This is a genomic window from Burkholderia lata (genome assembly GCF_902499025.1).
Taxonomy (GTDB): domain Bacteria; phylum Pseudomonadota; class Gammaproteobacteria; order Burkholderiales; family Burkholderiaceae; genus Burkholderia; species Burkholderia lata_C.
Map to the genome: position 1 here is coordinate 225152 of NZ_CABVPW010000005.1, position 56740 is coordinate 281891.

At 66.6% G+C, this 56740-nt stretch carries 52 protein-coding genes and 2 pseudogenes (2 of these 54 cut by a window edge); 35 read left to right on the forward strand and 19 right to left on the reverse strand.

Annotated features, from left to right (window positions below):
- The 4 genes from BDI24065_RS07355 to BDI24065_RS07370 all read right to left on the reverse strand — a co-directional run.
- Positions 1 to 68, reverse strand: partial view of a MerR family transcriptional regulator gene (locus tag BDI24065_RS07355; RefSeq protein ID WP_175030644.1) — the 5' portion only. 961 nt of this gene lie to the left of the window's left edge; only the first 68 of its 1029 coding nucleotides appear in the window; the start codon lies at positions 66 to 68; its stop codon lies beyond the left edge, outside the window.
- Positions 69 to 188: 120 nt separating this feature from the next.
- On the reverse strand, positions 189 to 1745 hold the full coding sequence (locus BDI24065_RS07360; RefSeq protein ID WP_175030645.1) for an efflux transporter outer membrane subunit: 1557 nt from the start codon (positions 1743 to 1745) through the stop codon (positions 189 to 191).
- Positions 1746 to 1747: 2 nt separating this feature from the next.
- Positions 1748 to 4894 carry an efflux RND transporter permease subunit gene (locus BDI24065_RS07365; protein WP_175030646.1) on the reverse strand — a complete coding sequence of 1049 codons (3147 nt, stop codon included), beginning with the start codon at positions 4892 to 4894 and terminating at the stop codon, positions 1748 to 1750.
- Positions 4891 to 6000, reverse strand: a complete 1110-nt coding sequence (locus BDI24065_RS07370; protein ID WP_175030647.1) for an efflux RND transporter periplasmic adaptor subunit — start codon at positions 5998 to 6000, stop codon at positions 4891 to 4893. Before BDI24065_RS07370 ends, BDI24065_RS07365 begins: the two co-directional genes overlap by 4 nt.
- Positions 6001 to 6186: 186 nt before the next feature.
- Between BDI24065_RS07370 and BDI24065_RS07375 the strand changes: the two genes are divergently transcribed.
- Positions 6187 to 6807, forward strand: a complete 621-nt coding sequence (locus tag BDI24065_RS07375; RefSeq protein ID WP_175013701.1) for a TetR/AcrR family transcriptional regulator — start codon at positions 6187 to 6189, stop codon at positions 6805 to 6807.
- A gap of 54 nt (positions 6808 to 6861) precedes the next feature.
- Here the strand turns inward: BDI24065_RS07375 and BDI24065_RS07380 are convergent, their stop codons facing one another.
- The gene (locus BDI24065_RS07380) at positions 6862 to 8595 is read right to left on the reverse strand and encodes a ClcB-like voltage-gated chloride channel protein (protein WP_217481808.1); all 1734 of its coding nucleotides are present in this window, start codon (positions 8593 to 8595) and stop codon (positions 6862 to 6864) included.
- A gap of 103 nt (positions 8596 to 8698) precedes the next feature.
- Positions 8699 to 9766: a YeiH family protein gene (locus tag BDI24065_RS07385; protein ID WP_175030649.1), complete on the reverse strand. Its 1068-nt coding sequence runs from the start codon at positions 9764 to 9766 to the stop codon at positions 8699 to 8701.
- A gap of 112 nt (positions 9767 to 9878) precedes the next feature.
- Between BDI24065_RS07385 and BDI24065_RS07390 the strand changes: the two genes are divergently transcribed.
- From BDI24065_RS07390 to BDI24065_RS07425, 8 genes are all read left to right on the forward strand, one after another.
- On the forward strand, positions 9879 to 10772 hold the full coding sequence (locus BDI24065_RS07390; RefSeq protein WP_175030650.1) for a LysR family transcriptional regulator: 894 nt from the start codon (positions 9879 to 9881) through the stop codon (positions 10770 to 10772).
- Positions 10773 to 10932: 160 nt separating this feature from the next.
- Positions 10933 to 11697 (forward strand): sugar phosphate isomerase/epimerase family protein, encoded by a 765-nt coding sequence (locus tag BDI24065_RS07395; protein WP_175030651.1) that lies wholly within the window; start codon positions 10933 to 10935, stop codon positions 11695 to 11697.
- Between the two features lie 28 nt (positions 11698 to 11725).
- Positions 11726 to 12718, forward strand: a complete 993-nt coding sequence (locus tag BDI24065_RS07400) for a sugar kinase (protein ID WP_175030652.1) — start codon at positions 11726 to 11728, stop codon at positions 12716 to 12718.
- A 260-nt stretch (positions 12719 to 12978) separates the two neighbouring features.
- A complete protein-coding gene (locus tag BDI24065_RS07405) occupies positions 12979 to 14259 on the forward strand; it encodes an MFS transporter (RefSeq protein ID WP_175030653.1) in 1281 nt (426 codons plus the stop codon).
- Between the two features lie 5 nt (positions 14260 to 14264).
- Complete coding sequence (locus BDI24065_RS07410) at positions 14265 to 15230, forward strand: 2-hydroxyacid dehydrogenase (RefSeq protein ID WP_175030654.1); 966 nt, start codon at positions 14265 to 14267, stop codon at positions 15228 to 15230.
- A gap of 370 nt (positions 15231 to 15600) precedes the next feature.
- Complete coding sequence (locus tag BDI24065_RS07415; RefSeq protein ID WP_175030655.1) at positions 15601 to 16644, forward strand: LacI family DNA-binding transcriptional regulator; 1044 nt, start codon at positions 15601 to 15603, stop codon at positions 16642 to 16644.
- Between the two features lie 54 nt (positions 16645 to 16698).
- The gene (locus tag BDI24065_RS07420; protein ID WP_175030656.1) at positions 16699 to 17490 is read left to right on the forward strand and encodes a YhfC family intramembrane metalloprotease; all 792 of its coding nucleotides are present in this window, start codon (positions 16699 to 16701) and stop codon (positions 17488 to 17490) included.
- A 13-nt stretch (positions 17491 to 17503) separates the two neighbouring features.
- Positions 17504 to 17866, forward strand: coding sequence for a DUF3022 domain-containing protein (locus BDI24065_RS07425; protein WP_043182999.1), 363 nt, complete (start codon positions 17504 to 17506; stop codon positions 17864 to 17866).
- 33 nt (positions 17867 to 17899) lie between these two features.
- On the opposite strand, the gene BDI24065_RS07430 is transcribed toward BDI24065_RS07425, so the two are convergent.
- Together BDI24065_RS07430 and BDI24065_RS07435 are read right to left on the reverse strand one after the other, a co-directional pair.
- On the reverse strand, positions 17900 to 18331 hold the full coding sequence (locus BDI24065_RS07430) for a PGDYG domain-containing protein (RefSeq protein WP_175030657.1): 432 nt from the start codon (positions 18329 to 18331) through the stop codon (positions 17900 to 17902).
- Between the two features lie 137 nt (positions 18332 to 18468).
- Positions 18469 to 19005, reverse strand: coding sequence for a Spy/CpxP family protein refolding chaperone (locus BDI24065_RS07435; protein ID WP_175030658.1), 537 nt, complete (start codon positions 19003 to 19005; stop codon positions 18469 to 18471).
- Between the two features lie 255 nt (positions 19006 to 19260).
- Here BDI24065_RS07435 and BDI24065_RS07440 point away from each other — a divergent pair, with 255 nt between their 5' ends.
- Positions 19261 to 19725, forward strand: a complete 465-nt coding sequence (locus BDI24065_RS07440; RefSeq protein WP_006481526.1) for an Lrp/AsnC family transcriptional regulator — start codon at positions 19261 to 19263, stop codon at positions 19723 to 19725.
- 3 nt (positions 19726 to 19728) lie between these two features.
- Here the strand turns inward: BDI24065_RS07440 and BDI24065_RS07445 are convergent, their stop codons facing one another.
- The 4 genes from BDI24065_RS07445 to BDI24065_RS07460 form a co-directional block, all read right to left on the reverse strand.
- Positions 19729 to 21153, reverse strand: coding sequence for a sensor histidine kinase (locus tag BDI24065_RS07445; protein WP_175030659.1), 1425 nt, complete (start codon positions 21151 to 21153; stop codon positions 19729 to 19731).
- Entirely contained in the window at positions 21129 to 21794 is a 666-nt protein-coding gene (locus BDI24065_RS07450; protein ID WP_175030660.1) for a response regulator transcription factor, read from the reverse strand. The genes BDI24065_RS07445 and BDI24065_RS07450 overlap by 25 nt, the downstream gene beginning before the upstream one ends.
- Positions 21795 to 21874: 80 nt before the next feature.
- Positions 21875 to 22315, reverse strand: coding sequence for a hypothetical protein (locus tag BDI24065_RS07455; protein ID WP_175030661.1), 441 nt, complete (start codon positions 22313 to 22315; stop codon positions 21875 to 21877).
- Positions 22316 to 22362: 47 nt separating this feature from the next.
- Positions 22363 to 23145, reverse strand: coding sequence for a COG4705 family protein (locus BDI24065_RS07460; RefSeq protein ID WP_175030662.1), 783 nt, complete (start codon positions 23143 to 23145; stop codon positions 22363 to 22365).
- A gap of 248 nt (positions 23146 to 23393) precedes the next feature.
- Between BDI24065_RS07460 and BDI24065_RS07465 the strand changes: the two genes are divergently transcribed.
- Positions 23394 to 24494, forward strand: coding sequence for a saccharopine dehydrogenase family protein (locus BDI24065_RS07465; protein ID WP_039357959.1), 1101 nt, complete (start codon positions 23394 to 23396; stop codon positions 24492 to 24494).
- 96 nt (positions 24495 to 24590) lie between these two features.
- Here the strand turns inward: BDI24065_RS07465 and BDI24065_RS07470 are convergent, their stop codons facing one another.
- Positions 24591 to 25208 (reverse strand): AAA family ATPase, encoded by a 618-nt coding sequence (locus BDI24065_RS07470; protein WP_175030663.1) that lies wholly within the window; start codon positions 25206 to 25208, stop codon positions 24591 to 24593.
- Positions 25205 to 25351 carry a cytochrome bd-I oxidase subunit CydX gene (gene cydX / locus BDI24065_RS07475; protein WP_175030664.1) on the reverse strand — a complete coding sequence of 49 codons (147 nt, stop codon included), beginning with the start codon at positions 25349 to 25351 and terminating at the stop codon, positions 25205 to 25207. The genes BDI24065_RS07470 and cydX overlap by 4 nt, the downstream gene beginning before the upstream one ends.
- A 179-nt stretch (positions 25352 to 25530) precedes the next feature.
- On the opposite strand from cydX, the gene corA reads away from it, so the two are divergent.
- Positions 25531 to 26508, forward strand: a complete 978-nt coding sequence (gene corA, locus BDI24065_RS07480; protein ID WP_175030665.1) for a magnesium/cobalt transporter CorA — start codon at positions 25531 to 25533, stop codon at positions 26506 to 26508.
- Positions 26509 to 26521: 13 nt separating this feature from the next.
- On the opposite strand, the gene BDI24065_RS07485 is transcribed toward corA, so the two are convergent.
- Positions 26522 to 26809 (reverse strand): YciI-like protein, encoded by a 288-nt coding sequence (locus BDI24065_RS07485; RefSeq protein ID WP_175030666.1) that lies wholly within the window; start codon positions 26807 to 26809, stop codon positions 26522 to 26524.
- A 222-nt stretch (positions 26810 to 27031) separates the two neighbouring features.
- Complete coding sequence (locus tag BDI24065_RS07490) at positions 27032 to 27520, reverse strand: adenosine-specific kinase (protein ID WP_175030667.1); 489 nt, start codon at positions 27518 to 27520, stop codon at positions 27032 to 27034.
- A 145-nt stretch (positions 27521 to 27665) separates the two neighbouring features.
- On the opposite strand from BDI24065_RS07490, the gene BDI24065_RS07495 reads away from it, so the two are divergent.
- The 23 genes and pseudogenes from BDI24065_RS07495 to BDI24065_RS07605 form a co-directional block, all read left to right on the forward strand.
- Positions 27666 to 28655: a cysteine synthase A gene (locus BDI24065_RS07495; RefSeq protein ID WP_175030691.1), complete on the forward strand. Its 990-nt coding sequence runs from the start codon at positions 27666 to 27668 to the stop codon at positions 28653 to 28655.
- Between the two features lie 110 nt (positions 28656 to 28765).
- Positions 28766 to 29251 (forward strand): aminoacyl-tRNA deacylase, encoded by a 486-nt coding sequence (locus BDI24065_RS07500; protein WP_031401741.1) that lies wholly within the window; start codon positions 28766 to 28768, stop codon positions 29249 to 29251.
- Between the two features lie 826 nt (positions 29252 to 30077).
- Positions 30078 to 30776 carry an energy transducer TonB gene (locus BDI24065_RS07505; protein ID WP_011352160.1) on the forward strand — a complete coding sequence of 233 codons (699 nt, stop codon included), beginning with the start codon at positions 30078 to 30080 and terminating at the stop codon, positions 30774 to 30776.
- Between the two features lie 86 nt (positions 30777 to 30862).
- Positions 30863 to 31777 carry a MotA/TolQ/ExbB proton channel family protein gene (locus BDI24065_RS07510; protein ID WP_175030668.1) on the forward strand — a complete coding sequence of 305 codons (915 nt, stop codon included), beginning with the start codon at positions 30863 to 30865 and terminating at the stop codon, positions 31775 to 31777.
- Between the two features lie 20 nt (positions 31778 to 31797).
- A complete protein-coding gene (locus BDI24065_RS07515) occupies positions 31798 to 32220 on the forward strand; it encodes an ExbD/TolR family protein (RefSeq protein ID WP_021160935.1) in 423 nt (140 codons plus the stop codon).
- Between the two features lie 225 nt (positions 32221 to 32445).
- Positions 32446 to 32877 (forward strand): ExbD/TolR family protein, encoded by a 432-nt coding sequence (locus BDI24065_RS07520; RefSeq protein ID WP_011352157.1) that lies wholly within the window; start codon positions 32446 to 32448, stop codon positions 32875 to 32877.
- Between the two features lie 16 nt (positions 32878 to 32893).
- Positions 32894 to 34084: a tetratricopeptide repeat protein gene (locus tag BDI24065_RS07525; protein ID WP_175030669.1), complete on the forward strand. Its 1191-nt coding sequence runs from the start codon at positions 32894 to 32896 to the stop codon at positions 34082 to 34084.
- Positions 34085 to 34386: 302 nt separating this feature from the next.
- Positions 34387 to 34962 (forward strand): helix-turn-helix domain-containing protein, encoded by a 576-nt coding sequence (locus BDI24065_RS07530; protein ID WP_175030670.1) that lies wholly within the window; start codon positions 34387 to 34389, stop codon positions 34960 to 34962.
- Positions 34963 to 35298: 336 nt separating this feature from the next.
- Positions 35299 to 38106, forward strand: a complete 2808-nt coding sequence (locus BDI24065_RS07535) for a TonB-dependent receptor (protein WP_175030671.1) — start codon at positions 35299 to 35301, stop codon at positions 38104 to 38106.
- Between the two features lie 238 nt (positions 38107 to 38344).
- On the forward strand, positions 38345 to 40267 hold the full coding sequence (locus tag BDI24065_RS07540; RefSeq protein ID WP_175030672.1) for an extracellular solute-binding protein: 1923 nt from the start codon (positions 38345 to 38347) through the stop codon (positions 40265 to 40267).
- Between the two features lie 13 nt (positions 40268 to 40280).
- Positions 40281 to 41333 carry a microcin C ABC transporter permease YejB gene (locus tag BDI24065_RS07545; RefSeq protein WP_175030673.1) on the forward strand — a complete coding sequence of 351 codons (1053 nt, stop codon included), beginning with the start codon at positions 40281 to 40283 and terminating at the stop codon, positions 41331 to 41333.
- Positions 41287 to 42399: an ABC transporter permease gene (locus BDI24065_RS07550; protein ID WP_175030674.1), complete on the forward strand. Its 1113-nt coding sequence runs from the start codon at positions 41287 to 41289 to the stop codon at positions 42397 to 42399. Before BDI24065_RS07545 ends, BDI24065_RS07550 begins: the two co-directional genes overlap by 47 nt.
- On the forward strand, positions 42399 to 44042 hold the full coding sequence (locus BDI24065_RS07555) for an ABC transporter ATP-binding protein (protein ID WP_175030675.1): 1644 nt from the start codon (positions 42399 to 42401) through the stop codon (positions 44040 to 44042). The genes BDI24065_RS07550 and BDI24065_RS07555 overlap by 1 nt, the downstream gene beginning before the upstream one ends.
- Positions 44035 to 45495, forward strand: a complete 1461-nt coding sequence (locus BDI24065_RS07560; protein ID WP_175030676.1) for a TldD/PmbA family protein — start codon at positions 44035 to 44037, stop codon at positions 45493 to 45495. Before BDI24065_RS07555 ends, BDI24065_RS07560 begins: the two co-directional genes overlap by 8 nt.
- Positions 45495 to 46856, forward strand: a complete 1362-nt coding sequence (locus tag BDI24065_RS07565; protein WP_175030677.1) for a TldD/PmbA family protein — start codon at positions 45495 to 45497, stop codon at positions 46854 to 46856. Before BDI24065_RS07560 ends, BDI24065_RS07565 begins: the two co-directional genes overlap by 1 nt.
- A gap of 21 nt (positions 46857 to 46877) precedes the next feature.
- On the forward strand, positions 46878 to 50039 hold the full coding sequence (locus BDI24065_RS07570) for a multidrug efflux RND transporter permease subunit (protein WP_175030678.1): 3162 nt from the start codon (positions 46878 to 46880) through the stop codon (positions 50037 to 50039).
- A gap of 96 nt (positions 50040 to 50135) precedes the next feature.
- A complete protein-coding gene (locus BDI24065_RS07575; RefSeq protein WP_175030679.1) occupies positions 50136 to 50783 on the forward strand; it encodes a glutathione S-transferase family protein in 648 nt (215 codons plus the stop codon).
- Between the two features lie 205 nt (positions 50784 to 50988).
- Positions 50989 to 51324, forward strand: coding sequence for an ArsR/SmtB family transcription factor (locus BDI24065_RS07580; RefSeq protein WP_438820001.1), 336 nt, complete (start codon positions 50989 to 50991; stop codon positions 51322 to 51324).
- On the forward strand, positions 51321 to 51749 hold the full coding sequence (locus BDI24065_RS07585; protein ID WP_175030680.1) for an SRPBCC family protein: 429 nt from the start codon (positions 51321 to 51323) through the stop codon (positions 51747 to 51749). Before BDI24065_RS07580 ends, BDI24065_RS07585 begins: the two co-directional genes overlap by 4 nt.
- A gap of 124 nt (positions 51750 to 51873) precedes the next feature.
- On the forward strand, positions 51874 to 52458 hold the full coding sequence (locus tag BDI24065_RS07590; protein ID WP_175030681.1) for a flavodoxin family protein: 585 nt from the start codon (positions 51874 to 51876) through the stop codon (positions 52456 to 52458).
- A gap of 148 nt (positions 52459 to 52606) precedes the next feature.
- The gene (gene asd, locus BDI24065_RS07595) at positions 52607 to 53719 is read left to right on the forward strand and encodes an aspartate-semialdehyde dehydrogenase (protein WP_217481805.1); all 1113 of its coding nucleotides are present in this window, start codon (positions 52607 to 52609) and stop codon (positions 53717 to 53719) included.
- A 154-nt stretch (positions 53720 to 53873) separates the two neighbouring features.
- The gene (locus BDI24065_RS07600) at positions 53874 to 54368 is read left to right on the forward strand and encodes a DUF2938 family protein (RefSeq protein ID WP_175030683.1); all 495 of its coding nucleotides are present in this window, start codon (positions 53874 to 53876) and stop codon (positions 54366 to 54368) included.
- 249 nt (positions 54369 to 54617) lie between these two features.
- Positions 54618 to 54917: pseudogene (locus BDI24065_RS07605) on the forward strand (helix-turn-helix domain-containing protein); the annotation flags it as partial.
- 57 nt (positions 54918 to 54974) lie between these two features.
- Here BDI24065_RS07605 and BDI24065_RS07610 read toward each other — a convergent pair.
- From BDI24065_RS07610 to BDI24065_RS07615, 3 genes and pseudogenes are all read right to left on the reverse strand, one after another.
- On the reverse strand, positions 54975 to 56096 hold the full coding sequence (locus BDI24065_RS07610; protein WP_175030684.1) for a hypothetical protein: 1122 nt from the start codon (positions 56094 to 56096) through the stop codon (positions 54975 to 54977).
- Between the two features lie 354 nt (positions 56097 to 56450).
- A pseudogene (locus tag BDI24065_RS41005) lies at positions 56451 to 56633 on the reverse strand (IS3 family transposase); the annotation flags it as partial.
- Positions 56633 to 56740, reverse strand: partial view of a hypothetical protein gene (locus BDI24065_RS07615; protein WP_175030685.1) — the 3' end only. 1140 nt of this gene lie beyond the right edge of the window; only the last 108 of its 1248 coding nucleotides appear in the window; its start codon lies beyond the right edge, outside the window; it ends in the stop codon at positions 56633 to 56635. The gene BDI24065_RS07615 and the pseudogene BDI24065_RS41005, both read right to left, overlap by 1 nt.

Genomic DNA, 56740 nt, shown 5'->3' on the forward strand with positions numbered 1-56740 from the left:
TGATAGTGATGAAGCGTGCGGACGGTCAGCCCGCTGCGTTTCGCCAGTTCTCCCACTTTCAGTCGCATTCGTTCCTCCGTTCGGGTCGCACACTGGAGTCTCGAACGTTACGCTACGTGAGGGTCAAGCGGAAGATCGGGAATCGGGTGCGCGGGGGGATTCCGCGCGCACCCGATGGCAAGGCCGGCTTATTGCGGCGACGGCGGGGTGTCGGCGGTGGCGGCGCGCACTTGCTGGCCGGAGGCGTCATCGCCGGCTGCCTTGCCGGACTGGCCGGCCTTGTCGACCGGCGGCGTGCCCATCGCCTGGTAAAGCCGCGCGGTGTCCGCGAACCGCGCACCGGTCGCGCGGATCTCGTCGAGCCGGGCATTGCGATACTGCAGCTCGCTGGCGCGCGCGGCCGATGGCGGCAGCGCGCCGAGCCGCACGCGGGCCGCCGCGTCGTCATACGCGCCACGCGCGGACAGCGCGGCACGGGACGACGCGTCGAGCGCCTCCGCATCGTGCTCGAGCGCCGCGAGCGAATCGGCGACGTTCTGGAACGCGCCGAGCACGGCCTGCTTGTACTGGTCGACGGCGGCCTCGTAGGTCGCCTTCGCCGCGCGGCGCTGCGCGAGCAGCGCGCCGCCGTGGAAGATCGGCTGGCTCAGCGACGCGCCGACGTTCCAGATCGCGCCGGCGCCCGACAGCATCGTCGGCCAGCTGAAGCCGCCTTGGCCCATCGAGGCCGACAGCGACAGCTGCGGGAACATCTGCGCGGTCGCGAGGCCCACTTCGGCCGCGGCCGCCTTCAGCCCTGCGTCGGCTGCCTGGATGTCCGGGCGGCTTTGCAGCAGGTCCGACGGCACGACGACGGGCACCTGCTCGGGCAGATGCAGATCGGCGAGCGTGAGATCGGCCGGCGGGCGGTCGGGCGTGCGGCCGACCAGCACCGCGAGCGCATGGCGCGCCGAGTCGCGTTGCTGGCGCAGCGCGGGCAGGCTTGCTGCGAACGTGTCGGCGCTTTGCCGCGCGTTCAGCGCGTCGCTGCGCGACGCGGAACCGAGCGCGTAGCGGCGTTCGGCATCGTGCGCCTGGTCGTTGGCGAGCGCGACGAGCCGCTCGGTCGTGTTGATCTGCGCATTCAGCACCGACACCGTGATCGACGCGGTGACGATGTTCGCGGCCAGCGCGCGCCGCGCGGATTCGAGCTGGAACGCGCTGACGTCGACGCGGCGGGCCAGCGCGCGGTTCGCGAAACGCGACGCGCCGAACAGGTCGATCGTGTAGCTCGCCTGCAGCTGGCCGACGAACGTGTCGTACAGCAGCGTCGGCGCGCCGAGCGCGGGAATCGGCACGCCGAGCGCACGCTGGCGCGTGGCCTGGCCGCCCGCGTCGATCGACGGCAGCATCGAGCTGCCGATCTGGCCGCGCAACTGTTCGCGCGCGGCATCGAGCGAGTGGGATGCCGCGCTCAACGTCGGGCTGTTGCGCAGCCCTTCGTCGACGAGCGCGTTCAGCGCATCGGAGCGGTACTGCTTCCACCAGTCGGGCACCGGCTTCGCGCCGACCTCGAACTGCTGCGCGACGCCTTGCGCGGACACGGTCTGCTGGACTTGCGGCGTGGTGCCGTAGTGCGCGGGCGACGGCATCGCGGGCGGCTCGCCGCTCGGCGCGAACCACGAACAGCCCGCGAGCGGGCCGGCGAGGCTCGCCACCGCGAGCGCCCGCACGGCGTTGGTTTTCAGGTTCATCGATCGATCCATGGTCAGGCTCCCGACGGCGCGGCAGGCGTGCCGCCAGGCGGCGGGCCGTCCTGCGGGTCGCGTTCGTCGCGCTTCACGCGGAACCACGTCGCATACAGCGCGGGCAGGTAGAACAGCGTCAGCACGGTTGCGCTCGTGATGCCGCCCATCAGCGCGGTCGCCATCGGCCCGAAGAAGTTCGAGCGCAGCAGCGGGATCAGCGCGAGCACGGCGGCCGCGGCCGTCAGCGTGATCGGGCGGAAGCGCCGCACGGTCGCGCCGATGATCGCGTCGATGCGGCGGTGGCCGACCGCGATGTCCTGTTCGATCTGGTCGACGAGGATCACCGAGTTGCGCATGATGATCCCGAACATCGCGATCACGCCGAGCATCGCGACGAAGCCGAACGGCTGGCCGAACAGCAACAGCGTCGCGACCACGCCGATCAGCCCGAGCGGCGCGGTCAGCACGACCATCAGCACGCGCGAGAAGCTCTGCAGCTGGATCATCAGCAGCGTGAACACGGCGATCGCCATCAGCGGCATCTGCGCATTGATCGACTTCTGTGCCTTCGCGCTTTCCTCGACCGAGCCGCCGATGTTGATCTGATAGCCGACCGGCAACTGCGCACGCAACGCGTTCAGCTGCGCGTCGACCGCATGCGTGACGTCGATGCCCTGCGCGCCGGCGCGCACGTCCGACTGCACGGTGATGGTCGGCTGGCGGTCGCGTTCCCACACGACGCCGTATTCGAGCGTCGGCTTGAAGCGGCCGAGCGAGCCGAGCGGCACCGGGCCGTTCGGGGTCGGCAGCGCGAGGCCGGCGAGCTTCGCCGGATCGACGCGATCGGCCCGCGGCGCGCGCAGGTCGACCGCGATCAGCTTGTCGCGCTCGCGGTACTGCGTGACGGTCGTGCCGGACAGCGTCATCGCGAGGAAGCTCGACACGTCCTGCGACGTGACGTTCAGTTCGCGCGCCTTCTTCTGGTCGATCTCGAAGCGCACCGAGCGCTCGGCCGGCTCGTCCCAGTCGAACTGCACGTTGACCGTGCGCGCGTCGCCGCGCATCGTCGCCGCGACTTTCTCGGCGATCGAGCGCACCGTCCCGATGCTGTCGCCGCTCACGCGGAACTGCACCGGGTAGCCGACCGGCGGGCCGTTCTCGAGCCGCGACAGCCGTGAGCGCACGGCCGGGAACTGCTCACGCAACGTGGTTTCGAGCCAGGTCGCGAGCTTCTCGCGGTCCTTCACCGATTTCGCGGTGATCACGAACTGCGCGAAGTTCGGCAGTTGAAGCTGCTGGTCGAGCGGCAGGTAGAAGCGCGGCGCGCCGCTGCCGACGAAGTTCACCGAATGATCGATCTCGGGGCGCTTGTCGATCACTTTCTCGAGGCGTTCGGTCTCGCGCAGCGTCGCCGCGAACGACGCGCCTTCGGGCAGCCGCAGGTCGACGAGCAGCTCGGGGCGATCGGAACTCGGGAAGAACTGCTGCGGCACGAGCGAGAAGCCCATCAGCGCGACGACGAAGAGCGCACCCGTGATCAGCAGCACGACGAAGCGCCGCTCGATGCACCAGTCGATCCAGCCGCGCAGCCGCCGGTAGAAACGCGTGTCGTAGATGTCGTGCTCGTGGTCGTCGGGCAGGTGCGCTTCATGCGCTTGCCGCTTGCGCTCGGGCAGCAGGTGGAAGCCGAGCAGCGGGATCAGCACGACCGCCGCGAACCACGACGCGATCAGTGCGATCGCAGACACCTCGAAGATCGAGCGCGTGTATTCGCCGGTGCTCGATTTCGCGAGCGCGATCGGCAGGAAGCCCGACACGGTGACGAGCGTGCCCGTCAGCATCGGGAACGCGGTGCTCGTATAGGCGAACGCGGCGGCGCGCGCACGGGTGTAGCCCTGTTCGAGCTTCACGGCCATCATCTCGACCGCGATGATCGCGTCGTCGACGAGCAGCCCGAGCGCGAGCACGAGCGTGCCGAGCGACACCTTGTGCAGCCCGATGTCGAACAGGTACATGAAGAGGGCGGTGACCGCGAGCACGACCGGAATCGAGATCACGACCACCATCCCGGTGCGCAGGCCGAGCGACACGAGGCTCACGACCAGCACGATCGCGACGGCTTCCGCGACGGCCTCGAGGAAGTCGTCGACCGAATGCTCGACCGCGTGCGGCATGCTCGATACCAGCGTCAGCTTGAGGCCGGCCGGCAGTTGCGCCTGCAGGTCCTTCGATTCCGCGTCGAGCGCCTTGCCGAGCCGGATCACGTCGCCGCCCGGCTGCATCGTCACGCCGATGCCGAGCACGGCCTTGCCGTTCGAGCGCATCTGCGTGACGGTCGGATCGTCGTAGCCGCGCTTCACCGTCGCGAGATCGCCGAGCCGGAACGTGCGGCCGTTGATGCGGATCAGCGTGTCGGCGATCGCGTTGACGTTGTCGAACTGGCCGCTCGGCCGCACGAACACGCGATCGTCGGCGGTCGTCAGCGTGCCGGCCGACGAGATGTCGTTCTGCGCGTTGATCGCCTGCCCGAGTTGCTGCGGCGAGATGCCGAGGCGCGTGAGCTGCGCGTTGTTCACCTCGATGAAGATCCGCTGGTCGGGGTCGCCGAAATAGTCGACCTTGCCGACGCCCGGCACGCGCAGCAGCACGGTGCGTAGCTGGTCCGCGTAGTCGTGGAGCTGCGCGGGCGTGAAGCCGTCGCCTTCGAGCGTCCAGATGTTGGTGTAGACGTCGCCGAATTCGTCGTTGAAGAACGGGCCCTGTACGCCGGGCGGCAACGTATAGCCGATGTCGCCGACCTTCTTGCGGATCTGGTACCAGGTGTCGGGCACGTCCTTCACGGGCGCCGAATCCTTCATCGTGAAGAAGATCAGCGATTCGCCGGGGCGCGAATAGCTGCGCAGGAAGTCGATGGCCGGCGTTTCCTGCAGCTTGCGGCCGATCCGGTCGGTCACCTGTTCCTGCACCTGCCGCGCGGTCGCGCCCGGCCAGAACGTGCGGATCACCATCACGCGGAACGTGAACGGCGGGTCTTCGGATTGCGCGAGGCGCGTGTACGCAAGGATGCCCGCGAGCGTCGCGAGCGCGATCAGGTAGACGACCAGCGCCTGGTGGCGCAGCGCCCACGCCGACAGGTTGAAGCGGCCTTCTTCGTAGGAAACGCTCACGATGCGAAGTCCTCCGGATGCAGCGGCGCGATCGCGCGTACCTTCTCGCCCGCGCTGACCGTGTGCACACCCTGCAGCACGACGCGTTCGCCGGGCTGCAGCCCGTGCGACACCGTCACCGTGCGCTCGTTGAAGCGCGCGACGTCGACGCGGCGCAGCTCGAGCGTGTCGTCCTTCGTGCGCACGACCCACACGGCCGGTTGCTGGCCGTCGTGGAACAGCGCGGTCGCGGGCAGCGTGATCGACGGCGCGTCGCCGGTAGCCGGCGCGCCGTCGAACGCGACGCTGGCCGTCATCCCGAGCCGGATCGCCGGATCGGGTGCGGCGAGCGTGAGCTTCACGCGATACGTGCGGCTCTGCGGGTCGGCGGCCGGCGCGATTTCGCGAACCTTCGCGGCGAACGAGCGGCCCGGCAGCGACGGCAGCGTGACGGTGGCCGTGTGGCCGGGCGTGAGCGACGCAAGCGCGGCCTCGGGCACATCGCTGACGACGTCGACGTCGCCGGACCAGGCGAGCTGGTAGACGGCCTGGCCGGCCGACACGTTCTGGCCGGTGTCGGCCTGTTCGGCGGTGATGTAGCCCGCGTGATCGGCGACGAGCGTCGCGTAGCGGAGCTGGTTCTTCGCGAGCGCGAGCTGCTGCTGCGCCTGGTCGCGCTGCGCGAGCGCCGACGTGTAGCTGTTCTCGGTCTGCTCGAGCTGCGCGGTTGCGATCAGGTTTTCACGTGCCTGCGCGCGATCGCGGTCGAGCTGCTGCTTCGCGAACGCGAGGCTGTGCGTCGCGGCATCGAGTTGCGCCTGCGCGCTCGCGGCGTTCTTCTCGACGTCGGACGGATCGAGCAGCGCGACGACCTGGCCGACCTTGACCGTGTCGCCGAGGCGCACCTTGCGCTCGATGATCTTGCCGGCGATGCGGAACGACAGCGGGGTGGCGTAGCGCGGCTGGATCTCGCCGGGGAGCGTGCGGGCGACGGCAGCGTCGTCGGCATGGGCGGGCAGCGCGACGACGGGGCGCGGGGCGGGCGGCGCGGATTCTTTCGGATGACAGGCGGCGAGGACGAGCGCGGCGCCGACCAGCAGCGCGACGCGGGAACCGGAGCGATTCACGAAACCCCCAGATGAGGTGAGAGCGAGAGCGGAACGAAGCCGGCAAGCGCGGCGGGCGCTTGCCCCGAGCGGCGCCGGCACGGACGCGCGGACACCATCTTTCAGAAACTGTGGCGAATTCTAATACACACCTGTATCTGAATGCAAAGATGAATCCGAAAGGTAAATGGTGCTAGACTGCGCGCCATGAAACCTCAGCGCTTAACTCGCGAGCAGAGCAGGGACCAGACGCGCGAACGTCTGCTGATTGCCGCACACCGTATTTTTCTGAAGAAAGGCTATGTGGCCGCGAGCGTCGAGGACGTCGCGGCGGCGGCCGGCTATACGCGCGGCGCGTTCTACTCGAATTTCCGCAGCAAATCCGACCTGCTGCTGGAACTGCTGGAGCGCGATCACGCGGAGGTGCAGGCCGACTTCCAGGCGATCTTCGACGGGGGCGGATCGCGCGAGCAGATGGAGTCGATGGCGCTCGCGTATTACCGGACGCTGTTTCAGGACGACGAATATTCGCTGCTGTGGGGCGAGGCGAAGCTGCAGGCCGCGCGCGACGCGAAATTCCGCGTGCGCTTCAACCAGTTCCTGCACGGCAAGCGTCTGCAGATGGCCGAGTTCATCCGGCGCTTCTCCGAGCGCGCGGGCACGCCGCTGCTGCTGCCGGCGGAAACGCTGGCATTCGGGCTGATGTGCCTGTGCGACGGTGTGCAGTCTTACTACACGGCCGATCCGCAGCATGTGTCGGCCGAGGTGGCCGAGTCGGTGCTGGCGGGATTCTTTGCGCGTGTGGTGCTCGGGCGCGCGCCCGACTGAGCGGGCGTTGGCCTCGAGCCACCTTCATCACGCTGCCGGCGGCGAACCGACAGGTCAGCGTTGGCCGGTCATCCGCCGGTATGCATCGAGCAGCGACGTCTTGTAGACGACCCCCGCGAGCATCGGCTCGGCTTCGCTTTCGATCACCGGCAGGCGTTCGCCCTGGAACGCCATGAAGCGTTCGAGCGCGGTGGCAAGCGGCATGTCGGGCGTGAGGAGCGGAAACGGCGTGTGCGCGTAGTGCGCGGCCGTCTTGTCGGTCGTGTCGCGCTTGTCGAGCAGGTCCGACGTGATGTCCTTCAGCGCGACTGCGCCACGGAAGCGTCCGGCGTCGTCGGTCACGTACAGATACTTCACCGGATATTCGAGAAACACGCGGGTCATGTCGGCGACGCTCGCGGTGAGCGGCACGACCGTCTGCGCGGGCTGGATCAGTTCGCGCATCTGCGTGGTGCGGATCCGGCTGCGTTCCTCGGCATCCTGGTGGTGGTGCAGCGTGATCTCGTACATCGACGTCGTGCCGGTCGCGCGCGCGACGAAGTACGCGAATACGCAGGACACCAGCAGCGGCAGCACGACCTGGTAGCTGAGCGTCATCTCGAAGATCATCAGGATCGCCATCAGCGGCGCCTGCGTGGCGCCCGTCAGGAACGCGCCCATCCCGACGATCGCGTACGCGAAGTACGCCGACGTATGGCCGGGCCACACGGCTTGCATCGCGAGCCCGAACAGCGAGCCGAACACCGCGCCGACGAACAGCGTCGGCGTGAAAACCCCGCCGATCGCGCCGGAGCCGACGGTGGCGGAGGTCGCGATCACCTTGAACACGAGCACCGCGACGAGTGCCTGCCAGGTCCACGGCGAATGGAGGATGAGGTTCACCACGCTGTAGCCGTTGCCCCACACGTCCGGCACCCATACCGAGATCACGCCGACGACGAGGCCGCCGAGCGCGAGCCGCACGGGCAGCGGCACGGGCAGCCGCTTGAACTGGTTCTTCGATGCATCGAGCAGGTGCAGGAACTGCGGCGCGAGCACGCCGCACAGCGCGCCGAGCACGACGAACAGCAGCACTTCGGGGCCAGTGACGGCCGGAAACACCGGCATCTCGTACGGCGGCCGGTAGCCGGCGAATTCGCGCATCACGATGTTCGCGACGACCGACGAGACGATCATCGGGCCGAGACTTTCCATGGCGATGCCGCCGAGCACGATCTCCGACACGAAGAAGGCGCCGGCGATCGGCGCGTTGTACGCGGACGTGATGCCGGCCGCCGCCCCGCAGGCGACCAGCAGGCGCAGGCGCGGCGGGTCGAAGTGCACGAAGCGGCCGACGAGCGACGCGGCGAGCGCCGCGAGCTGCACCATCGGGCCTTCGCGGCCGATCGAGCCGCCGCTGCCGATCGTCAGCAGCGACGACACGCTGCGCCACAGGCTCTGGCGGACCGGCACGATGCCGTTGCCGAGCGCGACCGATTCCATGTAGTCGGTCTTGGCGGCCTTCTTGTCGCCGCGCGTCGCGAGCAGCAGCACGCAGCCGGCGAGGAAGCCGCCCGCGGCCGGCATCCAGAACCGCACGTACCACGGCAGGCGCTTGGCCATCTGCACGAAGCTGCCGCTTTGCCCGGAAATCAGGTGCTGCATCAGGTCGATGCCTTCGCGGAACGCCATCGTGGCAAAGGCGCCGCCGACGCCGACGATGGCTGACCAGATCAGCATCGTATGGGCGTCCGACAGGCGGAACAGCGTTTGGGCGCGAGTGCGCAGCTTCAGCAGGAACGAGAGCACGGCTGAAAGGGGGCGATGGAAAACGACGCGAAGCATAGCACTGCGCCGCGCCCGCGGGACCATCCCGTCGGGCGCGGCGCGCGAAGTGTCACGGGCGGGCAACTCAGCCAAGCCAGTGCTGCACGGCCCAGGTGATCCCGTAGCCGCCGGCGATCAGCCACACGTACAGGATCAGGCCGGTCATCAGCGCCCGGGGGCCGGCCGCGCGGATCTGCGCGACGCGGGTTTCGATGCCGAGGGCGGTCATGGCCATCGTCAGCGCGAAAGTGTCGAGCACGTTCAGCGTGTGCGTGACGTCGGTGGGCAGCACGTTCAGCGAATTGACGATCACGAAGCCGAGGAAACCGAGCGCGAACCAGGGCACGGCCACCTTGCGCTTGCCTTGCGCGCCGCCGGCGGTGGCGCGAGCCGAGCGGGCCAGCCACCAGCCGAGCACCAGCAGCACCGGGACCAGCAGCATCACGCGGGTCATCTTGACGATCGTCGCGATGTGCGCGACCTGCGGGCTGATGTCGCTCGCCGCGCCGACCACCTGCGCGACCTCGTGGATCGTGCCGCCGAAGAACAGGCCGAGACCAGCCGGATCGAGGTTCAGCAGCCCGGCGTGATATGCGATCGGGTACAGGAACATCGACAGCGTGCCGAACAGCACGACACTGCCCACGGCCATCGCGCTCTGGTGCGGCTTCGACTGCAGCGTCGATTCGAACGCGAGCACGGCGGCCGCGCCGCAGATCGCGCTGCCGGCGGCGGTCAGCAGGGCCGAATCGCGGTCGAGCTTCATGATCTTCATGCCGGCCCAGGTGCCGATCACGAGCGTGCTGACGACGACCAGCACCGACACCGTCAGGCCCGGCAGCCCGACCTGCATGATTTCCTGCAGGCTCACGCGCAACCCGAAGAACGCGACCGCGATGCGCAGCAGCTTGCGCGCGGAGAAATTGACGCCGGCCGCCCAGCTGGCCGGCATGCCGTCGCGCAGCGCGTTGCCGTACAAGGCGCCTGCGACGATGCCGACGATCAGTGGCGACAGGCCGAGCCCCGCGATCGCGGGAAGCTGGGACAGGCTCGTGACAGCGGCGGCGAACAGCGCGACGAACAGCACGCCGTTCAACTGGCCGCGCATCGACGGCGCGGCGGGGCTGAGATGGGGAGTCGGAGCAGTGGACATGGAAGCACCGTGATGGAGCGTGTTGCGATGGTGTAATCCTAATTTCGTTATATCGATATGAAAAATTGTGATTTGTGACGTAAACTATCCGGAAAGCCGATAATTTATCCCCATGACCCCGGATCAACTGATAACGTTCGCCGCCGTCGCCGAACACCTGAACATCAGCCACGCCGCCGTGGCGCTGCATCTGTCGCAGCCGGCCGTGTCGGGCCAGTTGCGGCTGCTGCAGGACGAATTCGGCGAGCCGCTGTACCAGCGCGAAGGCCGCGGTATCCGCCTGACCCCGGTCGGCGAGCAGCTCGCGCAGTACGCGAAGGCACAGCGCGACACGTTCGCGCAGGCGCGTGCGTTTCGCGATGCGGTGCGCGGCCTCGAGGCCGGTACGCTGCGCATCGGCGCGAGCACGACGCCCGCGAGCTATCTGTTGCCGTACCTGATCGCGGCGTTCCAGCCGCGCGCGCCGCGCGTGGCGATCCACACGATGAGCGGCAACACGGCCGACGTGGTCGCGGCACTGCCGTCGCTCGATATCGCGATGATCGAAGGGCCGCCCGGCGAGGCACTGCCGCCGGGCACCGCGGTGCATGCGTGGCGCGAGGACGAGATCGTGGCAATCGTGCCGACCGGCCATCCGCTGGCCGCGCCGGAATACGCGTCGGGGGTTACGCTCGACGCGCTGGCGGCCCATCCGCTCGTGCTGCGCGAAGCGGGCTCCGCCGTGCGGCAACTCGTCGAGCGCGCGTTCGCGCAAGGCGCGGCGCCGATGCGCGTCGCGTTCGAGATTGCGGGCGTCGAAGCCGTGAAGGAAGCCGTGCGGGCCGGGATGGGCGTCGGGTTCGTATCGGCGATGTCGCTGCGTCACGACGATGCCGCGCTCGTCCTGCGCTCGCTCGCGCCCGCGCCGCTCACCCGTCACTTCTCCATCCTCGTGCCGCACGGCGGCGCGCCGTCGCGGGTTGCCGCCCAATTCCTCGAGATGAGTCTCGCGCACGAACCCGCCTGAGCGGCCGAACCCGGCCCGGGAACGCGCGATGCGTGCCGTCCGGCGCGCGTTCGCATCGTGCACCGTCTTAGGGATTTCCTCTATGGCGTGGGTCCAAGGCGAAGCGCACCATCCGTCTCAAGCAAATGGAACCGGTTCCATTCCGGGGAAAAAGGGCAAAATGACAGACATCGTGATCGTGGCGAGCGCATTCGGGATGGACCGCGTGCGTCAGGAGGGCCACAGCGCATTCATCGCGACCGCGGCGGCATCCGGTGCGACCGGTTTCGAGGTGCGGCGCGAACTGTTCGCGTCGGAAGCGGAAGCCGCGCCTGGCGCGCTGGCCGAGCTCGGCGCGCAACTGGCCAGCCACGGGCTGTGGTCGGTTTTTTCGACGCCGGCCAACCTGTACACGGAAACGGGCGCGCTCGATGCGGACGCATTGCGCAGCGCGCTCGCGGAAGCCGACGCGCTCGGCGCGCGCTTCGTGAAATTCCAGCTCGGCGGCTTCGCCGGCCACGCGCACGCGGCTGACATCGTCGCGCTGTCGCGCGGCGCGCGGGCCCGCGTGGTGGTCGAGAACGGCCAACTTCCGGTCGGCGGCGCGCTCGCACAGTTCCGCGGGCTGTTCGACGCACTGGCCGCGGCGGGCGTGCCCGATGCGCTTGGGATGACGTTCGACATCGGCAACTGGCAGTGGCCGGGCGAAGCGCCGCTTGATTGCGCGCAAGTGCTGGCGCCGCATGTGGAATACATTCATTGCAAGGCAGTCGCGGGCGAGGGCGCGCGCCGTTTCGTCGCCGCGCCGGCGCCGAACGACCCGTTCGTGACCGGCGTGCTCGCGGTGCTGCCGCAGCACGCGCCGCGCGGCATCGAGTTCCCGTTCGACGCGGCCGACCTGGCGGGCGATGCGTGCCGGCGCGTCGCGTGGCTCGCCACCGCGTGACGGCGGAAGGATCCTGGAGAGTTCATTCATGAAAGCAGCACTCGATGTCGTGACCTACGGCGAAGCGATGGCGATGTTCGTCGCGACCGAGCCCGGTCATCTCGCGCACGCCACGCAATTCTCGAAGCGGATCGCGGGCGCCGACCTGAACGTCGCGATTGGCCTGTCGCGGCTCGGCTTCCGGGTCGGCTGGATGAGCCGCGTCGGCCGCGATTCGTTCGGTGGCTACGTGCTCGACACGCTGGCGCGCGAAGGCATCGACGCGTCGTGCGTGACCGTCGATCCGCGTTACCCGACCGGCTTCCAGCTCAAGTCACGCAACGACGACGGCAGCGACCCGACCGTCGAATATTTCCGCAAGGGCTCGGCCGCCAGCTACCTGTCGTGCGACGACTACGTGGCCGACTACGTGCTCGGCGCGCGCCACCTGCACCTGACGGGCGTCGCGCCGGCGATCTCCGCGACGTCGTGCGAACTCGCGTTCAAGCTGGCGCGCGAAATGCACGCGGCCGGCAAGACGATCTCGTTCGATCCGAACCTGCGCCCGACGCTGTGGCCGTCAGCCGACGTGATGGCGAAGACGCTGAACGCGCTCGCGTCGCTCGCCGACTGGGTGCTGCCGGGCGTCGCCGAAGGGCGCCAACTGACCGGGCACGACACGCCGGCCGACATCGCGGGCTTCTATCTTGCACAGGGTGCGCGCGGCGTCGTGATCAAGCTCGGCGCCGAAGGCGCGTACTACCGGACGGCTGACGGCCGCGACGGAACCGTGGTGGGCGAGCGCGTGCAGAACGTCGTCGACACGGTCGGCGCAGGCGACGGCTTCGCGGTCGGCGTGGTCAGCGCGCTGCTGGAGGGCAAGACGATCGAGCAGGCCGTGGCGCGTGGCAACCGGATCGGCGCGCTCGCGATCCAGGTGATCGGCGACTCGGAAGGGCTGCCGACCCGCGCCGCGCTCGATCGATTCGAAAACGTCAGCAATCGCGCCGATCGCTTAGAGGAAACCTTCACCGCGCAATGAGAGGCCGGACACGGCACAATCCGCGGACTCATTTCGTCGTGCATGGGCACGGCAAGGTACGGGACCGGGGCGGGCGCTGAGGCGTTCGTTCAGGTCGATTGCGAAGCATGGGGTTCGGGTAAGCGCTAAAACACTGACCTGGATCGACCGCGAAGCATGGGACCCAGGCAAGTGCTAAAGCACTAACTTGGATCGACCGCGAAGCATGGGACCAGAGTAAGCGCTGAAGCGCTAACTCTGGTCGACACGGAGACATTCTGATGGCCAACACTCTCGCTGCCCGCCGCTGGTGGACGATCATGCCGATCGTCTTCATCACGTACAGCCTCGCCTACCTCGACCGCGCGAACTACGGGTTCGCGGCCGCGGCCGGCATCAACCAGGACCTCGGGATCAGCAAGGGCCTGTCGTCGCTGATCGGCGCGCTGTTCTTCCTCGGCTACTTCTTCTTCCAGATCCCCGGCGCGATCTATGCGGAACGTCGCAGCGTGAAGAAGCTCGTGTTCGTCAGCCTCATCCTGTGGGGCGCCTGCGCGGCACTCACGGGCGTGGTCAGCAACATCCCGTCGCTGATGGCGATCCGCTTCATGCTCGGCGTCGTCGAGGCGGCCGTGATGCCGGCCATGCTGATCTACATCAGCAACTGGTTCACGAAGAACGAGCGCTCGCGCGCGAACACGTTCCTGATCCTCGGCAACCCGGTCACCGTGCTGTGGATGTCGATCGTGTCGGGCTATCTCGTGCACGAATTCGGCTGGCGCCACATGTTCATCGCCGAAGGCGTGCCGGCCGTCCTGTGGGCCGTGTGCTGGTGGTTCCTGGTGCAGGACAAGCCGGCCGATTCGCCGTGGCTCAACGCGCAGGAAAAGCGCGATCTCGACGCCGCGCTCGCGGCCGAGCAGGCTGCGATCAAGCCCGTGCGCAACTATGGCGAAGCGTTCCGCTCGCCGGCTGTGATCAAGCTGTGTGCACAGTATTTCTGCTGGAGCATCGGCGTGTATGGCTTCGTGCTGTGGCTGCCGTCGATCGTCAAGAACGGCTCCGACCTCGGGATGGTCGCGACCGGCTGGCTGTCCGCGCTGCCGTATCTCGCGGCGACGATCGCGATGCTCGCCGCATCGTGGGCGTCCGACAAGGTCGGTTCGCGGCGCGGTTTCGTGTGGCCGTTCCTGCTGATCGGCGCGGCCGCGTTCGCCGCATCGTACGCACTCGGCTCGTCGCATTTCTGGATCTCGTATGCGCTGCTGGTCGTGGCGGGCGCCGCGATGTACGCGCCGTACGGCCCGTTCTTCGCGATCGTGCCGGAACTGCTGCCGAAGAACGTCGCCGGCGGTGCAATGGCACTGATCAACAGCATGGGCGCGCTCGGCTCGTTCGTCGGCTCGTACTTCGTCGGCTACCTGAACGGGGCGACCGGCTCGCCCGTCGCGTCGTACGCATTCATGAGCGCCGCGCTCGTCGCCGCGGTGATCCTCACGCTGTCCGTCAAACCCCAGGCGCGCGATGCGCATCCGCTCGCGACGCCGTTGCAAGGAAAATGAATCAGATGAAGCCCCGTATCGTCGCGTACAAGCCGCTGCCCGATGACGTCCTCGCGTACCTGCGCGAGCATGCGGACGTCGTGCAGGCCGACGGCGCCGCAGCCCTCGCCGATGCGCTCGGCGACGCGGACGGCGCGATCGGCGCGAGCCTGAAGGTCACGCCGCCAATGCTCGACCGCGCACCGCGGCTGAAGGCGTGGTCGACGATCTCGGTCGGCTACGACAACTTCGACGTCGCGGATCTCACGCGCCGCGGGATCGTGCTCGCGCATACGCCGGACGTGCTGACCGAGTCGACCGCCGATACGGTGTTCTCGCTGATCCTCGCGTCCGCGCGACGCGTGGTCGAGCTGGCCGAGTGGGTGAAGGCCGGAAACTGGCATCACAGCATCGGCCCCGACCTGTACGGCACCGACGTGCAGGGCAAGACGCTCGGCATCGTCGGGCTCGGGCGGATCGGCGGCGCGGTTGCGCGCCGCGCGGCGCTCGGCTTCCGGATGCAGGTGCTGTACGCGAACCGCTCCGCGCATGCCGAAGCCGAGGCGCAGTACGGCGCGCGGCGCGTGACGCTCGACGAACTGCTCGCACAATCGGATTTCGTGTGCCTGCAGGTGCCGTTGTCGCCGGAAACGCACCACCTGATCGGCGCGCCCGAATTCGCGAAGATGAAGCGCGGCGCGATCCTGATCAACGCCTCGCGCGGGCCGGTGGTCGACGAAGCCGCGCTGGTCGATGCGCTGCGCGCGGGCACGATCCGTGGCGCGGGGCTCGACGTGTTCGAGAAGGAGCCGCTGCCGGCGGATTCGCCGCTGCTGCAGATGAAGAATGTCGTCGCGCTGCCGCATATCGGCTCGGCGACGCACGAAACGCGCCACGCGATGGCGCGATGCGCCGCGGAAAACCTCGTCGGCGCGCTGGCCGGCACGCTGCGCACGAATCTCGTCAATCCGGATGTCCTCGCGCAGGTCTGATCCGCCATATTCGTCCGGCCGGGGTGACGCCGGCGCTGTTAGAGGCGATGATCTTGGTGCCGGAGGGCTGGCTGCGTTATGATCCCCGCGCGTCGCATCGACGGCCCGGCAATGCTGCCGGAGGCGTCCCGCGACGGGTATCCGCGCCAGGTCCGGTGCGGCCGACTGCTTTTGCACGTGACCGGGGCGGGTGCCGACGCGCCGGCGCGGGTCGACCGCGAAGCATGGGGTCCGCGAAGCATGGGACCCGCGTAAGCGCTGAAGCGCCAACGCGGGTCGACAGGAGATTCCACCGGGTGGCTTACGTTTCCAACAACAAAGGTCCGTCTGCTCACGAAGCGGCGCGGATCGTACGTCGCGAGGCACGACAGTGACCGATTCGCAACCAACCACAACGCGTCCGGCGACGATCAGCGATGTCGCGCGCGAGGCCGGCACGGGCAAGACCAGTGTGTCGCGCTACCTGAACGGCGAGACGCACGTGCTGTCCACCGATCTGCGCCAGCGGATCGAAGCGGCCATCGCGCGGCTCAACTACCGGCCGAACCAGATGGCGCGCGGGCTCAAGCGCGGCCGCAACCGGCTGCTCGGCATGCTCGCGGCCGACCTGACCAATCCCTATACCGTCGAAGTGCTGCAGGGCGTCGAGGCCGCGTGCCACGCGCTCGGCTACATGCCGCTGATCTGTCACGCGGCAAACGAAGTCGAGATGGAGCGCCGCTTCCTGCAGCTGCTCACGACCTATCGCGTCGAAGGGCTGATCGTCAACGCGCTCGGCGCCGACGAGGATGTCCTGCGTCCGCTGCGTGGGGCCGGGATCCCGGCCGTGCTCGTCGACCGGACGGTCGAAGGCTTCGAGGCCGACCTGATCGGCCTCGACAACGCCGACGCGATCGAGACGGCACTCGCGCACCTGATCGAACACGGTTTCGATGCAATCCATTTCGTCGTGCAGCCGTTCGAGCGTGTCAGCTCGCGGCGCCTGCGCGAGGCCGCGTTCCGCGCAGCACTGGCGGCGCGCGGGCTGACGGTGCCGTCGACGGTCGTGCTCGACCTGAACGAGCCCGACGTGGTCACGGCGGCGCTGGCCGACATCGATGCCCGCATCGATGACGCGACACGGCGCGGCGTGCGCGCGGCACTGTTCGCCGCGAACGCGCCGGTCGCACTCGCGATCGCGCGCCACCTGCGCGCGCGTTTCGGCACCGCATGGCAGCAGAAGGCGGCACTGCTGTCGATCGACGATCCGGAATGGGCGGAGCTGATCGGGATCACGACGATCCGCCAGCCGACCTACGAAATCGGCTACAAGGCCGTCGAATTCGTGCACGAGCGGATCGACGGCGCGGCGGGCGACGTACGCGTCTCGCTGTTGCCGGGCGAGCTGGTTGCGCGCGCGTCGACCGCAAGCTGAGTATCATTCGGGGCACGCAGCGCGTCAGGTGCGCTGCCCCGAACAAGGAAATACATGACTGTCGCTCCCGTCACGCTGGCGGTGCTGATCGCCGCCACGCTGATCATCGCGCTCCTGCCGCTCGTCCTCTACCGTATCCTGCGCAAGCCGCTGTCGCTGAACCGTCGCGACACGATCGTCGGCGTGGCCGTCTTCACACTCTTCGTGATGATCCTCGAACGCGCGTTCCACGGGCTCGTGCTGAGCCGGACGCCGCCGGATGGCTGGCTCACGCAACCGCTCGCGTTCGTCGCGTACAGCGCACTGGCGACGGCCGTATTCGAGGAAGTCGGCCGCTATCTCGGGATGCGTTTCCTGAATCGCCGCTACGGCCCGTCGTCGGCCTGCGACAGCCGCGGAATCGGCTACGGGATCGGTCACGGTGGTGCGGAAGCGTGGTTCGTCGGCGTACTCGTGTGGGGCCAGTGGTCGTATCTCGCGTGGCTCGCGAGCCGCGGCCAGCTCGAAGCGCAACTGGCCGACCTGCCGGGCGATACCGTCGTGCGGCTGCACGTGATGCTCGCGACGCTGTCGGCTCAGTCGATTTTGCTGTTGCTGCTCGAACGCTGCGCGGCGTTCGTGCTGCAGCTTGCGCTGTCGGTGCTGGTCTGGCGCGGCGTACGCGCCGGCCGCGCGGGCGTGTTGCCGCTCGCGATCGTGCTGCATGCGCTCGCGGCCGCGCCGACGCTGCTGTACCAGGTGCGCGTGCTGCCGGCCGGCTGGGTCGAGGCCGCGTATTTCGTGTTGACCGCGATCCTGGTCGTCGTGCTGGTGAAGACGTGCCGGCCGTCGCAATCGGCAGCCTGACGGGAGAGACGGGATGGATGACTATCTGATCGAATGCCAGAGCGCAGAATTCGACGCGCTCGCACGCGTGATCTGCGACCTCTTTCCGGAGCAGACGCGTTTCGCCGAAAGCAGCGACGCGCGCGGGCGGTTCCTGTCCGTGCAGTGGCTCGCGATGCGTTTCGGCTCGGCGCCGAAGCGGATGACGCTCGATATCCGTATCGTGCCGGCCGCACTCGCGCGCTATCTGGCGCTCAAGCCGATGCAACGGGCACGCAGCCATGCGGTGCTGCATGCGTATACGGAGGCGATGCTCGGGTCGCTCGAGGAGCGGCACGCGGCCGGCGAGGCCGTCGAGCGCGATGCCGAACTCGAACTCGACGAAGACTTCGCGTGATGGTTTGCGCCGGCGCGATGCCGGCGCGTCGCATTACGCGTCGCGGTAGACCTGCGCAAAGCGCTGCGCCTGCACGACACCGTAGTCGCCGGGGGCGTACTGCATCACCCAGTCGCCGGCGACGCCGCGCAGCGTATCGCCGTTTTCCGAGCGGGCGATCGTGAACGGCTCGTCCATCCGGCGGGCGAGCACGACGGCCGGCCGGTTCCGGTAGGCGCCCGTTTCGCCGTGCGTGAGTGCCGGATCGGCGGGCAGGTATTTGGCGTCGAAGCGCGCGCGCGACACGACCCAACGGTCGCCGGTCGAGCCGGTGATCAGCGCGTCGCCCGCGACATAGCGGTTCGGGCCTTCGAGGCTCATCAGTTCGCCGTCGGCCTCCGCGAAGGAAACGGCGACGGTTTCGTCCTTGACGACGCGACGGGCCTGCGGATCGGTACGCAGGTCGAGGTGCTTGAGTTCGAGCATGGCGGGGAAGGGCGGGAAAGCTGGAAAAGCCGGGAGCTTATCCCGAATCCGGCGCGCCGTGTGGCGCACCGGTCGCCTGGAGCGGGGCGCGGCGCCGTTCGGCCCGGATGAGCGGGTCGGCGCCGGCGGGGAGGGCGTCAGGGCTGCGCGGGTGCGCTGGCGGCCGGTGCGGCTGCCGCCTTGCCTTCCTTGCCCTTCGTCTTGCCCTTGCCGCGGTGCTCGCCGCCGTGGTGCAGCCAGCTGCGGAACGTCGTGTCGGCCAGCGCCTTCTGGTCGGCCGGGAAGCTCTCGTAGAGCGGCGCGAACGCGTCGGCCAGCTTCTTTGCGCCGTCGGCGTTTGCCTGCGACAGTTCCGCGTACTGCTTCATGTCGTCGAGCGCGGAGACGTCGTGCTTGGCCATCCGTTCGCGATAGAGGCGGCCCATCGTGTCGCCGTTGTCGCGCATCGTGTCGGCGAACGTCTTCCACTGCGGTTCCTGCGCCGACGTGATCTTCAGTTGGTCGTGCAGGTACTTGATGCGCTGCTCGACGCGCGCTTCGTGGCGTTCCGCGCGCTGCTCGGCGGTCGGGGCCGAAGCCGCGGCCGTCGTGGCCTGGGCGGGCGCGGCCGGGGTTTGCGCGAACGCGCTGGCTGCAACGGCGAGCGTAGCGAGGGTGAGCGAGATTTTCTTCATGGTTGGCTCTCCGGGGTGGTGTCTTGCGAGCGGGCGCGGCGGCAACTGCCGCAAGCGCGCTTCTCGCGTCGCCCGCTATTAGTAGCACGTTGCGTGCGGCGCAGCAGTGAATGCGACACTTGCTTACATCCGATACGAATCGAAATTGAAAGGTTCGTATCGGCTTCGGGCGGTGGCGTTTGGGTGGGCCGGCGTTCGGCGCTATCATCGCGTCACCTTCCACTCAGCCGGCGCGTCGCGCCCCGGCCCAGCCTCATGCGTCCACCCCGCCTCGACCAACTCGACGATCTCGACCGGCAACTCGTCGCGCTGCTGCAGGCCGATGCGCGCGCCAGCGTCGCCGATCTCGCGCGCCAGCTCGACGTTGCGCGCACGACGGTCGTCGCACGCATCGCGCGGCTCGAACGCACCAACGTGATCGCCGGCTACAGCGTCCGGCTCGGGCAGGATGTGCTCGATGCAAGCATTTATGCGTACGTCGGCATCATCCTTACGCCGAAGTTCGGCAAGGACGTGCTGCGCAAGCTCGACCGGATGCCCGAGGTGCAGCTGCTGTGCGCGGTGAGCGGCGAGTACGATTACGTCGCATGGCTGCGCGCCGATTCGCCCGAACGGCTCAACGACCTGCTCGACCAGATCGGCACGCTCGAAGGCGTCGAACGCACGACGACATCGATCATCCTGTCGCGCAAGATCGATCGCGGGACGATCGGCGGCTGACGCTCAGGCGCGGCCTGTCTCGCGCCGTGCGTGGTGCGCCGGCGTGTCGGCCCGGCTGTCGGGCTGTGCCGCGCCGGGCGGCCGCACGAGCGGAATCCGCACCGAGATGCGCAATCCGCGCGATTCCGCTTCATCCGCATACGCGAGCGCAATGTCTGCGCCCATCCGGTCCGCGACGATCTTCACGATCGACAGGCCGAGCCCGGAGCCGATCTGTGCATTGCCGGGTACCCGGTAGAACGGATCGAACACGCGCTCGCGTTCGTGCGGTGCGATGCCCGGCCCGGTGTCGGCGATCGTCACACACGCGTGCGTGTCCGTGCATTGCGTCGACAGGTCCACGCGTCCGCCCAGCGGCGTGTAGCGGATCGCGTTGTCGACCAGGTTCATCACGAGCGACGCGAGTTCGAGTTCGTCGACGGGCACGGAGGCGTCCGGACCGTCTTCGATGCCGATGTCGATGGTTTTCGCGTCGGCGAGCGGCATCAGGTCTTCCAGCACGCGGCGATAGACCGCGTGGACGGATACGTCGCCGGGCGGTGCGGCCGGCGCGCTTTGCGCCCGCGCGAGCGCGAGCAGCTGCCCGATCAGGTGGCGGCTGCGGTCGAGCCCGCCGCGCAGTGCGGCGAGCCGTGCGCGCGCATCGTCCGGCAGGTCGGCATCGGCGAGGCGCTCGGCCTGCAGCGACATCGCCGTGAGCGGCGAGCGCAACTCGTGCGCGGCGTCGGCGACGAAGCGGCGCTGCGCGGCGACCGACTGCGCGACGCGCGCCAGCATCCGGTTGATCGCGACGACGAACGGCCGCACCTCGACCGGCACGTGCTCGGCCGGCACCGGGCGCAGGTCATGCTCGTCGCGCGCATCGATGCCGGCGGACAGCGCGGCCACCGGGCGGAACAGCTTGCGCACGAGATCGGCGACGAGCAGCAGCAGGATCGGGACGAGGATCAGCAGCGGCAACGCGGTGCGCCACGCGCTTTCGCGTGCGACCTCGTCGCGCATGCCGGCTTCCTGCGCGACCGCGATGCGCTCGCCGTTCGCGAAGGTCCGGACCATCACGCGATACGTGCTGCCGCCGGCATCGACCGTATGCAGCCCGTCGGCGAGCGTCGGCGCCAGCGCGAGCGGCGGCGTGCCGTCGCTGCCCGGCTGCGTTGGACCGCCGAGCGGCTGCACGATCACGCGCGACAGCTCGTCGCTTTCGCGTGCGGGCCCGGTGCCGTCGGCATGGAGCGGCGGTGTGTGCTCGCGATCGAGCAGCGTCGCGACCTCGCGCAGCACGTCGTCCTGCAGTTCGTGCGCTTCGTCGAATGCCGATGAAAACGCGAACGCGGCCGCGGCCGTCGCGACGACCAGGATCGCGGCCGACAGCGCAACCGACAGGCGGAAGCCGATCGATTCGCTCAGGCGCTTCTTGAAACCATCCATCCCGCACCCCTGACGTTCTTGATCACGGTGCTGCCGAGCTTGCGGCGCAGCGAATGGATCAGGAATTCGACCGCATTGCTTTCGACTTCCTCGCCCCAGCCGTACAGGCGATCCTCGAGCTCGCGCCGCGACAGGATCGCGCCCGGGCGCACCAGCAGCGCGCGCAGCAGCGAGAACTCGCGATTCGACAGCGCCACCGGCGCGTGCCCGTCGACCGCGGCCTCGCGCGTCGCCGGGTCGAGCGACACGATCCCGTTGCTCAGCAGCGGCGCGGCCGAACCGGCCCGGCGCCGGATCGCGGCGCGAATCCGCGCGAGCAGCTCGGCCATCTCGAACGGCTTCACGATGTAGTCGTCGGCGCCGCCGTCGAGGCCGGCCAGGCGATCGTCGAGCCCGTCGCGGGCAGTGACGATCAGCAGCGGCGCGCTGGCATCCTTCGCGCGGATGGCGGCCAGCACGTCGAGCCCGTCGCGGCCGGGCAGGCCGAGGTCGAGCAGGACCAGGTCGTAGGGCTGCGCGGCGAACGCGGTCAATGCGCGCACGCCGTCGGTGACCCAGTCGGTGGCGTACGACGCGTCCTTCAGCGCGGCGTGGACGGCCTCGCCGATCATCGGGTCGTCTTCGACGAGCAGTATTCGCATGCGTGTTCTCCGTGCCGCACAAACGCCGCCAGCGTATGCGATTCCCGCACGGGCGTCACGTGCCGCGCGCGCGTCGATCCTTATTTGCCGCTGAACCGGTCGAGGGCCGCGAGCAGACTCTTCATCGCGGCGGCCGAGTCGGCCTGGGTCGGATGGTCGGCGCGCAGCGCGGAAAGCGCGCGGTCGATCTCCTGGTCGACCATGTGCCAGTCGGCCGCGGCGCGCGGCTTGAGGCCGGCTTCGGCCGAGTCCCACGCGATCTCGAGATCCTTGATGCGCGTTTTCGCGCCGGGCAGGTCGCCCTTGGCGACGAGCGTGTTCACGTCGACAGCGATCGTGCGGAACTGCGACAGGTCGCCGAGTTTCGATCCGTGGGCCGCCGCGGGCGATGTTGCGGCCGACGCGGGCAGCGACGTCGCTGCGTTCGCGTCCTGCTGCTTCGAGCAGCCGGCGGCGGCGCTCAACAGGGCAATCGCGGCCGCGGCAACGGCGAGACGGGAAACGGGATGGGGGATGCGCATGGCGTGTCCTCGATTCGATGGATGGATGGAACGGAAAGGAAAGGGGGTCATTCGGCGGTGCCGGCACGCGTGCGCGGGCCGCTGCCGAATTGCGCGACGGCGACGAGCAGCACGATCACGGTCAGGAACAGCAGGCTCGTCCAGGCGGCGCCGAAACCGAGCCCGCCATAGGTGCGGGCCTGCGTGAGCAGGTCGCCGAGCGACGCGCCGAACGGGCGCGTCAGGATGTAAGCGATCCAGAACGCGAGCACCGCGTTGGCGCCGAGCCGCCACATCACGAACACGGCCGCGATCAAGCCGCCGAAGCACAGCGCGCCGAGCGTGAAGCCGAGCCCGAGCGCCTCGGTCGCGAGATCGCCCGCGGCGGTGCCGAGCGCGAACGTGCAAAGGATCGCGGCCCAGTAGAACAGCTCGCGCCGTGGCGTGACGATCGTGTCGATCGACAGCGTGCCTTCGATGCGATGCCACACGAAGAAGATCGCGGCGAGCGCGACGGCAAACGCGGCGGTGCTCGCATAGAGGCTGACGTTCAGGCCGTCGGTGAGCAGGTCGGTGATCTGCGTGCCGACGATGCTGACCAGCACCACCGTGAGCCAGTAGATCCACGGCACATAACGGCGCGTACGCAATTGCAGCCACAGCGCGATCGCGAGCAGCGACGCCATCGCGACGCGCGTGACGGTCTGGCCGAGGCCCGCGTTGACCGCGAGAAAGTCCGCGCCGGTTTCGCCGACCGTCGTCGACATGATCTTGATGATCCAGAACGACAGCGCGACGTCGGGCACCTTGTTCAGCCAGTGCGGCGTGCGATGGACGGGCAGGGATTGCATGCGATGCCTCCTTGGAAGTCGGGTGGTCGGCATGCAGTCTGAAACGGAAGACTTAGGCCAGCCATAGCGGGGCCGGCAGCGTTAAAAAAGCGTCATTTCGACTTTTCGACGAAATGTGTCGTCGAAACGTCGAAATTATCGGTCGTTTCGCATCATTCTTCGTCTTGGAACTGATTTTGAGCGTCCCTACACTGTGTTCATGGCTCAACGCCGTTCACAACACCAACCCATCATCAGGAGATAAGCGCATGAAAATCGCCATCGTCGGCGCAGGTCTGATCGGCCACACCATTGCTCACATGCTGCGTGAAACGGGCGACTACGAAGTCGTCGCGTTCGACCGTGATGCGGATGCGCTTGCAAAGCTGTCGCGAGAAGGCATCGCGACGCAACGGGTCGATTCGGCCGACGCAAACGCGATTCGCGAAGCCGTGAAGGGCTTCGATGCGCTCGTCAACGCGCTGCCGTACTACCTCGCGGTCAACGTTGCCGCCGCCGCGAAGGCTGCCGGCGTTCACTACTTCGACCTGACCGAAGACGTGCGCGCAACCCACGCGATCCGCGAACTGGCCGAAGGCTCCGACCGTGCGTTCATGCCGCAATGCGGCCTCGCACCGGGCTTCATCGGTCTCGCCGCACACGAACTGGTGAACGGCTTCAGCGAAGTGCGCGACGTGAAGATGCGCGTCGGCGCGCTGCCCGAGTATCCGACCAACGCACTGAAGTACAACCTGACGTGGAGCGTCGACGGCCTGATCAACGAATACTGCCAGCCGTGCGAAGCGATCCGTGACGGCCGCAAGCAATGGGTGCAGCCGCTCGAAGGCCTCGAGCACTTCTCGCTCGACGGTACCGAATACGAAGCGTTCAACACGTCGGGCGGCCTGGGCACGCTGTGCGAAACGCTGTCGGGCAAGGTCGAGACGCTCGACTACAAGTCGGTGCGCTATCCGGGCCACCGCGATCTCGTGCAGTTCCTGCTCGAAGACCTGCGCCTGTCGACCGACCGCGACACGCTGAAGTCGATCATGCGCCGCGCGGTGCCGTCGACGAAGCAGGACGTCGTGCTCGTGTTCATCACGGTAACGGGCGTGAAGGACGGCCAGCTGGTGCAGGACGTGTTCACGCGCAAGATCTTCGCGAAGGACGTGTGCGGGATGCACATGAGCGCGATCCAGATCACGACGGCCGGCGCGATGTGCGCGGTGCTGGATCTGTTCCGCGAAAAGAAGCTGCCGCAGAGCGGTTTCATCCCGCAGGAAAAGGTGTCGCTGAAGGCGTTCCTGTCGAACCGCTTCGGCAAGCTGTACGAAGGCGGCACGATGGAGCGCGTGCACGAAGTGGCCTGACCACCCGCCAGCCTCTGGCACGAGGGCCGTACGACGCCGGGAGCGCAGCAGCGCTTCCGGCGTTGTTTTTTATGGGTAGCGAAAAAGCGGAGCCGGTCAGGCCGGCAACGGCGGGACGATCGTGGCCGCCGGCGGGGGCGGCGCGATGCGGTACAGCAAGGTATCGACGTCGGTGTCGGAGGGTGCGGTGTTGTCGAATATCACGATACCGTCGCATTCGTGGCCGGTCGGCACGAAGCGGCGCTGCCGGTATTCGTCCCAGTGCGTGAGCTTGTACGCATCGTTCGGGTTGCCGCGCGCGACGATGCGCTGGTGCGCGACGTCTTCCGACGTGTGGACCCAGACGACCGTCAGCGTGACATCGGGCGCGATGCCGAGCCATGCGCGGTCGAGAATGCGGCGATCGCGCACTTCGCGCGACAGCGGGCCGACGACGAGCGCGCCGATGCCGAGCGCGAGATTTTCACGGGCGGTGTCGAGCAGGCCCTGGTATTCGGGATCGCGCAGGTGCTTCAGGTAGAGCGGGCTGTCGCGGTCGTTCGGATCCTCGGTGAGCGCGCCCATCGCGGCCGAGCTGTAGCGGCCGTACAGCGTGTCCTTGTCGAGCAGGCAGAAGGCCTCGCCGGTCGCGCGCATCAGCGGCCCGATGAGCCGCTTCGCGAGCGTGGTCTTGCCGGTGCCGGCGTGACCGCAGAAGAACACCAGGTGCGTCACGAGGCGTTGCCTCCCGGGCGGGGGCTCGACGCGCCGTTGCGCTTGTCGCCGCGCGAGAAGACTTCCGCTTCCAGCCACATCGCGTTGATGATGCCGAAGCCGAGCGCCACGCCGATGCCGAGTATCCACGAGAAATACCACATGGGTCTGTCTCCTTGACGGTTGGGCCGCACGGCCGTGCGGCTTGTGGTCCGAAGTGTCCGGGTGCGCATGCTGCGGCGCACGCAGCCCGATCATGACCAATATCGCCGTGCCGCGCAAGCCGGGCCGCCCGCGCAGCAAACCGGTAAACTGATGCGCAAATCGCAACATCACGGACAACATGCTGATCAACTGTGCTGCATACCAGGATGGCCGCAAGCTGGCCGACATCGATATCGACGCCATCAGCGACTACGTGTCGAAGCCCGAATGCTTCGTGTGGGTCGCGCTGAAGGATCCGACGCCCGCCGAACTCGACCTGATGGGCGAGGAGTTCGGGCTGCACGAACTGGCGCTCGAGGATGCCCGCAAGGGGCATCAGCGACCGAAGATCGAGGAGTACGGCGATTCGCTGTTCGCGGTGCTGCATATGGTCGAGCTGGACGACGACGATGAGTTGAATGTCGGCGAGCTGAACGTGTTCGTCGGACCGAATTACGTGCTGTCGATCCGCAACCATACCGAGCAGGATTTTCGCGACGTGCGCAAGCGTTGCGAGCGCGAGCCGCATCTGCTCCAGGAAGGCTCGGCATTCGTGTTCTACGCGCTGATGGACCAGGTCGTCGACCGCTATTTTCCGATCCTCGAAACGCTCGGCACCGAACTCGAGGCACTCGAGGACCGCATCTTCGCGAAGGCCACGCCCGCGTCGTCGCGCGCGATCATCGAGGATCTCTATTCGCTGAAGCGCCGGCTCGTGATGCTGTACCAGCACACGGCGCCGTTGATCGAGCCGCTCGCGAAGCTCAACGGTGGACGCATTCCGCAGGTCTGCAGCGGGATGGAGCCGTACTTTCGCGACGTGTACGACCACCTGCAGCGGATCGTGAAGACGATCGAAGGGCGCCGCGAGATGGTGGTCACGGCGATCCAGGTCAACCTCGGGATGATTTCGCTGGCGGAGAGCGAGGTGACGAAGCGGCTCGGCTCGTTCGCCGCGCTGTTCGCGATCCCGACGATGATCGCCGGCATCTATGGGATGAACTTCGCGAACATGCCCGAACTGCACCTGAAATACGGTTTCTACGGCTGCATCGCCGCGATGGTCGTCGCCGATTTCGCGCTGTGGTGGCGATTCAAGCGGGCAGGGTGGCTGTAGTCCTGCGTCGCGCCTAGCGCGGCGCGTGCTTGCCGATCACGACGCGCCACGGACGCACGCGCCACGATTTCACGAGGCCGTTCTGCACGTACGGATCGGCGCGCGCGAACGACTCGGCCGCCTCCGGCGAATCCCCTTCGAACACGAGCACGGCCTGGTCGGCCGGCTCCGACAGCGCGCCGGCGAGCACGAGTTCGCCGCGCTCGGTCGCGGCCTGTGCGAGCGCGAGGTGCTGGGCGCGAAACGGCTCGCGACGGGACAGGTAATCGTCGACGAGTTCGTAGATCAGCTGGTAATGCATGGTCGCTCCGGGAAGAGTCGCGGCGGCCGGCGCGTTGGCGCGGCCGTCAGTCGGTCTGCAGCGGCCAGTATAGGACAGGCGAACGGGAGCGGCACGACCCGGACGGCGGCGCGCTCCCGGGCTCATAAACGCAACTAACGGTCTACGCGCCCACCGTCCTGGAATCCCGGCCGCAACGCACCATCGATGCAGCCAGGTCTACAGGACACCCGGGGGGGATCCCTACGCCTTGTAGCCGATCGTGCGCAGCAGGTCCTTGCGCCAGCGGACGTCGTCGTCATTTTCGACGCCGAGCGGCCCGAAGCCGTCGACGACGCCGACGATCCCGCGTCCTTGCGCGGTTTCCGCGACGATCACCTCGGTCGGGTTCGCGGTCGCGCAATAGATCCGGCAGACCTCCGGCACGGCCTTGATCGCATTGAGGACGTTGACCGGAAAGAATCCGTCGCCGAGGAACACGATGAACGCGTGACCGGCGCCGATCGCGCTGGCGTTGCGGCATGCAAGGTCGACGAGCGCCGCATCGGTGCCGGAGCGGCGCACCAGCCGCTTGCCCGACGCCTCGCAGAATGCGAGCCCGAAGCGGATGCCGGGCACGGTGCCGACCAGCGCCTCGTGGATGTCTTCGACGGACTTGATGAAATGCGACTGGCCGAGGATGAAGTTCACGGTCTCGGGCTTGTCGACGGCAACGGTTTGCAGTTGCAGCATGGCGGACCTCGTCTCGCGATGCGGCGCGTGCGCCGCAATGGGCTCTTCAAGCTTAATACGCGGCGGCCGGCGACGAAAGCCGCGCGGGCGGCCTATCCTTCGTTGTGTGTGGCGCGTGCGCTGCACGAAGGCAACGGAGGAAGACATGGACGTGCGACAAGGCTTCGTCGACTGCGTGGGGCGCACGCCGCTGATCCGCTTGACGAAGCTCAGCGCCGAGACGGGCTGCGAGATCCTGGGCAAGGCGGAATTCATGAATCCGGGCGGGTCGGTGAAGGACCGCGCGGCACTCTACATCATCCGCGACGCCGAGCGGCGTGGCGTGCTGCAGCCGGGCGGTACCGTCGTCGAGGGGACGGCGGGCAATACCGGCATCGGCCTGGCCCATATCTGCGCGGCGCGCGGCTATCGCTGCGTGATCGTGATTCCCGACACGCAATCGCCGGACAAGCTGGCGATCCTGCGCACGCTCGGCGCCGAGGTGCGCCCGGTGCCGGCGGCACCCTACCGCGATCCGAACAACTATCAGAAGATTGCCGGCCGACTCGCTGGCGAACTCGACAACGCGGTGTGGGCCAATCAGTTCGACAACGTCGTCAATCGCCAGGCGCATTACGAGACGACCGGGCCCGAAATCTGGCGCGATACGGCGGGCACGATCGATGCGTTCGTCTGCGCGACCGGTACGGGCGGCACGCTGGCCGGCGTGAGCCGCTATCTGAAAGAGCAGAATCCGGACGTGCGGATCGTGCTGGCCGACCCGCACGGCAGCGGGCTCTACGGTTACGTGAAGACGGGCGACCTCGGCGCGGAAGGCAGCTCGATCACCGAAGGCATCGGCTCGACGCGCGTCACCGAGAACCTGGCGGGCACGCCGATCGACGACGCCGTGCGGATCGACGATCAGCAGTGCGTGACGATGGTCTACCGGCTGCTGCGCGAGGAAGGGCTGTACGTCGGCGGCTCGAGCGGCATCAACGTCGCGGCGGCGGTCTGGCTGGCCCGCCGGATGGGTCCGGGGCACACGATCGTGACCTTGCTGTGCGACCGTGGCGACATCTATCGCGCGCGGCTTTTCAATCGGGAATGGCTGCGCGAGAAGGGGTTGGACCCGGGGGCCGGACCCGGGAGTTGAGCCCGCGTGAGGCGCGGGAGCAGTGAGGATTTCCATCCGCCGGAATGCGACCTATGCTGAACGAATCCGGTGCGAACGCCGTTCGCCCGATCGCCCAGACGAGGTGTGCCATGCCTGTGTCAGCCACCCTGCAGGATTGCCTGCGTCAGAAGTCATCGCGGTACGAAGTGGTGTACCACCCCTATAGCCATACGAGCATGGAGACGGCCGCCGCCGCGCATATTCCCGGCGATCGCCTCGCGAAAACCGTGCTCCTCGAAGACGACGAAGGCTACGTCGCCGCCGTATTGCCGACCACGCACGCCGTGCGCCTGTCGGATCTCTGGGTGAAGACGGGACGCCATCTCGTGCTCGCCCGGGAGGTCGAGTTGCGCGAGCTGTTCAAGGATTGCGACATGGGCGCGTTGCCGCCGGTGTGCATGGCGTACGGCATGAAGACGTTTCTCGAGGAACGTCTCGCGCAGCAACCGGAAGTCTATTTCGAGGCCGGCGACCACGAAGCGCTGATCCACATGATGCAGGACGAGTTCCTGATGCTGATGGAGACGGCCGAGCGCGCGCATTTCTCGCACAAGATGCAGGGCATGCACTCCTGACGCGCGTGGTGGATGGGTACTTGACGGTGCGTGTGCGGCACGGTTGTGTGCCGTGGAATCGGCTATGTCTCGAGATCGTTAATTCGAACTGCGAAGTGATTACGTCGATTTTTGGATGAGCATGTCGACCTGCAGTTTGCATCGCATTCCGGATTAACTGTTCGGATATGCACGGTGCGTGGGGCGTTTTTGGCAAGCGATGTCGGCCAGCTCGATGCGGTCGAAACGCGCATCGTACGACCGATGCGCGCGATGACGAGGCGAGGGGACGTAGCCTGCTGTTCGCTTCCCGGGCGGCCGGTTTTGATGCGGTGCGGGAAATATGCGGATATTTATGTTGGAGCAACTTAATATCCGTTTTCGCATATATCCATACAATTCAATTACCACTTTAATAATAAAAGTTTGATTTGTGCTTACCGGAATATTATTTGAATAAACCCTCCAAACTTTGTATTCGGGCATCAAATAAAGTTTGACGTCAAAATTTTTTCCTTGCTATCTTCTGCACCCAAGTGAACGGCGCGAATGACATCACCGTGTAACGAACGGCGGATCGTCATACGAAATGTAAGGTGCCGCCCGCTCAGCTGACAATTGCCTGAACGTGCAGGCGCGTGGTTTTCCGGAGAGACACCGGGTCGCGCCGGCCGGAACGATTCCTTGAAAAAGAATGAATTGGAATTCGAATGTAATTCTTTCGGTTCGGATTGCTAATTGAATTTGAAATGAAATGTTCGGGTTGATGCGGTGGTGATGCCGACCTGGCTCCACCGCCGGCAGCAATCCGGAACTGGGCGAATCGCTTGGGGGATGGATGGTGGGCATGAAAGTCGAAGAACATCTGGCTACTTCGAACAGCGGACTGGCTACGTTGGGCCGTCCGCGAGAGTTCGGCAAGAAGCAACAGAATCCGGTACGCCGGTTCGGCGGCATCGGAATCGTCCTGGTGCTGCATGCAGTGCTGATCTACGCGCTGCTCAATGGCCTCGCGACGAAAGTCGTGCAGGTGATCCAGCACCCGATCGAAACCCGCATCATCGAGCCGGTCAAGCCACCGCCGCCACCGCCGATGCCCGTGGTCAAGCTCCCGCCGCCGAAATTCGCGCCGCCGCCGCCGCCGTTCGTCCCGCCGCCGGAGGTGCCGGTGCAGGCGCCGCCGCAGGCGACGATCACGCACCAGTCGGCCCCGGTACCGTCCGCGCCGGCCGTGCAGGCGCCGGTCGTGGCGCCTCCCGCGCCGGCCAAGCCCGTCAGCCATGACGTGGGTGTCGTCTGCCCGAATTCGGACACGCTTCGCGCGTCGATCCAGTATCCGAAAGAGGCGCAGGAAAACAACATCACCGGCGACGTGACGATCGAATTCGTCGTGGATGCGGAAGGGAACATCACGAACGAACGCGTGGCGCAGTCGGCGGACCCGATCCTCGACCGGGCTGCCTACAACACCGTGAAGCGATTCAAGTGCGTCGCGCAGGGCCAGTCGGTGCGGGTCCAGGTACCGTTCTCGTTCAATCTGAATTGATGCAGTGGGCGGCCCGGCGCGATCCGGGCCGGGGAAAACCATCTCGAACTGACGTATTAAGTTCACCGAAATAACTGGAGTGGGGTATGACGAAGCGTTCACTGGCCGCGCTGGCGGCAAGCATCCTGATGTCCGTCGCCGCAATCGACGGGTTCGTTGCACCGCAGCTCGCCCACGCGCAGGCAAGCGGCGCGGCCGGCACATCGGCGCAGGCCGCCGCGCCGTCGGCCGCACCGGCCCCGGTTCCGGCCGCCGCCGAGCCGGCTCCGCCGCCCGCGCCGGCTACGACGGAAGCGGTCGAGAATCCGTACGGGCTCGGCGCGCTATGGAAGAACGGCGATTTCGTTGCCCGTTTCGTGCTGATCCTGCTGGTGATCATGTCGATGGGAAGCTGGTACATCATGATCACGAAGTTCCTGGAGCAACTGCGCGCCAATCGCCGCGCGAAGCTGGCGGACGCACAGCTCTGGACCGCGCCGTCGCTCGCCGAGGGGGCCAAGCTGCTCGACGAGGCGTCGCCGTTCCGGTTCATCGCCGAAACGGCGATCGAGGCCGGCGAGCATCACGAAGAAGCGCTGCTGGAAGCGGTGGACCGCAACACGTGGATCGACGTGTCGGTCGAGCGCTCGATCACGAACGTGTCGAACCGGATGCAGGACGGGCTCGCCTTCCTCGCTACGGTGGGCTCAACCGCGCCGTTCGTGGGGCTGTTCGGCACGGTCTGGGGGATTTATCACGCGCTGACGGCCATCGGCATCGCCGGCCAGGCGTCGATCGACAAGGTCGCGGGCCCGGTGGGCGAGGCGCTCATCATGACCGCGATCGGCCTCGCCGTCGCGGTGCCGGCGGTGCTCGGCTACAACTTCCTGGTCCGGCGCAACAAGTCGGTCATGGAGCGGGTCCGCAACTTCGGCGCGCAACTGCACACGGTGCTGCTGGCCGGCAATCGGCGTCCGGTGCGTGCGGCGGCGTCGCCTGCAGCCGCGTCGCTTGCGAACTGATCGGCTGACGGAGACGCGCGATGGCCATGAACGTCGGGCAGGACGATAGCGACGAGGTGATCGCCAACATCAACACGACGCCGCTCGTCGACGTGATGCTGGTGTTGCTGATCATCTTCCTGATCACGATTCCGGTCGTGACGCACACGATCCAGCTTCAGTTGCCGAAGGAGACGGTGCAGCCGCTGCAGACGACACCGAAGAGCATCGAGATCGCGGTGAATCGCGACGGCGATTTCTTCTGGGGCGAGCAGCTGGTGGATGCACAGACGCTGCTCGCGAAGCTGAAGGACGTGTCGCAGCAGCAGCCGCAGCCGAGCGTCCACGTGCGGGGCGATCAGAACACGCGCTACGAGTTCATCGGCCGGGTGGTCACGATGTGCGAGCGCGCGGGGATCGCGAAACTGTCGTTCATTACGGAGCCGCCGGCGCGCGGGGGATAGGCGGGTACGGGAATCGTGGTGGAACAGGGGGCCGGCGGCCAGGGTGGAAGCGCTGACGCTGGTTGGTCGCGAAGCATGGGATCAGCGTAAGGGTTGAAGCGCTGACGTGGATCGACCGCGAAGCATGGGACCCGCGTAAGTGCTAAAGCACTAACGCGGATCGACCGCGAAGCATGGGATCCACGTAAGCGCTAAAGCGCTAACGCTGATCGACAGGAGTCGACGATGGGAATGAATGTGCCTTCGGGCGGAAGCAACGCCGAACCGGAAGTGATGGTCGATATCAACACCACGCCGCTGATCGACGTGATGCTGGTGTTGCTGATCATGCTGATCATCACGATCCCGATTCAGATGCATTCGGTGAAGATGGACCTGCCGGTGGGTAATCCGCCGCCGCCGGCCACGCCGCCGGAAATCGTGCAGATCGACATCGACTTCGACGGCACGACGACCTGGAACGGCGCACCGGTGCCGGACCGCGCGGCGCTCGAGTCGAAACTGACCCAGGTGGCGGCGGAACCCGTGCAGGCGGAAATCCATCTGCGCCCCAACAAGCTGGTGCCGTACAAGGACGTGGCCGCCGTGCTCGCATCCGCGCAACGCGTGGGCGCGACCAAGATCGGCCTGATCGGTAACGAACAGTTCATGCAATGACGACACGGACGAGCCGATGAACCAGCGACGATGGAAACGGATGATGGCAGTGGCTGCGCTCGGCGCGGCAGGCATGCTCGGACGCCCGGCGTTGCCGGCGGATGCGCTGCGGCCGGACGTGGCGAAACCGTTGGCGGCCGCGCAGGAGCTGTACCGGGCGCACAAGTATCGCGACGCGCTGGGCAAGATCGCCCAGGCGGCCGCCGTGCCGAACCGGACGCCGTACGAAACCACCGTGGTGGAAGAGATGCGCGGCGCGGCAGCGATGGCGGCCGGCGACTCGGGCACGGCCGCGCAGGCCTACGAGACCGTGCTGAACTCGGGGCGGCTGTCGGGCGAGGACGAGCAGCGGACCACGGCCGCGCTGGCCGGCATCTACTTCCAGCAGAAGAACTACCCGCTGGCGATCCGGGTCGCGCAGCGCTACCTGAAGGCGGGTGGCTCGGATCCGGAAATGCGCACGCTGCTGACGCAGTCGTACTACCTGTCAAACGATTGCGCACCGCTCGTGAGCCAGTTGAAAGCGAGCACGGATGCGCAGGCGAATGGCGGACACGCACCGGATGAAGGGCAGTTGCAGATGCTGGCGACCTGTGCGCAGAAAGTGAAGGACGGCAACGCGTATCGCGGTGCGCTCGGGCTGCTGGTGGCCTACCACCCGAGCCCCGCGTACTGGGACGAGATGGTCACGGCCATTCGCGGCAACCCCGGGTATCTGCCGTCGCTCGACCTCGATATCTACCGGTTGCGGCGGGCGACGGGCTCGCTCGCGTCAGCCAACGCGTACATGGAGATGACGCAGCTCGCGCTGGTCGCGGGGTCGCCCGCCGAAGGCAAGCAGGTGATCGACCAGGGGTTCGCGTCCGGCGTACTCGGCAAGGATGCGCAGGCCGATCGCGAGAAGCGGCTGCAGGCACTTGCCGCGAAGCGCGCGCAAGCGGGCGGGGATGCCACGACGCCGGCCGCGCCGATCGACGCGGGCATGAACCTCGTCTTCGAGGGCCATGCACAGCAGGGGCTGCCGATGATGGAGCAGGCGATCGCGAAGGGTGGGCTCGAGCATCCCGACGCGGCACGACTGCGGCTCGGCGAGGCGTATTTCGTGGCCGGCCAGAAGGCGCGTGCGGTCCAGGTGCTGCGCACGGTCAAGGGGGCCGACGGTTCCGCCGACCTGGCACGGCTCTGGACGGTGGTGGCATCCCGGTAACGCAACGGAAGGGCACGACGGCGCGTATCACGGGCGCGGTCGGCGCGCGGTGTGCCGCCGCGATCGCACCGATGCACGACAGGCAGGTCAGTCGATGGAAAGGGGCAGTCTTGTTAATTAGTAAACCGAATGAAATATGCGGGTGCTGCGTGGCTGCGCGACGCGGCTGCCGTGCCGCACCGCGCGTGACTTGCGCGCCGAGACAGCGTGCAGCGGGGTATCGCGCCGGGCCGGTCGCGTCACGGCATCGGTCGGGGCTTGACGACATCAAACCGATTTCGACTGCGAGGGACCGTCTTTCCATGGTTTTACCCCCTGATGAGTCGGTACTCGTCGCCGTGTCGCTCGGCAACAAGATCCGGGCGCTGCGCCAGCGCCTGAAACTCACGCTCGACGAAGCGTCCACGATCGCCGGCATTTCGAAGCCGTTCCTGTCGCAGGTTGAGCGCGGACGGGCGACGCCGTCGATCACGTCGCTGGTCCGGATCGCGAAGGCGCTCGGCGTGACGATGCAGTACTTCATCGACACGCCGACGGAAGCGCGCTCGGTATGCCGCGGCAACGCGCTGCAGTATTTCCAGTTCACGAACTCGGCCAGCCTGTTCGCCCGGCTGACGAACCTGGTGGACGGCCGCAAGCTCGACGCGATTCTCGTCCGGATGCCGGCGGGGCAGTTGTCGTCCGAGATGACGACGCATGCGGGCGAGGAGTTCGTCTACGTGTTGCGCGGGCAGGTGGCGCTGACGCTCGAGGATTGCACGTTCACGCTGAACGAGGGTGATACCGCGCATTACGAATCGACGATGCCGCATGCGTGGCGCAACACGGCCGATGAAGAGGCGGTGATCGTCTGGGTCGGTACGCCCAGGCTGTTCTAGCAAGGGCGGCCGGCGGGAAGGAGAAGTACCCGATCGACTGAAGAGGGTGCGCAGTGCTGCGCGCGTACAGGCTCGTCTTGTACGGAACCACCTGTCCGTCGAATCGGGATGAAGCAGGCAATGCGCTCAACGTAGGTGTTTAGTATGACGAATCAAAATAGAAAACGACGGTGATGCTGGATGGTGCTGGTGACCCGAGGCCGATCCGTTCGAGTCGTGGCAGTCGAAAGCGTGGCAATCGCGGGTTCCGGTACACGGGCACCCAGGACGCGCAAGGAATCCACAAGGTTCCGGCGCGCAGCAGGTGGGGTCTTACTACGAGCGAGAGGGAACAAGATGAAGCAGAGAGTTTTGGCGTTGGCCATCAAGAGGATAGTCTGGGCGGAACTGGCGTTGACGGCCGCATTGGCGCCGCCGGCGTTCGCCCAGAGCCAGCCGGCGCCGGGCGCCGTCGCGATCGCGGATGCGGTCGCGAGCGGCGCGCCCGTGACCGTTGCACAGGCGGGCGGCACGCCGGGTGCCGCCGCTGCCACGGGCACCGCAGCGCCCGCCGCGCCCGATGCAGCCGCCGGTGCGGCAGCCGAAGCGACGCCCGCCGTACCGGGTGCGAACGGGCAGGGCAAGGTCGCGCAGATCAAGCGATTCGAAGTGACGGGTTCGCTGATCCGGCAGGCCGACAAGACCGGATTCCAGCAGGTGCAGACGATCACGCCGAAGGAAATCCAGGCCAGCGGCGCGGTGTCCGTCACCGACTTCCTGCGCGATGCGGCGGCCAACTCGGCGAACAGCTGGGGCGAAGGGCAATCGGGCAACTTCGCGGCCGGCGCGGCCGGCATCGCGCTGCGCGGCTTGTCCGAGAAGTACACGCTCGTGATGGTCGACGGCCAGCGCGTCGCACCGTACGCATTCTTCTCGAACAGCGTCGACTCGTTCTTCGACCTCAACACGATCCCGCTCAACGATATCGAGCGGATCGAAATCGTGAAGACGGGCGCCGTGTCGCAGTACGGTTCCGACGCGATCGGCGGTGTCGTCAACATCATCACGAAACACAATTTCCGCGGCCTGCAGCTCGACGGCAGCCTGGGCAGCGCAATCAACGCCGGCAATGGCGACGGCACCGTGAAGTTCGGCGTGCTCGGCGGCTTCGGCGACCTGAACGCCGACCGCTTCAACGTGACGGCCGCGCTCAGCTACTACAAGTCGAACGGCTTCACGCTCGCCGATCGCGATTCGACGCGCAACCAGGACTTCACGGGCAAGCCGGGCGGCTTCTCGCTGCTCGCGCCGTCGTACTGGAACATGCCCGGCGGCGTCGCGCAGGCGCTGAGCGGCGGCTGCCCGTTCGGCGGCTCGGTCCATCCGGCGGTGTCGAATTCGCTGTCGGCCGGTTCGCCGGGCACGGTCTGCGGGTACAACACGGCTGAAAGCACGTCGATCCTGCCGATGACCGAGCGCCTGAACGCGAAGCTCCATGCGGACTTCAAGATCGACGACAAGACGACCGCATTCGCGGATTTCCTCGAGAGCTACAACACGACCACGACCAACGACGGCCTGTGGAACAACGTGATCGGCAACTCGCAGAATCCGGCGCTCGTCTGGAATCCGCAGACGAAGCTGCTGTCGCCGTTCAACTTCACGGTACCGGTCAGCAACCCGTACAACACGACGGGCGCGGCCACGCCGCTCACCTACGCGTTTCCGAACACGGTCGCGCAAAAGACCTGGGCCAACTACTGGCGCGCGGCCGCCGGGATCAAGGGATCGTTTACGCTGCCGTACGGCGACTGGGATTGGGCGACGTCGGTCAGTCATTCGCAGAGCACGGTGTCGAACGTGTTCACGAACCAGCTCAACGTCAATGCGCTGAACAACATCTACCAGAACGGCACGCTGAATTTCGCGAACCCGGCGGCGACGCCGAACGCGTTCAACGGGCTTTATCAGGAGGCGAACAACCTCGGCATCTCGAAGCTCGACACGATCGACGCGACGATATCGACGCCGAACCTGTTCCATCTGCCGACGGGTGACGTCGGCATCGGTTTCGGCGCGCAGTTCACGCACCAGAGCGAAACGCTGACGCCGGGCTCCGAATACCTGAGCGGGGCCGTCATCACGCCGGACCTCGAGACGGTGGATGGCCAGCGCAACGTCGCGGCGGTCTATTACCAGATCAACGTGCCGATCCTCGAGAACCTGACGTTCAGCCAGGCGGGCCGCTACGATCACTACACGGACGTGGGCGGCGCCTTCTCGCCGCGCTTCGCGTTGCGGTACCAGCCGATCAAGGCGCTCACGCTGTATACGTCGTACAACCGCGGCTTCCGCGCGCCGACCTTCGTCGAGGACAGCAAGTCGCAGACGCTCGGCATCCAGATCGACCCGGCCACCGGCCAGAACTATACGTCGATCACCGTCGGCAACCCGAACCTCGCGCCGGAACGCACGCGCAACTTCAACATCGGCTTCCAGGTGTCGCCGAGCCGGTACACGGATATCGGCTTCGACTGGTACAAGATCCGCATCGACAACGTGATCGGCCAGGGCACGCCGTCGCAGATCGCGACCGACCCGACGACGGGCCAGCTGCTGTACAAGGTGATCCCGTACCAGAACCTCGGCTACCTCGACACCAACGGCTTCGAAGGCACGTTCCGCCAGGGCCTGCCGCTCAAGGGCTGGGGCACGGTCACGCTGTCGGGCGACTGGGCTTACATCAACAGCTACAAGATCGGCTTCCCGGGCGGTACGCCGGTCAACGGCGCGGGCAACAACTTCACGATCACGCAGCCGTTCGGCGGCAGCTTCCCGCGCTGGCGCGGCAACACGACGCTGGACTGGAACTACCGGAAGTTCGATGCGGCGCTGACGTGGCAGTTCACGGGCCCGTACGCGCAGAACCTCACGCCGGCGCCCGCGCCGTCGAAGGTCGGTTCGTACAGCCAGTTCAACCTGATGATGTCGTACACAGGCTTCAAGAACTGGACGATCTACGGCGGCATCAACAACCTCTTCAACCGCACGCCGCCGTACGACCCGATCTTCGCGAACGGCACGCTGGACCAGAGCGGGTACGACACGTCGGTGTATTCGTATATCGGCCGGTTCGCGCAGATCGGCGCGACGTACAAGTTCTGATGGCGATCGCGATGCACTGACAGGCTTAGACCGGCCGCTCCACGTCCACTACCCCCTTTTTGGAGCGGCCTTTTTTCGCCTGGCGCCACGACGGCCCGCAACCGGGACGCACGGTGGCGCAGCTTGTTCGATCGTGACCAGCACGAACCATCCGCGGGACGCAGCCGGCATGCGGCGTCCGGCACAGGCATCGACCGCGCGCAGGCTTCGCACCCGCACGCTTCCGGACTGACCGACCATGAGACTGTTGAATGGGCGACGGGCACATGTGCCACGCCACTCGCACCTGCAGCGCACATACGCGCGGATGCGCGCCGCCACGCGCACCGCGTTGCTCGTGTGCGCCGCGTGGCTCGTGTCGGGCGGCGTCATGCCGCAGGCTGCGCTCGCGGTGCAGGCGATCTCGCAATACGACCATCAGAAGTATCCGCCGGGCTTCACGCATTTCGATTACGCGAATGCGGATGCGCCGGACAGCGGCACGCTCCAGTTCGAAAACTACGACGAATCGCAGAGCTACGATTCGCTGAACCCGTTCCTCGTGCGCGGCGCGCCCGCACCGGACATCAAGAACCTGATGTTCGACACGCTGATGCAGCGCAGCTGGGACGAGCTCGCATCCGAATACGCGCTGATTGCAGACGATGTCGACGTCGCGCCCGACGGGCTGTCGGCGACGTTCCACCTCAACCCGGCCGCACGCTTCTCGAACGGCGACCCGATCACCGCGGCCGACGTCAAATATTCGTTCGACACGCTGACGAGCCCGCAGGCCTCGCCGCTGTTCAACGCGCAGTTCGCGATCATCAGGCGCGCGGTGGTCGTCGACGGCCACACGGTGCGCTTCGAGTTCAAGCACGCGGAGCGCGACGCCGCGCTGATCGCGGGCGACCTGCCGGTGTTCTCGCCGAAGTGGGGGCAGCGCGCGGACGGCACGCGACCGCCGTTCGACCAGATCGCGAACGTGCCGCCGATCGCGAGCGGCCCGTACCTGATCGACCAGCGCAAGAACGACAAGCAGATCAGCTACGTGCGCGACCCGCACTATTGGGCAGCGAACCTGCCGTCGCGGCGCGGCATGTTCCGCTTCGCGCACGTGTCGTTCAAGCTGTACCTGGACCAGTACACGGCGCTCGAGGCATTCAAGGCCGGCGACATCGACGCGCGGATGGAATACAGCGCGACGCAGTGGGCACGCAAGTACGTCGGCAAGAATTTTCGCAACGGCATGCTGAAGCGCGGCGAGTTTCCCGACGGCCCCGCACAGATGCAGGGCTTCCTGATCAACATGCGCAAGCCGATGTTCCAGGACGTGCGGGTGCGGCATGCGCTCGCGCTGGCGTTCGATTTCGACTGGATGAGCCGGATGATGTTCTACGGGCAATACCGCCGGACCAACAGCTTCTGGGAGGCGAGCCCGTTCGCGGCATCCGGCATGCCGAGCGAGAAGGAGCTTGCGCTGCTCGAACCGTTCCGTTCGACGCTGCCCCCGGAGGTGTTCGGGCCGATGGTCCGGCAGCCGTCGACGCTGCCGCCCAACTCGTTGCGCGCGAACCTGAAGGAATCACGCGACCTGCTCGCGCAGGCCGGCTGGCATTACCGCGACGGCGCGCTGCGCGACGCGAACGGCACGCCGATGACGATCGAGATTATCGACGACCAGCCCGGCATGGACCGCCTGATCCTGCCGTACACGCAGGCGCTCGCGATGCTCGGCATCCACGCTTACCTGCGCGAGATCGACAGCGCGGTCTACCTGAAGCGCCTCGACAATTTCGAGTACGACATGACGACCTACATCTACCTGCCGGTGACGATCCCGGGCGCGGAGCTGACGCGCCGCTTCGGCAGCGCGGCTGCGTCGCAGCCGGGCTCCGAGAACTATCCGGGTGTGAAGTCGAAGGCGGTCGATGCGCTGATTCGCGCGGCGCTCGCGGCCGACACGCTCGACGATCTCGAGACGGCCACGCACGCGCTCGACCGCGTGCTGATCAACCTGTACGCGCTGATCCCGCAGTACTACCTGCCGAATGCGCGGATCGCGTACAAGGCGACGCTCGGCCACCCGGCGATCGTGCCGGATTCCTATCAATACGAGGACTGGATCATCGACTACTGGTACCTGAAGCAACCGGCGGCGAAACCCGCGCCGGCCGCCTGACGGAGGAACGACGATGCTGGCATACATACTCAGGCGATTGCTGCTGATGATCCCGACGCTGATCGGCGTGGTGACGATCACGTTCGCGGTCACGCAGTTCGTGCCGGGCGGCCCGGTCGAACAGGTGCTCGCGCAGTTGCGCCACGGCAGCGCGCGCGGCGGGGAGGCGGGCGGCGGAGGCGGCGGCTACCACGGCAGCCAGGGCGTCGACCCGCAGCAGATCGAGCAGATCCGCAAGCAGTTCGGCTTCGACAAGCCGCCGCTCGAGCGCTACATGCTGATGCTGAAGAGCTATGCGACGTTCGACCTCGGTCAGTCCTATTTCGCGCACCGCAGCGTATGGGCGGTGATCCGCTCGAAGCTGCCGGTATCGATCACGCTCGGGATGTGGACGGTGATCCTCACGTACCTGGTGTCGGTGCCGCTCGGCATCGCGAAGGCGGTGCGCAACGGGTCGCGGTTCGACACCGTGACGAGCGTGCTGGTGCTGGCCGGCTACGCGGTGCCGGGTTTCGTGCTCGGCGTGCTGCTGCTGATGCTGTTCGGCGGCGGCACGTTCTGGCAGGTGTTCCCGATGCGCGGGCTCACGTCCGACAACTTCGACGACCTGACGCTGATCGGCAAGGCGCTCGACTATCTGTGGCACATCGTGATGCCGGTGACGGCGTCGGTCATCGGCAACTTCGCGATCGTCACGATCCTGACCAAGAACACCTTCCTCGAGGAAATCGGCCGGCAGTACGTGCTGACCGCACGCGCGAAGGGCGCGCCGGAGCGCGACGTGCTGTGGAAGCACGTGCTGCGCAACGCGGCGATCCCGTTGCTGACCGGGCTGCCGGCCGCGTTCGTCGGCGCCTTCCTGAACGGCAACCTGCTGATCGAGACGCTGTTCTCGCTCGACGGCATGGGGCAACTGTCGTACGACTCGGTGATCCGCCGCGACTATCCGGTCGTGCTCGGCTCGCTGTTCCTGTTCACGCTGATCGGCCTGCTGACCAAACTCATCGCGGATATCTGCTATGTCCTCGTCGACCCCCGTATCCAGTTCAACCGCCTGGACCACTGACCAGGCGTGCGCCGCGTGCGCGGCCTCGCCGTCGCCGTGGCGGCGCACGTGGTTGCGCTTTCGCGCGCAGCCGCTCGGCTACTGGAGCCTCGTGATCTTCACGGTGCTGTTCGCGCTGAGCCTCGGCGCAGACCTGCTGTCGAACGACCGGCCGCTGATCGTGCGCTACGACGGGCACTACTACTTCCCGATCGTGAAGGACTATCCGGAGACCTTGTTCGGCGGCGACTTTCCCGCGATGACGAACTATCTCGATCCGTATATCCGCGCGAAGATCGAGTCGCACGGCAATTTCGCGATCTACCCGCCGAACCGTTATCGCTACGACACGATCGACTATTTCGCGTCGCGGCCGTATCCGGCGCCGCCGTCGTCGAGCAACTGGCTCGGCACCGACCAGTTCGGCCGCGACGTGCTCGCGCGGCTGCTGTACGGGTTCCGGCTGTCGGTGCTGATGGCGTTCGCGCTGACCGTGTCTGGCGTGCTGGTCGGTGTGCTGACGGGCGCGTTGCAAGGCTTCTACGGCGGCCGCACCGACCTGGTCGGGCAGCGGCTGATCGAAATCTGGAGCGCGTTGCCCGACCTGTACCTGCTGATCATTTTCGCGTCGATCTTCACGCCGTCGCTGTGGCTGCTGTTCATCCTGTTGTCGATGTTCGGCTGGCTCGTGCTGTCCGACTACGTGCGCGCCGAATTCCTGCGTAACCGTGCGCTCGACTATGTGAAGGCGGCACGCACGATGGGGCTGACGAACGCACAGATCATGTGGCGCCACGTGCTGCCGAACAGCCTCACGCCGGTGATCACGTTCCTGCCGTTCCGGATGAGCGCGGCGATTCTGTCGCTGACGAGTCTCGATTTCCTGGGCCTCGGGGTGCCGCCGCCGACGCCGAGCCTCGGCGAGCTGCTGCAGGAGGGCAAGAACAACCTGGACGCGTGGTGGATCTCGATCGCGGCGTTCGCGGCGCTGGTGGTGACGCTGCTGCTGCTCACCTTCATGGGCGATGCGCTGCGCAACGCGCTCGACACGCGCACGCGCGGCTCGGCATTCGGCGGAGGGCGGTGATGACGAGACCGTTGCTGCAGATCGACGGGTTTTCCGCGTATTTCGGCGCGAACGCGGCCGTCCAGGACCTGAGCCTGTCGATCGGCCGCGGCGAGCGGGTGGCGCTCGTCGGCGAATCGGGGTCGGGCAAGAGCGTGACCGCACTGTCGATCCTGCGGCTCGCGCAGCAGGCGACGCTGTCGGGGCGGATGCTGTTCGACGGCGAGGATCTGCTCGCGAAAACCGAGCAGCAGATGCGCGGAATTCGTGGCGCCGATATCGCGATGGTGTTCCAGGAGCCGATGACGGCGCTCAATCCGTTGTATACGATCGGCAAGCAGATCGCCGAGAGCCTGCGGTTGCACGAGGGGCTGCGCCCGGGCGATGCGCGCGAACGCGGGATCGCGCTGCTGCGGCGCACCGGGATTCCGGAGCCGGAGCGGCGCATCGACAGTTTTCCGCACCAACTCTCGGGCGGGCAGCGTCAACGCGCGATGATCGCGATGGCGCTCGCGTGCCGGCCGCGGCTGCTGCTCGCGGACGAGCCGACCACTGCGCTCGACGTGACGGTGCGCCAGCAGATCGTCGACCTGCTGATCGAGCTGCAGGAGCAGGAGGCCGCCGCGCGCGGGATGGCCGTGCTGCTGATCACGCACGACCTGAATCTCGTGCGGCGCTTCGCACAGCGCGTGGCCGTGATGGAGAAGGGCGTGCTGGTCGAGACCAACACGACGGCCGACCTGTTCGCGGCGCCGCAGCATCCGTATACGCGCCGGCTGCTCGACAGCGCGCCGCAACGGGCGGTCGAGCCGGTTGCCGCCGGTGCGCAGACGATCCTCGACGTGCAGCACCTTGCCGTCGACTATCGCATTGCGGCAAAGGGCTGGCGCTCGGTGCTCGGCAAGACGACGTTTCGCGCCGTGCACGACGTGCAGCTGAGCCTGAAGCGTGGCGAAACGCTCGGGGTCGTCGGCGAGTCGGGCTCGGGGAAATCGACGCTCGCGTCGGCGGTGCTCGGCCTGCAGCGGCCGGCGTCGGGCGGGATCGAGATCGACGGGATGCCGCTGGCGTCGCTGCACACGACGCAGGGCCGGCGCACGCTGTACGGGCGCATGCAGGTAGTGTTCCAGGATCCGTTCGGCTCGCTGTCGCCGCGCATGACGGTCGAGCAGATCGTCGGCGAGGGGCTGGGCGTGCACCGGCCGCAGGTGGCAGGCGACGCGCGGCGGGCGCGGATCGCCGCGCTGCTGCAGGAGGTCGGCCTGCCGCCCGAGGCGATGCTGCGCTATCCGCACGAGTTTTCCGGCGGGCAGCGGCAGCGGATCGCGATCGCGCGGGCGCTGGCGGTGGAGCCGGAACTACTGGTGCTCGACGAGCCGACGAGCGCGCTCGACGTGTCGATCCAGAAGCAGGTGCTGAATCTGCTGACGAATCTTCAAAAGAAGTACAAACTCAGCTACCTGTTCATCACGCACGATCTGGCGGTGATGCGCGCGATGGCCCACCGGGTCATCGTGATGAAGGCGGGGCGCGTGGTCGAGGAGGGCGAGACGCTCGACGTGTTGCACGCGCCATCCCATCCGTATACGCGGGCGCTGCTCGCGTCGTCCATGCTGGCGCCGGAGCGCGGCCCGCAGGAGAGGCAAGAGAGAACCGATGATTGACGAGAACCGGGCGCCGGGCGCCCGAGCCGTGCAGGCGGCGCAGGCCGCACGTGCGATACGCAGCGACGCCGATTTCTGGTCGCTGCGCATCGTCGACGAGACGATCGACGAACATGCGGTGCGCAACGACGTCGCGCAGCCGTTCTCGCGCACGCGCGAGCGCGGTGCGATGCTGACGGCCTGGGCCGGTACCGGCGCGGGTTATGCGGCGACGCCCGACCTGTCCCCGGCCGGGCTGCAGGCGGCGCTCGACACCGCGACCGCGCGGGCGCGGGCCAGTGCGCCGTGGGCGCTGGTCGATCATCGCCAGGCTGCCCGCCCGCAGGCGAGCGGCACGTATGCGTCGCCCGATGTCGATGCGGCACTGCCGTCGCGCGCGGAATGGATCGAGCGTCTCGCGCACGAATGCGCGGCGGCGAACCTCGGCGCGCGCATCGTCGAGCGCGCGGCGAGCGTGATGATCGTGCACACCGAGCAGAGTTACGTGACGAGCGACGGGGTCCGCATCGACCAGCGCTTCCGCTTCCTGATGCCCGAGCTGCAGGCCGTCGCCCACGGCGATGGCGACACGCAGACGCGCTCGCTCGGTCAATCGGGCACGCTCGCGCAGGGCGGCGTTGACGTGCTGGCACGTTACGGCTTCGACGGCGCCGGCGCGCGCGTCGCCGACGAGGCGCTGCAGTTGCTCGCCGCGCCGAACTGCCCGACCGGCCGGCGCGACCTGCTGCTGATGCCGGACCAGATGATGCTGCAGATCCACGAGTCGATCGGCCATCCGCTCGAACTCGACCGGATTCTCGGCGACGAGCGCAACTTCGCCGGATCGAGCTTCGTCAGGCCGGAGATGCTCGGCCACTATCAGTACGGCTCGCCGCTGCTGAACGTCACGTTCGATCCGGAGCCGACGGCCGAAGCCGCGTCCTACGCGTTCGACGACGACGGCACGCCGGCGCACAAGCAGTACCTGATCCGCAACGGCGTGCTCGAACGGCTGCTTGGCGGGGCGCTGTCGCAGCAGCGCGCGGGCCTGCCGGGTGTGGCCAACTCGCGCGCGTCGAGCTGGAATCGCGCGCCGATCGACCGGATGGCGAACCTGAACGTCGAACCCGGCGACCAGTCGCTCGATGCGCTGATCGCGGGCACCGAGCACGGCATCCTGATGCGCACCAACACGTCCTGGTCGATCGACGACCACCGCAACAAATTCCAGTTCGGCTGCGAATTCGGGCAACTGATCGAGAACGGCCGGCTCACGCAGGTCGTCAAGCGCCCGAACTACCGCGGCATCTCCGCCCAGTTCTGGCGCAGCCTGCGCGCGGTCGGCGATGCGAGCACGTTCGGCATCTACGGCACGCCGTACTGCGGGAAGGGCGAGCCCGCTCAGATCATCCGTGTCGGCCACGCCGCGCCGGCCTGCGTGTTCGCCGGCGTCGACGTATTCGGAGGGGCGTGATGGCAGGATTCGATCCGATGGCACGCCAGGCCGGAATCGACTGGCACGCGCATTTCGCCCGGCTCGCCGACGAGGCACTGCGGCTGGCAACGTCAGCCGAAACCGTGCTGCTCGGCTTCTCCGGCGAAACGTCCGACTTCATCCGCTTCAACGGCGGCAGGATTCGCCAGACCGGGCGCGTCACGCAGGGGCGGCTGTCCGTGCGGCTCGTCGACGGGGCGCGGCAGGCGCACTCGGCGCTGACCGTCTGCGGCGATCCGGCGGCCGATTTGCCCGAACTGGCGGACGCGCTGGCCGTGCTGCGCGAGGGCCTGCGCGATGCGCAGGACGACCCGCACCTGCTGTTCGATACCGCGTCGTGGGTGCAGGAAACGCGCCGCACCGGGCGCCTGCCGAATGCGGACGGGCTCGCGCGACTCGTGGCCGAATCCGCGCGCGGGCTCGACTTCGTCGGCTTTTACGCGGGCGGTACGCTGGCGCGCGGCTTCGCGTCGTCGACCGGCAGCCGCGGCTGGTACGAGGTCGAGAATTTCAATTTCAGCTGGTCGCTGTACGACCCGAGCGGCCGGGCGATCAAGACCGTCTATGCGGGCGACGACTGGCGCGATGCGGCGTTCGCGGCCAAGGTCGATGCGGCCGCCGCGCGGCTGCCCGTGCTCGGCCGCACGCCGAAGGCGCTTGCGCCCGGGCGCTACCGCGCGTATTTCGCACCGGACGCCATTCACGAGATGACGAGCCTGCTCGGCTGGAGCGGCTTTTCGGCACGCGCGGTGGCGAGTGCCCGCAGCCCGCTGCATCGCCTGTACGCCGGCGAGGTCGCGCTCGATCCGCGCGTATCGATCACCGAGGACTTTTCGCTGGGCATCGCGCCGGCATTCAACGCGGACGGCTACCGGCGCGACAGCGTGCCGCTCGTCGTCGAAGGGCGGGGCGCCGGGCAGCTCGTGTGCGCCCGCACCGCGCGCGAGCACGGACGCACACCGAACGGCGCGGACAACGGCGAAGCGCCGCAGTCGCTGGCGATCGCGGGCGGCACGCTTGCCGAGGCCGACGTGCTGGCCGCGCTCGACACGGGGCTCTATGTCGGCAACCTCTGGTACCTGAACTTCTCGGACCCGATCGCCTGCCGGATGACGGGGATGACGCGGTTCGCGACGTTCTGGGTCGAAGGCGGGCGCATCGTCGCGCCGGTCGACGCGATGCGGTTCGACGACAGCTTCTACCGGCTGTTCGGGTCGGAGCTCGAGCAACTCGGCGCGGCGCCGGCGCTGCTCGCGAGCGACGACACGTACGGCGAGCGCGCCACCGGAGGCGCGCAGCTGCCGGGGCTGCTCGCGCGTTCATTCGAGCTCACGCTGTAGCGCGTTCGCCGACACTCGCCGATGCCGTCATTCTTCATCGACCGTCCCGTCTTTGCATGGATCGTCGCGCTCGCGATCGTCGTCGCGGGCGTGCTGGCCATTCCGCAGCTGCCGATCGCGCAGTATCCGCGCCTGGCGCCGCCGCGGGTCGTGATCACCGCGTCCTATCCGGGCGCGTCGACCGAGACGGTCGATGCCGACGTCGGCAGCATCATCGAGGAAAGCCTCGACGGTGCCGACGGGCTGCTGTACTACGAGACCAGCAGCGACGGCCACGGCAACCTCGAGATCGACGTGACGTTTTCGCCGAGCACCGATCCGGACATCGCGCTCGTCGACGTCAACAACCGCCTGAAGCAGGTCGAGCCGCGGCTGCCGCAGCAGGTCGTCCAGCAGGGGATCGGCGTGTTCAAGGCGGCGAACACGTTCCTGATGCTCGTCACGCTGACGTCGACCGACGGCACGCGCGATTCCGCGCAGCTCGGCGATTACCTGAACCGCTACGTGCTGCGCGAGCTGAAGCGCGCGCCGGGTGTCGGCGCGGCCGAGCTGTGGGATGCCGACGAGGCGCTGCGGGTCTGGCTCGATCCGGTCAAGTTGCGCGAATACGATCTCGGCGCAGACGACGTGATCGCGGCGATCGGCGCGCAGAACGCGACGGTCACGGCCGGTGCGATCGGCGACGCGCCGTTCGTGCGCGGCCAGCAGCTCACCGCGACGGTCGTGGTCAAGGGTCAGCTTACGTCGCCCGAGGAGTTCGGCCGGATCGTGCTGAAGTCGAAACAGGACGGCTCGGTGGTGCGCGTCGCCGATGTCGCGCGCGTCGAGATCGGCCGCGACGACTATTCGTTCTATTCGCGGCTGAACGGCCGGCCGGCCGCGACGGTCGGCATCCAGCTCGGCCCGCGCGGCAACGCGCTCGAAACGTCGAATGCGATCCGCGCGCGGCTCGCCGAGCTGTCGCGGACGTTGCCGCCGGGCGTGGCGGTCGAGATTCCGTTTGACGGCGCGCACTTCGTCAAGATCGCGATCCACGAAGTCGTGCTGACGCTCGTCGAGGCCGTCGTGCTGGTGTTCTGTGTGATGTGGCTGTTCCTGCGCGACCTGCGCTACACGCTGGTGCCGACCGTCGTGATTCCGGTCACGCTGATGGGCGCGTTCGTCGCGATGTGGGCGTTCGGGCTGTCGATCAACGTGTTCACGATGTTCGGCCTCGTGCTGGCGATCGGGATCCTGGTCGACGATGCGATCGTCGTCGTCGAGAGCGTGCACCGCGTGATGGAGGAGGGCGTGTCGCCGCGCGATGCCACGCGCCGCGCGATGAAGCGGATCGGCGGGGCGATCGTCGGCGTGACCGCGGTGCTGACCGCCGTGTTCGTGCCGATGGCGTTTTTTCCGGGCAGCGTCGGCGGCATCTACCGGCAATTCGCGGTGGCGATGATCGCGTCGATGCTGGTGTCGTCGTTCATGGCGCTGTCGCTCACGCCCGCGCTGTGCGCGAACCTGCTGAAGCCGGTCGCGCGACACGATGGCGGCGCCGGCCGTGCGCGGCGACGCGGCATCGGCGCGCGCCTGGCCGACCGGTTCGGTGCGGCGTTCGCGCGCGCCGAAACCGGTTATCGCCGCGTCGCCGTGTTTGCGGTGCACCGTACCGGCATGGTCGTGGCCGTCTATGCGGCGCTCGTGATCGGATGCGGGCTGCTGTACTGGATGATGCCGGGCGGCTTCCTGCCCACCGAGGACCAGGGGCAACTGCAGGTGATGATCCAGTTGCCGGCCGGCGCCACGCAGGCGCGCACGCTTGCAGTCGTCGAGCGCGTGGAGGCAATCCTGCGCGCGGAGCCGGCGATTGCGAACGTGACGAGCGTGATCGGCTGGAGTTTCGTGGGCAGCGGGCAGAACGTCGGGATGGCGTTCGTGGAACTGAAGGACTGGGCGAAGCGCGACGTCGACGCAATGGCGTTGCGCGACCGGCTCAACGGGCGTTTCGGCGCGATCCTCGATGGCGACGTCGAGGCGGCGCTGCCGCCTTCGGTGCGCGGCATCGGGCATTCCGACGGCTTCACGTTCCGGCTCGAGGATCGCGGCGGGGTCGGGCTCGACGCGCTGAAGGCGGCCCGCGAGCAGCTTGCCGAACGCGCGAAGGCGAGTCCGTTGCTGTCAGCCGTGCATTTCGAGGACCTGCCGGACGCACCGCGTATCGAGCTCGATGTCGATCGCGCGAAGGCGTACGCGCTGGGCGTACCGTTCGAGCGGATCGCGGGGCTGCTGGGCGGCACGTTCGGCTCGAACTACATCAACGACTTTCCGGCGTCGGGCCGGATGCGGCGGGTGATCATCGAAGCCGATCCGGTCGCACGCGCGACCGATACGCAGCTGATGGCGCTGACCGTGCCGAACCGCACCGGCGACATGGTGCCGCTGTCGGCCATTGCCGCGCCGCACTGGACGATCGGGCCGGTGATGCTGAACCGGTACAACGGCTATCCGTCGCTCGACATCAGCGGCCGGGCGGCGACCGGCACGAGTTCGGGCGCGGCGATGGCGGAGATGGAGCGGCTTGCCGGTGCGCTGCCGGCCGGGGTCGGCTTCGACTGGGTCGATGCGGCGCGCGAGGAGCAGGTTGCCGCGCGGCAGACGCCGCTGCTCGTCGGGCTGTCGGTGCTCGCGGTCTTCATGGCGCTGGCCGCGCTGTACGAGAGCTGGACGATTCCGCTGTCCGTGCTGACGATCGTGCCGCTCGGCATGATCGGCGCGATCGCGGCAGCGCTCGCGCGCGGCATGCCGAACGACGTGTATTTCAAGGTCGGGATGATCACCGTGGTCGGGCTGGCGGCGAAGAACGCGATCCTGATCGTGCAGTACGCGCGCGACCTGGCCGGGCACGGCGTGCCGTTGCGGCAGGCGGTGGTCGACGCGGCCGCTGCGCGATTCCGGCCGATCGTGATGACGTCGATGGCGTTCCTGCTCGGCGTCGTGCCGCTCGTGCTGGCGACGGGCGCGGGGGCGGAGAGCCGGCGGTCGATCGGCACGGGCGCGTTCGGAGGCGTGCTGGCAGCGACGGTGTTCGGGCTCGTGTTTGCACCGGTGGCGTTTCGGGTCGTGGCGTCGGTCGGGCGACGCGGACGGCGTGTGGCGGTGGCGAAGCGGGACGATCGGCAGGCGGAGACGGTGGGGGAGTGATGCCGCTTCGCTGGCTGATTTTCGTGCGGTTGGTTACATACGGTCGTCGTGCAGACGGCTCATGGATGGCTCAACTCAAGGAGACGAACTCAGACCATGTCCTACGTTCTGTATTACTCGCCCGGTGCGGCAAGCATGGCCGTGCACTGGATGCTGATCGAACTCGGCGTGCCGTTCGAAACGCGACTCGTCGATATCGATACGGGTGCGCAGCATACGCCCGAGTACCTGCGGTTGAATCCCGCCGGCCGAGTGCCGACGCTGGTCGTCGACGGCATGCCGCAGACCGAATCGGCCGCCTTGCTGATGCTGCTCGCCGAACGTCATCCGGAGCCGGGCCTGGCGCCGCATCCGGGCTCGCCTGAACGTGCCGCGTGGTTCGAGGCGATGATCTATCTCGCCAATTCCGTCTTGCCGGCGATGCGAAACTGGTTTTATGCGGAGACGGATGGCGATCCGCGATGCGCTGACATGGTGAAGGCGTTTTCGCAGGAGCAAGTCGAGGCGTCGATGGCGCATCTCGACAATCAGCTGTCCGACGGTCGTTCGTATTTGATCAACGATCGGTTGAGCACGGTCGACTTCCTGGCACTGATGCTCATGCGCTGGACGCGTAACATGCCGCGCCCGGCAACGACGTGGCCGAATCTGGCGCGCTATATCCAGCACCTTCGGGGGATGCCGACGTTCCTCGAGTTGAATGCGCGCGAAGGGCTGACGGAGTGGATGAATCCGGCTGCGTGAGCGCTACACGTTGCCGTGACGTGTTCGCGCGAGTGCAGCCCTTCGGTGATCACCACGACGTCGATCAAGGCAATGCGCATCACATCCCGCGCGTCGACACGCGCGACGATGCGTCGAAATCCGCTGCATCGACTCGTCTCGGCAAATGACAAGTTGCAGGGTTGAAAATTCATAACTCTGCAGTTATCATTTCGATTCATAACCCTTGAGCTATGGATTGGAACCTACTGCCAACGACCTGTTCGCCGCGTTGGGCGAGCCGACCCGCCGGGCCATTTTTCAACGGCTTTCCCATGAGGGCGAGCAGACCGTCGGACGACTGACCGCGCATGCGGGCGTATCGCAGCCCGCCGTGTCCAAGCATCTGGCCGTGTTGCGACAGGCCGGGCTGGTGGAAGGGCGCCCGGAAGGACGAGAAACCTATTACCGTGCTCGATCGGAGGGGCTCGCGCCCTTGATCGACTGGCTCGGTGTCTACGGCGTCTTCTGGCGGGATCGAATCGACGCGTTGTCTGACCTGCTGGACAGGATGGACACATGACTGCGTCGCGAGAATCGCACAGCCTGGTCGTGGAGCGGAACCTTCGGCATCCGCCCGAAAAAGTGTGGCGCGCACTCACGCAATCTTGGTTGATCGAGGCGTGGCTGATGGCCAACGACTTCGTGCCTGAGGTCGGTCACCGCTTTACGCTGCGCGCGACGCCGTTGCCCGGGTGGTCGGGCGTCACACATTGCCAGGTCATCGCGGTGGAGCCGGAACGGCTGCTCAGCTATCGCTGGGGCGATGGCACGGAATCCGCGAGCGGGCTGAAGACGATCGTCACCTGGACCTTGACGCCACATGAGGGTGGCACCTTGCTGCACATGGAGCAGTCGGGTTTTCCTTCTCCAACCGCGCTCAGCTACGTGCGCCTCGGCGCGGCCTGGCCTCGCTTTCTCGACAAACTGGATCAGCTCATCGGCTAGTTCCGGCGACTGAACATCAACGCTTTCTTCTTCCCGATGGGGCCTGCCGGACGGCCGGCCCCAGGGGTCATGCTTGCCCGGCGCAAGCCATCGGCTTCGGCCGCACGTTCAAGGAATAGCAGGTATGTCGACTGTCCGAATCGCAATCATCTATCACAGCCTGTATGGCCACACCGCCAGGCAGGCTGACGCGGTGCGCGCCGGTGTAGAACGGATTCAAGGCGCAGAAGCGCTTCTCCTGACCACCGAGGAGGCGCCGTCTCGCTGGGACGACCTGGCATTGGCGGAGGGCATCATCTTTGGCTCGCCGACCTATATGGCCAGCGTGTCCGCAGCATTCAAGACTTTTCAGGAAGCGACCTCGAACGCCGTCCTGGCCAAGGGCGCATGGAAAGACAAGGTCGCTGCCGGGTTTACGAACTCGGGCGCTCACGCCGGCGACAAGCTTGCCACCTTGATCCAGATCGCGCTGTTTGCCGCCCAGCACGGCATGCACTGGGTCAACCTTGCGCTGCCGCCGGCGAACAACTCCACCACGGGCTCGGATCAGGACTTGAACCGCCTGGGATTCTGGCTCGGGGCAGGGGCGCAATCCAATGTCGATCAGGCGGCCGATATCGTGCCGCCGGAATCGGATCTGGCGACGGCTCGCCATCTGGGTCAACGCGTGGCGGAGGTTGCGATGCAACTTGTGCGCGGGCGGCAATGATGATCCGTTGGCCTTCATGTTCGTCGAATACGGGCACATGCAGGCGCTATTCGTTGATCCGATCAGGGCAGGCCGTACCCACTGATTCAACTCGAATACCAAGGTTGAACAGGATTGAAACGATTTCGATAAGGCAGGGGAAACAATGATGAAGGTCGGATTGGTGGGTTGGCGCGGCATGGTTGGCTCCATGCTGCTGAAGCGGATGCGCGACGAGGGCGATTTTTCGAGAATATCGCCGACGTATTTCAGCACGTCGGCTGCAGGGCGCACGTATCGCGACCCGCTTGGCGCCGAGCATCGTCTGCTCGATGCGAACTCGGTCGAAAAACTCGGCGAGATGGACATCATCATCACCTGCCAGGGCGGCGATTACACGAAGGCGGTGTATCCGGTGCTGCGCGCTTCGGGCTGGCCTGGTTTCTGGATCGATGCGGCGTCCGCGAAGCGGATGGATGACGATTCGATCATCGTGCTCGACCCGGTCAACCATGAACAGATCGAGGCCGGCATCGCGGCAGGCGTGCGTAACTACATCGGCGGCAACTGCTCGATCACGCTCTCGCTCATCGGCCTGACCGGGCTGTTTCGCGCCGGGCTCGTCGAATGGATGAGCATGATGACCTACCAGGCAGCGTCGGGCGCCGGCGCGCAGCATGTGAAGGAACTGCTCGGCCAGATGTCGGCGGTCGCCAAGCGTGTCGACGACAGTCTTGCCGATCCCGACACACCGGTGCTCGACGTGCTGGCGAAAGCACACGCAGCGTCACGCGCGAGCGATTATCCGATCGAAGCGTTCGGCGCGCCCCTCGCGGGCAGCATCATTCCGTGGATCGACAGCGACCTCGGCAACGGCGTGAGCCGCGAGGAATGGAAGGGCGAAGTCGAGACGAACAAGATCCTCGGGCTGCCGCCGGGCACGATCCGGGTTGACGGGCTCTGCGTTCGCGTCGCTGCACTGCAGAGCCACTCGGCTGCGATCACGCTGAAGCTGAAGGAGAACGTCGAGCTCGATCGTCTCGAAAGGCTGATTCGCGATGCGCATCAGTGGGTCGATTTTGTGCCGAACACCCGACAGGAAACGATTCAACGGCTGTCGCCAGCCGCTGTCAGCGGATCGCTGAAGATCGGCGTGGGCAGACTGCGCCGCCTCAACGTCGAGCCGCAGATGTACAGCGTGTTGACCACGGGCGATCAATTGCTGTGGGGGGCGGCTGAACCGCTGCGGCGCGTGCTGAACATGATTCTGAACGCGCGGTAGGTTGCCGGCGAGCAGGGCGTTTCAGCGATGGCGGAGCAACTTGAGCTGCCATCGCTCGATCCTTCGGTGGTGGCTCCGTCCTGAGACGTGGAAAACCCGACGCGATGCAGGGGGCGTCGACGCGCTTCGTGTCTGGAAAGCAGAGAGAAAAACCATGAGTGACATCATCATTGCAGGCGTTTTTATCGGTCTGATTGCCACGGCGCTGTCGGATGTGTGGGCCGTGTTTCTCGAAAAGGCGTTCAAGGTACCGAATTACGGCTTCGATGTCGTGGGCCGCTGGATTGGGCACATGGCACGCGGACAATTCTTCCACAAGCCGATTTTTGCGTCGCCTCCGATTCCAGGCGAAAAAACGATCGGCTGGATCGCACATTACGCATTGGGCGCTGCGTTTGGTTTCTTGCCGATCCTGCTCGGTGGCGGCACCGACTGGATTGCAGAGCCGACGTGGGCAGTTGCAATCGCAGCGGGTTTCCTCACGCTCGCGGTACCGTTCTTCGTCGTGGTTCCTGCGTTCGGTATGGGTGTCCTGTGCTCGGGTGCGCCGGATCCCTGGGCGGCACGTCGCCAGGGCGTTATCACGCACCTGTACTACGGCATCGCGCTGTACATCGCCGCAAGCTTCTTTGCGATGCTGATGCGCTAAGGACGGTCGATGGCGAAGCATCGACCGCATGCGGTCCATCGACGACGCGCGTCTGATTTTGAGGTGTCAGTTGCCTGGGGCGGGTGACGTATCTCGCGTTTTATCTACGCTTGACACGGTGTCTGCGGGGGAAATATCGTATTTGACATAATCATCATTATCGACAGTTTGTGTGTCTGGGCTTTTTAGAAATGTCGTGTTTGGACCTCGGTAAGCTTGTCGGCTCCCCGTCAGATCATGGAGCCGGCGATGCACCGAACAGCACTGGTGACATTGAACATGCGAGAACTCGACTGTCTGAAGGTAATCCAGGCTGTGGTGGACGCGGGTTTGAAGCCTGGCCGCGCGGCCGAACGACTGGACCTAACGGTCCGGCAGATCGAACGGCTAGTGATTCGGTACCGGGAATCTGGAGCGGCTGGACTGACGTCGCACAAACGTGGTCGTCCGGGGAACCGGCGATTGGGCGAGGAATTGGCTCGGCGAGCGCTGACGATCATTCGCGAGCGCTACGCGGATTTTGGCCCGACGCTGGCCTGCGAGAAGTTACGTGATCTGGCTCGGCGGGCGCTACGCGGATTTCGGGCCAGCGCGAAACTATTTTCATTACTTACCTGACGAGGAAGTCGATTTGGCGGGGGTGACTTTCGACAGCGCAGCTGTGTCGTCGCCCACTGATTTGAATACGGCACCAAGCGTATCGCCTAATCCTCCTGACGCCGATTTTACGGTAGCCGTCGCGCCGCAAAAGTCCCCAAACTGGATGTCTCCGTTCACCGGAAGCTTTACGTAATAGGCCTGATCTGACGCCGCGTCCACCGCTGGCAATTTGATATACGGCACATCGCCTTTCAATATGTTTGCCTTGGTTTTGCGGTCGGTAGGCGTTGCCTCAAACCACGTGAACTGCAACTCAGGGTGAATGCATGCTGCGACCGGCAGAGCGTTTGATGGCAAGTTACTGGTATCAAGTGAATCGATGTCAACCTTACTCAAGCCTACAGGTATATCCTCTTCCAGGATGACCCTGTATAGCCACCCCGATGCCTCCCCTCCGTCAGGATCCGTCAGGACGTGCCAGCACGAATTTGTGTCGGTTGATCTGAAGTCAAGACGAACCTGGGCGCCGTCAGGCGGTGCATGAATGGTGGACCCGGCATCCGGCAACTTTGTCTGTGCACCCGGGCTCTTGCGTTCGCAGATGAATTGATCCGGGATGCGCACTGCGCGATAGGCAGGAGGCGCAACGCCAACCCCCTTCTGGTCGCACGTGGTGCCCAATAAATTCAGGCAAAGATCTTGCGTATATAAAGCGGACTTGCCAGCGGTCGCAGTCGCGACGACCACGCCACCGACTACTGCCGGGACGAGGCCAAAGCTGATAAGCCCGCTGAACGCTACGCCGCCTGCAGCGGCAGCGTTTGCTGCAGTATTTGTCCACAAAACCGAGACCGTCTTAGGTAGCCTCGGCTCCGTCATTTGCAGTGGACTCGAGGCTAACTTGGTCGCCCCGTGGAAGATATGGCCCCCGCCGGGGCTAACGAGCCAGGTCTTTTTGCCGGCTACCGACCGTTCATTGAGCTTGACGCCGCTAAAGCATGCCCGCTGTGACGCTGCGGAACACTCGGATCGGTTATTCGGCTCTGGGCTGGAATTGCCCCCTTCCTTGGGAGATGTTGATGCAGAAACATCCAGCGTCATCACGGTCTTGGGAAGGGAATACAGCATTTGTCCAGAATCGAGCGCTGGCACGTGTGGCGTCGAAATTGTGGAAATATGCCGCCCATCCGAGCGAACCGACAAACACCTACGTGTTTCTCCCATTGAATCAGGTTCGGTAACCTCCGTTTCACCCGGGCACTTCCCGTCCTGATACTGCGTTGTAACATCGAGATAGGAGACTCTCGGTGAAGCGCAGCCTTGCAGGGTGAACGCAACTGCGAAGCAAAGTATCGGCGCTGCCCAGACGCCCGGGTACAATCGCGTCCAATTTCGTTTTATTTGCATTTTTGGTCTCCCGCCAGGATATCGACCATCCCAAGCTAGGAACCAGCGTAGGAAATCGGGGACGAAATAACAAGGACGGATGACGCGATAGACTCGCTTGGCGTCGGCGAGAGCCGCGCCCTGGTTCTGCCGCTCGCTTCGCGACCTGCCCCAGACGCGCCGGTAACCCCAGTTCGGTAAGTCGGCGATGATGTGCAGGATCTCTTTGATCAATTCGGCGTCGTTTGTTTGCCTCGCGATACGCCCGTCGAGCCAATCTAGGATTCTGAAAACTCCGAAATCCGGTCTATCAATTGATGCAGAAGGTCGTCGATCTTTTCATTGTCCACATCGTGATGCGAGTGGGGCTGCGGGCAAATCACCGC

What these genes read in the sequence shown, in the direction of transcription:
- BDI24065_RS07440 (WP_006481526.1), top strand. Translation starts at nt 19,261, where the DNA reads ATGCGTCCACCCCGCCTCGACCAACTCGACGATCTCGACCGGCAACTC.
- BDI24065_RS07540 (WP_175030672.1), top strand. Translation starts at nt 38,345, where the DNA reads ATGAGACTGTTGAATGGGCGACGGGCACATGTGCCACGCCACTCGCAC.
- corA (WP_175030665.1), top strand. Translation starts at nt 25,531, where the DNA reads ATGCTGATCAACTGTGCTGCATACCAGGATGGCCGCAAGCTGGCCGAC.
- BDI24065_RS07425 (WP_043182999.1), top strand. Translation starts at nt 17,504, where the DNA reads ATGGATGACTATCTGATCGAATGCCAGAGCGCAGAATTCGACGCGCTC.
- BDI24065_RS07435 (WP_175030658.1), bottom strand. Translation starts at nt 19,005, where the DNA reads ATGAAGAAAATCTCGCTCACCCTCGCTACGCTCGCCGTTGCAGCCAGC.
- BDI24065_RS07400 (WP_175030652.1), top strand. Translation starts at nt 11,726, where the DNA reads ATGAAAGCAGCACTCGATGTCGTGACCTACGGCGAAGCGATGGCGATG.
- asd (WP_217481805.1), top strand. Translation starts at nt 52,607, where the DNA reads ATGAAGGTCGGATTGGTGGGTTGGCGCGGCATGGTTGGCTCCATGCTG.
- BDI24065_RS07525 (WP_175030669.1), top strand. Translation starts at nt 32,894, where the DNA reads ATGAACCAGCGACGATGGAAACGGATGATGGCAGTGGCTGCGCTCGGC.
- BDI24065_RS07455 (WP_175030661.1), bottom strand. Translation starts at nt 22,315, where the DNA reads ATGCGCATCCCCCATCCCGTTTCCCGTCTCGCCGTTGCCGCGGCCGCG.
- cydX (WP_175030664.1), bottom strand. Translation starts at nt 25,351, where the DNA reads ATGTGGTATTTCTCGTGGATACTCGGCATCGGCGTGGCGCTCGGCTTC.
- BDI24065_RS07410 (WP_175030654.1), top strand. Translation starts at nt 14,265, where the DNA reads ATGAAGCCCCGTATCGTCGCGTACAAGCCGCTGCCCGATGACGTCCTC.
- BDI24065_RS07585 (WP_175030680.1), top strand. Translation starts at nt 51,321, where the DNA reads ATGACTGCGTCGCGAGAATCGCACAGCCTGGTCGTGGAGCGGAACCTT.
- BDI24065_RS07495 (WP_175030691.1), top strand. Translation starts at nt 27,666, where the DNA reads ATGGACGTGCGACAAGGCTTCGTCGACTGCGTGGGGCGCACGCCGCTG.
- BDI24065_RS07590 (WP_175030681.1), top strand. Translation starts at nt 51,874, where the DNA reads ATGTCGACTGTCCGAATCGCAATCATCTATCACAGCCTGTATGGCCAC.
- BDI24065_RS07565 (WP_175030677.1), top strand. Translation starts at nt 45,495, where the DNA reads ATGGCAGGATTCGATCCGATGGCACGCCAGGCCGGAATCGACTGGCAC.
- BDI24065_RS07430 (WP_175030657.1), bottom strand. Translation starts at nt 18,331, where the DNA reads ATGCTCGAACTCAAGCACCTCGACCTGCGTACCGATCCGCAGGCCCGT.
- BDI24065_RS07505 (WP_011352160.1), top strand. Translation starts at nt 30,078, where the DNA reads ATGAAAGTCGAAGAACATCTGGCTACTTCGAACAGCGGACTGGCTACG.
- BDI24065_RS07530 (WP_175030670.1), top strand. Translation starts at nt 34,387, where the DNA reads ATGGTTTTACCCCCTGATGAGTCGGTACTCGTCGCCGTGTCGCTCGGC.
- BDI24065_RS07610 (WP_175030684.1), bottom strand. Translation starts at nt 56,096, where the DNA reads ATGCTGTATTCCCTTCCCAAGACCGTGATGACGCTGGATGTTTCTGCA.
- BDI24065_RS07450 (WP_175030660.1), bottom strand. Translation starts at nt 21,794, where the DNA reads ATGCGAATACTGCTCGTCGAAGACGACCCGATGATCGGCGAGGCCGTC.
- BDI24065_RS07600 (WP_175030683.1), top strand. Translation starts at nt 53,874, where the DNA reads ATGAGTGACATCATCATTGCAGGCGTTTTTATCGGTCTGATTGCCACG.
- BDI24065_RS07550 (WP_175030674.1), top strand. Translation starts at nt 41,287, where the DNA reads ATGTCCTCGTCGACCCCCGTATCCAGTTCAACCGCCTGGACCACTGAC.
- BDI24065_RS07360 (WP_175030645.1), bottom strand. Translation starts at nt 1,745, where the DNA reads ATGGATCGATCGATGAACCTGAAAACCAACGCCGTGCGGGCGCTCGCG.
- BDI24065_RS07485 (WP_175030666.1), bottom strand. Translation starts at nt 26,809, where the DNA reads ATGCATTACCAGCTGATCTACGAACTCGTCGACGATTACCTGTCCCGT.
- BDI24065_RS07570 (WP_175030678.1), top strand. Translation starts at nt 46,878, where the DNA reads ATGCCGTCATTCTTCATCGACCGTCCCGTCTTTGCATGGATCGTCGCG.
- BDI24065_RS07575 (WP_175030679.1), top strand. Translation starts at nt 50,136, where the DNA reads ATGTCCTACGTTCTGTATTACTCGCCCGGTGCGGCAAGCATGGCCGTG.
- BDI24065_RS07490 (WP_175030667.1), bottom strand. Translation starts at nt 27,520, where the DNA reads ATGCTGCAACTGCAAACCGTTGCCGTCGACAAGCCCGAGACCGTGAAC.
- BDI24065_RS07555 (WP_175030675.1), top strand. Translation starts at nt 42,399, where the DNA reads ATGACGAGACCGTTGCTGCAGATCGACGGGTTTTCCGCGTATTTCGGC.
- BDI24065_RS07395 (WP_175030651.1), top strand. Translation starts at nt 10,933, where the DNA reads ATGACAGACATCGTGATCGTGGCGAGCGCATTCGGGATGGACCGCGTG.
- BDI24065_RS07500 (WP_031401741.1), top strand. Translation starts at nt 28,766, where the DNA reads ATGCCTGTGTCAGCCACCCTGCAGGATTGCCTGCGTCAGAAGTCATCG.
- BDI24065_RS07535 (WP_175030671.1), top strand. Translation starts at nt 35,299, where the DNA reads ATGAAGCAGAGAGTTTTGGCGTTGGCCATCAAGAGGATAGTCTGGGCG.
- BDI24065_RS07405 (WP_175030653.1), top strand. Translation starts at nt 12,979, where the DNA reads ATGGCCAACACTCTCGCTGCCCGCCGCTGGTGGACGATCATGCCGATC.
- BDI24065_RS07420 (WP_175030656.1), top strand. Translation starts at nt 16,699, where the DNA reads ATGACTGTCGCTCCCGTCACGCTGGCGGTGCTGATCGCCGCCACGCTG.
- BDI24065_RS07545 (WP_175030673.1), top strand. Translation starts at nt 40,281, where the DNA reads ATGCTGGCATACATACTCAGGCGATTGCTGCTGATGATCCCGACGCTG.
- BDI24065_RS07520 (WP_011352157.1), top strand. Translation starts at nt 32,446, where the DNA reads ATGGGAATGAATGTGCCTTCGGGCGGAAGCAACGCCGAACCGGAAGTG.
- BDI24065_RS07375 (WP_175013701.1), top strand. Translation starts at nt 6,187, where the DNA reads ATGAAACCTCAGCGCTTAACTCGCGAGCAGAGCAGGGACCAGACGCGC.
- BDI24065_RS07390 (WP_175030650.1), top strand. Translation starts at nt 9,879, where the DNA reads ATGACCCCGGATCAACTGATAACGTTCGCCGCCGTCGCCGAACACCTG.
- BDI24065_RS07515 (WP_021160935.1), top strand. Translation starts at nt 31,798, where the DNA reads ATGGCCATGAACGTCGGGCAGGACGATAGCGACGAGGTGATCGCCAAC.
- BDI24065_RS07385 (WP_175030649.1), bottom strand. Translation starts at nt 9,766, where the DNA reads ATGTCCACTGCTCCGACTCCCCATCTCAGCCCCGCCGCGCCGTCGATG.
- BDI24065_RS07510 (WP_175030668.1), top strand. Translation starts at nt 30,863, where the DNA reads ATGACGAAGCGTTCACTGGCCGCGCTGGCGGCAAGCATCCTGATGTCC.
- BDI24065_RS07460 (WP_175030662.1), bottom strand. Translation starts at nt 23,145, where the DNA reads ATGCAATCCCTGCCCGTCCATCGCACGCCGCACTGGCTGAACAAGGTG.
- BDI24065_RS07445 (WP_175030659.1), bottom strand. Translation starts at nt 21,153, where the DNA reads ATGGATGGTTTCAAGAAGCGCCTGAGCGAATCGATCGGCTTCCGCCTG.
- BDI24065_RS07465 (WP_039357959.1), top strand. Translation starts at nt 23,394, where the DNA reads ATGAAAATCGCCATCGTCGGCGCAGGTCTGATCGGCCACACCATTGCT.
- BDI24065_RS07560 (WP_175030676.1), top strand. Translation starts at nt 44,035, where the DNA reads ATGATTGACGAGAACCGGGCGCCGGGCGCCCGAGCCGTGCAGGCGGCG.